At 28.6% G+C, this 57,671-nt stretch carries 54 protein-coding genes and 1 pseudogene (1 of these 55 cut by a window edge); 11 read left to right on the top strand and 44 right to left on the bottom strand.

Features of this window, described 5'->3' with window-relative positions; all coding sequences use genetic code 11:
• The 5 genes from ACTG48_RS05045 to ACTG48_RS05025 all read left to right on the top strand — a co-directional run.
• Positions 1-599: the 3' portion of an ABC transporter substrate-binding protein gene (locus ACTG48_RS05045; RefSeq protein WP_479918290.1), read on the top strand. The gene continues 439 nt to the left of window position 1, outside the view; 599 of the gene's 1,038 nt are visible here — the last part of the coding sequence; its start codon lies off the left edge, out of view; the stop codon is at positions 597-599.
• 792 nt (positions 600-1,391) lie between these two features.
• A complete protein-coding gene (locus ACTG48_RS05040; protein WP_479918289.1) occupies positions 1,392-2,294 on the top strand; it encodes an ABC transporter permease in 903 nt (300 codons plus the stop codon).
• A complete protein-coding gene (locus ACTG48_RS05035) occupies positions 2,281-3,036 on the top strand; it encodes an ABC transporter ATP-binding protein (protein WP_021383597.1) in 756 nt (251 codons plus the stop codon). Before ACTG48_RS05040 ends, ACTG48_RS05035 begins: the two co-directional genes overlap by 14 nt.
• Positions 3,037-3,175: 139 nt before the next feature.
• Positions 3,176-4,198: a CD0873 family tyrosine ABC transporter substrate-binding lipoprotein gene (locus ACTG48_RS05030; protein ID WP_479918288.1), complete on the top strand. Its 1,023-nt coding sequence runs from the start codon at positions 3,176-3,178 to the stop codon at positions 4,196-4,198.
• 31 nt (positions 4,199-4,229) lie between these two features.
• Positions 4,230-5,246 carry an ABC transporter substrate-binding protein gene (locus ACTG48_RS05025; RefSeq protein WP_479918287.1) on the top strand — a complete coding sequence of 339 codons (1,017 nt, stop codon included), beginning with the start codon at positions 4,230-4,232 and terminating at the stop codon, positions 5,244-5,246.
• Positions 5,247-5,457: 211 nt separating this feature from the next.
• On the opposite strand, the gene ACTG48_RS05020 is transcribed toward ACTG48_RS05025, so the two are convergent.
• The 4 genes from ACTG48_RS05020 to modA all read right to left on the bottom strand — a co-directional run bounded on the left by ACTG48_RS05020 (position 5,458) and on the right by modA (position 8,742).
• Positions 5,458-6,015 (bottom strand): sugar O-acetyltransferase, encoded by a 558-nt coding sequence (locus ACTG48_RS05020; protein ID WP_479918286.1) that lies wholly within the window; start codon positions 6,013-6,015, stop codon positions 5,458-5,460.
• 5 nt (positions 6,016-6,020) lie between these two features.
• Complete coding sequence (locus tag ACTG48_RS05015) at positions 6,021-7,097, bottom strand: sulfate/molybdate ABC transporter ATP-binding protein (RefSeq protein WP_021383641.1); 1,077 nt, start codon at positions 7,095-7,097, stop codon at positions 6,021-6,023.
• Positions 7,098-7,781: a molybdate ABC transporter permease subunit gene (gene modB / locus ACTG48_RS05010; RefSeq protein WP_021383675.1), complete on the bottom strand. Its 684-nt coding sequence runs from the start codon at positions 7,779-7,781 to the stop codon at positions 7,098-7,100.
• Between the two features lie 148 nt (positions 7,782-7,929).
• Positions 7,930-8,742: a molybdate ABC transporter substrate-binding protein gene (gene modA, locus ACTG48_RS05005; RefSeq protein WP_479918285.1), complete on the bottom strand. Its 813-nt coding sequence runs from the start codon at positions 8,740-8,742 to the stop codon at positions 7,930-7,932.
• Between the two features lie 192 nt (positions 8,743-8,934).
• Here modA and ACTG48_RS05000 point away from each other — a divergent pair, with 192 nt between their 5' ends.
• Entirely contained in the window at positions 8,935-9,864 is a 930-nt protein-coding gene (locus ACTG48_RS05000) for a substrate-binding domain-containing protein (RefSeq protein WP_479918284.1), read from the top strand.
• Between the two features lie 164 nt (positions 9,865-10,028).
• Here the strand turns inward: ACTG48_RS05000 and ACTG48_RS04995 are convergent, their stop codons facing one another.
• From ACTG48_RS04995 to ACTG48_RS04925, 15 genes and pseudogenes are all read right to left on the bottom strand, one after another.
• Positions 10,029-10,472, bottom strand: a complete 444-nt coding sequence (locus tag ACTG48_RS04995; RefSeq protein WP_021383644.1) for a hypothetical protein — start codon at positions 10,470-10,472, stop codon at positions 10,029-10,031.
• A gap of 201 nt (positions 10,473-10,673) precedes the next feature.
• Positions 10,674-11,654, bottom strand: a complete 981-nt coding sequence (locus ACTG48_RS04990; protein WP_479918283.1) for an alpha/beta hydrolase — start codon at positions 11,652-11,654, stop codon at positions 10,674-10,676.
• Positions 11,655-11,829: 175 nt separating this feature from the next.
• A complete protein-coding gene (locus ACTG48_RS04985; protein WP_021383563.1) occupies positions 11,830-12,684 on the bottom strand; it encodes a protein-ADP-ribose hydrolase in 855 nt (284 codons plus the stop codon).
• 294 nt (positions 12,685-12,978) lie between these two features.
• On the bottom strand, positions 12,979-14,307 hold the full coding sequence (locus ACTG48_RS04980) for a 6-phospho-alpha-glucosidase (RefSeq protein WP_479918282.1): 1,329 nt from the start codon (positions 14,305-14,307) through the stop codon (positions 12,979-12,981).
• 147 nt (positions 14,308-14,454) lie between these two features.
• Positions 14,455-14,784 carry a PTS sugar transporter subunit IIA gene (locus tag ACTG48_RS04975; RefSeq protein WP_021383610.1) on the bottom strand — a complete coding sequence of 110 codons (330 nt, stop codon included), beginning with the start codon at positions 14,782-14,784 and terminating at the stop codon, positions 14,455-14,457.
• A gap of 23 nt (positions 14,785-14,807) precedes the next feature.
• Positions 14,808-16,097, bottom strand: a complete 1,290-nt coding sequence (locus ACTG48_RS04970) for a PTS sugar transporter subunit IIC (protein ID WP_021383625.1) — start codon at positions 16,095-16,097, stop codon at positions 14,808-14,810.
• 17 nt (positions 16,098-16,114) lie between these two features.
• A complete protein-coding gene (locus tag ACTG48_RS04965; RefSeq protein ID WP_021383573.1) occupies positions 16,115-16,441 on the bottom strand; it encodes a PTS sugar transporter subunit IIB in 327 nt (108 codons plus the stop codon).
• Positions 16,442-16,513: 72 nt separating this feature from the next.
• Complete coding sequence (locus ACTG48_RS04960) at positions 16,514-17,143, bottom strand: mgsA AAA+ ATPase (RefSeq protein ID WP_021383615.1); 630 nt, start codon at positions 17,141-17,143, stop codon at positions 16,514-16,516.
• 497 nt (positions 17,144-17,640) lie between these two features.
• Positions 17,641-18,750, bottom strand: a pseudogene (gene tnpB / locus ACTG48_RS04955) (IS200/IS605 family element RNA-guided endonuclease TnpB).
• A gap of 619 nt (positions 18,751-19,369) precedes the next feature.
• On the bottom strand, positions 19,370-21,850 hold the full coding sequence (locus ACTG48_RS04950) for a sigma 54-interacting transcriptional regulator (protein ID WP_479918281.1): 2,481 nt from the start codon (positions 21,848-21,850) through the stop codon (positions 19,370-19,372).
• Positions 21,851-22,201: 351 nt separating this feature from the next.
• Positions 22,202-23,146, bottom strand: a complete 945-nt coding sequence (locus ACTG48_RS04945) for an ABC transporter ATP-binding protein (RefSeq protein ID WP_021383603.1) — start codon at positions 23,144-23,146, stop codon at positions 22,202-22,204.
• Entirely contained in the window at positions 23,139-24,164 is a 1,026-nt protein-coding gene (locus ACTG48_RS04940) for an ABC transporter ATP-binding protein (RefSeq protein ID WP_021383619.1), read from the bottom strand. Before ACTG48_RS04940 ends, ACTG48_RS04945 begins: the two co-directional genes overlap by 8 nt.
• A 74-nt stretch (positions 24,165-24,238) precedes the next feature.
• The gene (locus ACTG48_RS04935; RefSeq protein ID WP_021383674.1) at positions 24,239-25,807 is read right to left on the bottom strand and encodes an ABC transporter substrate-binding protein; all 1,569 of its coding nucleotides are present in this window, start codon (positions 25,805-25,807) and stop codon (positions 24,239-24,241) included.
• A 112-nt stretch (positions 25,808-25,919) separates the two neighbouring features.
• Positions 25,920-26,831 (bottom strand): ABC transporter permease, encoded by a 912-nt coding sequence (locus tag ACTG48_RS04930; protein WP_021383569.1) that lies wholly within the window; start codon positions 26,829-26,831, stop codon positions 25,920-25,922.
• Complete coding sequence (locus ACTG48_RS04925) at positions 26,815-27,801, bottom strand: ABC transporter permease (RefSeq protein WP_479918280.1); 987 nt, start codon at positions 27,799-27,801, stop codon at positions 26,815-26,817. Before ACTG48_RS04925 ends, ACTG48_RS04930 begins: the two co-directional genes overlap by 17 nt.
• 325 nt (positions 27,802-28,126) lie before the next feature.
• Here ACTG48_RS04925 and ACTG48_RS04920 point away from each other — a divergent pair, with 325 nt between their 5' ends.
• Both ACTG48_RS04920 and ACTG48_RS04915 read left to right on the top strand, forming a co-directional pair.
• Positions 28,127-28,561, top strand: a complete 435-nt coding sequence (locus ACTG48_RS04920) for a MarR family winged helix-turn-helix transcriptional regulator (protein WP_479918279.1) — start codon at positions 28,127-28,129, stop codon at positions 28,559-28,561.
• Positions 28,562-28,563: 2 nt separating this feature from the next.
• Positions 28,564-28,962: an HsmA family protein gene (locus ACTG48_RS04915; RefSeq protein WP_021383588.1), complete on the top strand. Its 399-nt coding sequence runs from the start codon at positions 28,564-28,566 to the stop codon at positions 28,960-28,962.
• A 130-nt stretch (positions 28,963-29,092) separates the two neighbouring features.
• Here ACTG48_RS04915 and ACTG48_RS04910 read toward each other — a convergent pair whose 3' ends face one another.
• The 5 genes from ACTG48_RS04910 to ACTG48_RS04890 all read right to left on the bottom strand — a co-directional run bounded on the left by ACTG48_RS04910 (position 29,093) and on the right by ACTG48_RS04890 (position 33,934).
• The gene (locus ACTG48_RS04910) at positions 29,093-29,317 is read right to left on the bottom strand and encodes a NifU family protein (protein WP_479918278.1); all 225 of its coding nucleotides are present in this window, start codon (positions 29,315-29,317) and stop codon (positions 29,093-29,095) included.
• Positions 29,318-29,351: 34 nt separating this feature from the next.
• A complete protein-coding gene (locus ACTG48_RS04905; protein WP_479918277.1) occupies positions 29,352-30,719 on the bottom strand; it encodes a M20 family metallopeptidase in 1,368 nt (455 codons plus the stop codon).
• Between the two features lie 82 nt (positions 30,720-30,801).
• A complete protein-coding gene (locus ACTG48_RS04900) occupies positions 30,802-32,313 on the bottom strand; it encodes a DUF6179 domain-containing protein (RefSeq protein WP_479918276.1) in 1,512 nt (503 codons plus the stop codon).
• Between the two features lie 22 nt (positions 32,314-32,335).
• Positions 32,336-32,770, bottom strand: coding sequence for a DUF6323 family protein (locus tag ACTG48_RS04895; RefSeq protein WP_021383637.1), 435 nt, complete (start codon positions 32,768-32,770; stop codon positions 32,336-32,338).
• A gap of 252 nt (positions 32,771-33,022) precedes the next feature.
• A complete protein-coding gene (locus ACTG48_RS04890; RefSeq protein WP_479918275.1) occupies positions 33,023-33,934 on the bottom strand; it encodes a CGNR zinc finger domain-containing protein in 912 nt (303 codons plus the stop codon).
• A 278-nt stretch (positions 33,935-34,212) separates the two neighbouring features.
• On the opposite strand from ACTG48_RS04890, the gene ACTG48_RS04885 reads away from it, so the two are divergent.
• On the top strand, positions 34,213-34,566 hold the full coding sequence (locus ACTG48_RS04885) for a GIY-YIG nuclease family protein (RefSeq protein ID WP_021383576.1): 354 nt from the start codon (positions 34,213-34,215) through the stop codon (positions 34,564-34,566).
• 220 nt (positions 34,567-34,786) lie between these two features.
• Here the strand turns inward: ACTG48_RS04885 and ACTG48_RS04880 are convergent, their stop codons facing one another.
• From ACTG48_RS04880 to tnpB (ACTG48_RS04850), 7 genes are all read right to left on the bottom strand, one after another.
• A complete protein-coding gene (locus ACTG48_RS04880; RefSeq protein ID WP_021383582.1) occupies positions 34,787-35,728 on the bottom strand; it encodes a cell wall-binding repeat-containing protein in 942 nt (313 codons plus the stop codon).
• A 100-nt stretch (positions 35,729-35,828) separates the two neighbouring features.
• Complete coding sequence (locus ACTG48_RS04875) at positions 35,829-37,064, bottom strand: glycosyltransferase family 4 protein (RefSeq protein WP_479918274.1); 1,236 nt, start codon at positions 37,062-37,064, stop codon at positions 35,829-35,831.
• A gap of 42 nt (positions 37,065-37,106) precedes the next feature.
• Entirely contained in the window at positions 37,107-37,961 is an 855-nt protein-coding gene (locus tag ACTG48_RS04870) for a hypothetical protein (protein WP_021383575.1), read from the bottom strand.
• Positions 37,962-38,078: 117 nt separating this feature from the next.
• Complete coding sequence (locus ACTG48_RS04865) at positions 38,079-39,254, bottom strand: phosphoribosylaminoimidazolecarboxamide formyltransferase (protein WP_479918273.1); 1,176 nt, start codon at positions 39,252-39,254, stop codon at positions 38,079-38,081.
• A gap of 98 nt (positions 39,255-39,352) precedes the next feature.
• Complete coding sequence (locus ACTG48_RS04860; RefSeq protein ID WP_021383609.1) at positions 39,353-40,237, bottom strand: fumarylacetoacetate hydrolase family protein; 885 nt, start codon at positions 40,235-40,237, stop codon at positions 39,353-39,355.
• Between the two features lie 229 nt (positions 40,238-40,466).
• Positions 40,467-40,604, bottom strand: coding sequence for a PTS sugar transporter subunit IIA (locus tag ACTG48_RS04855; RefSeq protein ID WP_021383557.1), 138 nt, complete (start codon positions 40,602-40,604; stop codon positions 40,467-40,469).
• Positions 40,605-40,730: 126 nt separating this feature from the next.
• Positions 40,731-41,840 carry an IS200/IS605 family element RNA-guided endonuclease TnpB gene (gene tnpB / locus ACTG48_RS04850; protein WP_479918272.1) on the bottom strand — a complete coding sequence of 370 codons (1,110 nt, stop codon included), beginning with the start codon at positions 41,838-41,840 and terminating at the stop codon, positions 40,731-40,733.
• 239 nt (positions 41,841-42,079) lie between these two features.
• Between tnpB (ACTG48_RS04850) and ACTG48_RS04845 the strand changes: the two genes are divergently transcribed.
• Complete coding sequence (locus tag ACTG48_RS04845; RefSeq protein WP_021384555.1) at positions 42,080-42,229, top strand: hypothetical protein; 150 nt, start codon at positions 42,080-42,082, stop codon at positions 42,227-42,229.
• A gap of 223 nt (positions 42,230-42,452) precedes the next feature.
• Here the strand turns inward: ACTG48_RS04845 and ACTG48_RS04840 are convergent, their stop codons facing one another.
• From ACTG48_RS04840 to treC, 4 genes are all read right to left on the bottom strand, one after another.
• Positions 42,453-43,238 (bottom strand): sulfite exporter TauE/SafE family protein, encoded by a 786-nt coding sequence (locus tag ACTG48_RS04840; RefSeq protein ID WP_479918271.1) that lies wholly within the window; start codon positions 43,236-43,238, stop codon positions 42,453-42,455.
• A 90-nt stretch (positions 43,239-43,328) separates the two neighbouring features.
• On the bottom strand, positions 43,329-44,450 hold the full coding sequence (locus tag ACTG48_RS04835; RefSeq protein ID WP_479918270.1) for an SPASM domain-containing protein: 1,122 nt from the start codon (positions 44,448-44,450) through the stop codon (positions 43,329-43,331).
• 26 nt (positions 44,451-44,476) lie between these two features.
• Positions 44,477-45,841 carry a sulfatase family protein gene (locus ACTG48_RS04830; protein ID WP_479918269.1) on the bottom strand — a complete coding sequence of 455 codons (1,365 nt, stop codon included), beginning with the start codon at positions 45,839-45,841 and terminating at the stop codon, positions 44,477-44,479.
• 5 nt (positions 45,842-45,846) lie between these two features.
• The gene (gene treC / locus ACTG48_RS04825; RefSeq protein WP_479918268.1) at positions 45,847-47,517 is read right to left on the bottom strand and encodes an alpha,alpha-phosphotrehalase; all 1,671 of its coding nucleotides are present in this window, start codon (positions 47,515-47,517) and stop codon (positions 45,847-45,849) included.
• Positions 47,518-47,786: 269 nt separating this feature from the next.
• Between treC and treB the strand changes: the two genes are divergently transcribed.
• Positions 47,787-49,226 carry a PTS trehalose transporter subunit IIBC gene (gene treB, locus ACTG48_RS04820; protein WP_479918267.1) on the top strand — a complete coding sequence of 480 codons (1,440 nt, stop codon included), beginning with the start codon at positions 47,787-47,789 and terminating at the stop codon, positions 49,224-49,226.
• A 152-nt stretch (positions 49,227-49,378) separates the two neighbouring features.
• Here treB and treR read toward each other — a convergent pair whose 3' ends face one another.
• The 9 genes from treR to nifV form a co-directional block, all read right to left on the bottom strand.
• Complete coding sequence (treR, locus tag ACTG48_RS04815) at positions 49,379-50,092, bottom strand: trehalose operon repressor (protein WP_479918266.1); 714 nt, start codon at positions 50,090-50,092, stop codon at positions 49,379-49,381.
• Positions 50,093-50,407: 315 nt separating this feature from the next.
• The gene (locus ACTG48_RS04810) at positions 50,408-51,103 is read right to left on the bottom strand and encodes a CPBP family intramembrane glutamic endopeptidase (protein WP_479918265.1); all 696 of its coding nucleotides are present in this window, start codon (positions 51,101-51,103) and stop codon (positions 50,408-50,410) included.
• A 27-nt stretch (positions 51,104-51,130) separates the two neighbouring features.
• Positions 51,131-51,442, bottom strand: coding sequence for a helix-turn-helix domain-containing protein (locus ACTG48_RS04805; RefSeq protein ID WP_479918264.1), 312 nt, complete (start codon positions 51,440-51,442; stop codon positions 51,131-51,133).
• 188 nt (positions 51,443-51,630) lie between these two features.
• Positions 51,631-52,152, bottom strand: a complete 522-nt coding sequence (locus ACTG48_RS04800; protein WP_479918263.1) for a nitroreductase family protein — start codon at positions 52,150-52,152, stop codon at positions 51,631-51,633.
• Between the two features lie 97 nt (positions 52,153-52,249).
• Positions 52,250-52,744: a GNAT family N-acetyltransferase gene (locus tag ACTG48_RS04795; RefSeq protein ID WP_021383676.1), complete on the bottom strand. Its 495-nt coding sequence runs from the start codon at positions 52,742-52,744 to the stop codon at positions 52,250-52,252.
• A 25-nt stretch (positions 52,745-52,769) separates the two neighbouring features.
• A complete protein-coding gene (locus tag ACTG48_RS04790; RefSeq protein ID WP_021383602.1) occupies positions 52,770-53,219 on the bottom strand; it encodes a MarR family winged helix-turn-helix transcriptional regulator in 450 nt (149 codons plus the stop codon).
• A 213-nt stretch (positions 53,220-53,432) separates the two neighbouring features.
• The gene (locus ACTG48_RS04785) at positions 53,433-54,428 is read right to left on the bottom strand and encodes an isocitrate/isopropylmalate dehydrogenase family protein (RefSeq protein ID WP_021383587.1); all 996 of its coding nucleotides are present in this window, start codon (positions 54,426-54,428) and stop codon (positions 53,433-53,435) included.
• A 21-nt stretch (positions 54,429-54,449) separates the two neighbouring features.
• Positions 54,450-56,375: an aconitate hydratase gene (locus ACTG48_RS04780; protein ID WP_479918262.1), complete on the bottom strand. Its 1,926-nt coding sequence runs from the start codon at positions 56,373-56,375 to the stop codon at positions 54,450-54,452.
• 24 nt (positions 56,376-56,399) lie between these two features.
• The gene (nifV, locus tag ACTG48_RS04775; protein ID WP_021383551.1) at positions 56,400-57,593 is read right to left on the bottom strand and encodes a homocitrate synthase; all 1,194 of its coding nucleotides are present in this window, start codon (positions 57,591-57,593) and stop codon (positions 56,400-56,402) included.
• Positions 57,594-57,671 lie beyond the last annotated feature (78 nt).

Genomic DNA, 57,671 nt, shown 5'->3' with positions numbered 1-57,671 from the left:
AAAAACCAGGTGGAAATGTTTCTGGTACATCAGACTATCTTTCAATTGATAAAACATTGGAATTAGTTAAAACACTAGCTCCAAAAGCAAAAAAAATAGGTGTTATATACAATACTAGTGAAGTTAATTCAAAAACTCAAGTTGATTCTCTACATGATTATGCTAAGAAAAATAATTATGAAGTTGTCGAAAAAGGAATTAGCTCTTCAAGTGAAGTCAATCAAGCTATTTCTAGCCTAGTTGGCAAGATAGATGTTTTATATGTTCCTACTGACAATTTAATAGTTTCTTCTATGCCAATAGTTTCTAAAGTTGCTAATGAAAACAAAATTCCTATAATAGCTTCTGAAGAAGGCTCTGTATCTTCTGGTGCTTTAGCTTGTTGTGGAATAGACTATGAAAAGCTAGGCTACAAAGCTGGAGAACTTGCTATTGAAGTGTTAGAAGGAAAATCTGTTGGTGATATACCAGTTACTATGTTAGATGAAACTGAAATAATAATTAATGAAGATACACTAAAAGCACTTGACATGCAAAAGTTATCAGCAGATAATATAAAGTATATAAAGTCAGATGAAAATACAAAATCTGCAGAATAACACTTATTAATTTCAACAAAGTAGGTAATATGAAAACTTTATATAATAAGTACTCTTATCCACCCTAACCCTTTGAAAATTGTGCTTATTTTAGCAATTTAAGTATTGCATATAAAGTTATTCATTTTCCATAAAAGTCGTCTATATTGACGACTGATTATGAAAGTTACATAACTTTCTAATCACAACTTGAGCTGTCCAAAAGAATTTTAATATTCTTTAGACAGCTTTTTTTTATAAAATTGTATGGATGTATATACATATAGACTCTATGCTTAGTAAATATTTTCACAAATTTTCCACATTAATCCAAAGCTAGGATAACGTTTCTTTCAATTACTACATTAATTTAAAAGTTATCTAAGCATACATTATTTAGTATTTTAATTAAATTTAGCAGTTGACTTTTATTATTGTATAATTTATAATTTATAACAAGTCGAGAATACATATAATTTTCTGACTAATTAAAATATTAAAAGGGAGAGATAATTATGAATACTTTATTAAACAATAAAAAATATTATTATTATAGCCACTATTTTTAGGGTTTGTACCTACGTTTTAACATAGATACAGGCCCCTTAAGACTATTAACATTTTGGGATTGTATCTATGTTGGCTATATTGTTTATAGAGTTTTCATTTAACTATATAAGAGCCACATAGATTAAACTATGTGGCTTATTCGTGTTTTTCACCACATAGTTTTGTATACTATGTGGTTTTTTTATACACAAAATTAGCAAATAATTAAAATTATAAAAATATTTTCAAAGGAGTGTTTTATTTATGTCAGGTATTATATCTGTAATGGCGCAAAGTTTAATTTTATCGATTATGGCACTGGGGGTTTATATAACTTACAAAATCTTAGATTTTCCAGATATGTCTGCTGATGGTAGCTACACAATGGGTGCTTCTATCGTAGCATTTTCTCTTACTAATGGTATTTCCCCTGTAGTGGCAACACTAATGGCTATCTTATGCGGTTGCACTGCTGGTCTTGTTACTGGAATTCTTCACATTAAGTTTAAGATTTCTAATTTGCTTTCTGGTATTTTGGTTATGGGGATGCTATACTCTATCAATTTAAGAATAATGGGAAAATCAAATATCCCTCTATTTAGTTTCAAGCACTTATTCAATGGAGAAGTATCGCCTATAGTTTTAGCCTTGGTGTTTGTATTTATCTGTAAAGTCTTCTTAGACTTATTCTTAAAGACAGGTCTTGGATACACTTTAAAAGGTGTTGGCGATAACTCTCAAATGATTAAATCTTTGGGTATAAATATCGGCTCTATAAAGATACTAGGACTTATGATTTCAAATGGACTTATAGCTTTATCTGGTAGCCTTATGGCTCAGTTCTTAGGATTCTCAGATGTAAATATGGGTATAGGAACTTTAGTTCTTGGAATTGCATCTATCATAATTGGTATTACATTATTTAAGAAATTCACTTTTATTAAAGATACTACTGCAATAATCGTTGGCTCTTTTATATACCAATTCACTATATACTTTGCAATGAGTTTAGGAATGTTATCAACCGACTTAAAACTGATAACTGCTATAGTTATAATAGCTTTCTTAGCTACTGGTAACTTAAATATTTCACTAAAAAAAAACAACCACAAAGCTAGTACCAAAAATAAATCCGAAAAAAGAGGTGTTATAGATGTTACAAATTAAAAATCTTTCAAAAAGTTTCCCTAATCCATACGGTCAACCTAATACTATATTTGAGAATTTATCAATTGATATAGAAGATGGCGAATTTGTAAGTATAATAGGCAGTAATGGAACTGGTAAATCTACTTTACTAAACATAATATCTGGACTTATAAAAGAATCTTCTGGGCAAGTATTATTAAATAAACATAATTTATCTAACTTAGCTGAACATAGAAGAACTCAAATAGTAAGTAGGGTTTTCCAAGACCCAAGTCTAGGAACTTGTCCTTCTATGACAGTTAGAGAAAACCTCTCTCTAGCTCTTAATAAGGGAAAATTATTAAACTTAAGAAAATGTCTTCGTTACAAAAGAGATTTCTTAGAAAACTTATTAGAAGGAGTATCTCTTGATTTAAAAAAATATCTTGATGTTCAAGTACAGTTTTTATCAGGAGGTCAAAGACAATCACTATCACTAATTATGTCATGCTTGACAAATCCTTCTGTCTTATTACTTGATGAACATACAGCAGCACTTGACCCTAAAACATCAAATGAAGTTATTGAGTTGACTAATAAAATTGTAAGAGAAAAAAATATAACTACACTTATGGTTACTCACAACTTAAAACACGCTCTTCAATATGGTGATAGGCTAATAATGCTTCATAAAGGTGAAGTTGTCTTAGATGTAAAGGGTAAAGAAAAAGAGCAATTAACAGTTGAAGAAATCTTAGAAAAATTTGAATATGCAGTTTAAAATATATCTATTATACTAATTTAAGTTTAGTTTATTTCTAAAAATAAACTAAAAAATATAATAATTATGCTAATTTTACAACAATTCATATGAATATATGAACATATATAACAACAAAATTCTTGAGGGGGATATAAAAATGATTAATAAAAAAAGATTGGCAAGTTTAGTTTTAGCTGGTGCACTTAGTGTATCTATGCTTACAGGATGTTCACAAGGTGGAGATTCTGGTAATTCAAAACAAGAAAGTACTTCTAAAAATAAAGAAGTTAAAAAAATTGGAATAACTCAATTGGTTGAACATCCAGCATTAGATGCTACCAAAGCAGGATTTGTAAAAGCATTAGAAAAGAATGGATTTAAAGATGGAGAAAATATTGATATAGACTTCCAAAATGCTCAAAATGATATGCCCACTACACAAAGTATTGCAAGTAAATTTGCATCTGACAAGAAAGATTTAATATTTGCTATATCTACTCCATCAGCTCAGGCAGCTTTCAATGCTACTAAAGATATACCTATACTTATGACTGCTGTAAGCGACCCTGTTGCTGCTGGATTAGTTAAAACACTTGAAAAACCAGGTGGAAATGTATCTGGGACATCAGATTTTGTTTCTGTAGACAAAGGCTTAGAACTTCTTAAAATATTTGCTCCTAATGCAAAAACTATAGGAGTTATGTACAATACTAGTGAGGTTAATTCAAAAGTTCAAGTAGATGCCTTAAAAGAATATGCATCTAAAAATGGTTTTAAAGTTGTTGAAAAGGGTGTAACTACTTCAAATGAAGTCAACCAAGGAATTTCTAGTTTAGTTGGTAAAATAGATGTCTTATATGTTCCTACAGATAACTTAGTAGCTTCTTCTATGCCTATAGTTTCTAAAATAGCTACTGAAAATAAAATTCCTGTTATAGCTGCTGAATCTGGACCAGTCGAAAAAGGTGCTCTTGCTTGTCAAGGTATCAACTATGAAAAATTAGGTTACAAAACAGGTGAAATGGCTGTTAAAATTTTAAATGGAGAATCTGTTTCTGATATGCCTGTAGCTACATTGGATGATACGGATATCATAGTTAATGAAGATATATTAAAAGCTTTAGGCATGGAAAAACCTTCTAATGATAATATTTCTTATGTAAAAACTAAGCAAGAATAGATATAATAGATTTTTTGAGGGAGTGGTCAAAATGAAACGAAGTAAACTAATAAATCTAACTTTGATTGGTGTTCTTAGTATATCTACCATTACAGGTTGCTCTAAGAATAATGAAGGTGATTCAGATGAATCATCCAGCAAAAACAATGATATAAAAAAAATTGGTATTACACAATTAGTTGAACACCAAGCTTTAGATGCATCCAAAGAAGGCTTTGTTAAAGCTTTAGAAGATAATGGATTTAAGGATGGTAAAAATATAGAAATAGATTACCAAAATGCACAAAATGATATGCCTACTACACAGACTATAGCAAGTAAATTCGTCTCTGATAAAAAAGACTTGATATTTGCTATATCTACACCATCTGCTCAAGCTGCATATAATGCAACTAAAGATATACCTATACTTATCACTGCTGTAACTGACCCTGTTTCTGCTGGGTTTGCAGATTCTTTAGATAAGCCAGGTAAAAATGTTTCGGGAACTTCTAACTTTACACCAATTGAAAAAAGTATGGAAGCTCTTGATGTACTCGTTCCAAAGGCGAAAACTATAGGTGTCATATATAATACTAGTGAAGTAAATTCTAAAGTTCAAGTTGATAATCTAAAAAAATATGCTGATAAAAAAGGACTTAAGATTGTTGAAAAGGGAATTAGTTCTTCTAGTGAAATAAATCAAGCAGCTTCTAGTTTAATGGGAAATGTTGATGTTATTTATGCTCCTACAGACAATTTACTTGCTTCTTCCATGCCTATAGTATCTCAACTTGCTACTAAAAATAAAGTCCCTATAATAGCAGCAGAGGAAGGAATGGTAAAAGGAGGAGCGTTGGCTTGCCAAGGTATAAATTACGAAAAATTGGGATATAAAACTGGTGAGATGGCTGTTAAAGTGCTAAAAGGAGAATCTAAAGTTTCAGATATGCCTATAACAAGTTTAGATGAAACTAATTTAATTATTAATGAAGATACATTAAAAGCACTTTCTATAGATAAACCTTCTGACAATAATATAGTTTACGTTAAGACTGAAAATAAATAATTTGACTACTCTAGTTTGAACGATATAAAATTAAATATATTTTCTCTATAATTACTATGCCTGTTTCTATAAGTTTTTTAAACCAAGAAACAGGCATATATTTTTACTTTAATATATTTTCTATTTAAAATTATGTGTAAACACTCTTAATTTATTTTTATAAGCTTTCTTTTTATAGACTTCATTTTTACAAGATTTATATAATCAATATTTATTCCTCTATTTTCTTTATTACTCTGCATGGATTTCCAACAGCCACAGTATCTGATGGAATATCTTTTGTCACTACACTTCCTGCACCTATTACTACATTATCACCTATAGTAATACCTGGAGTTATGATTACTCCACCACCTATCCATACATTATTACCTATTTTCACAGGAGAACCATACTCTATACCAGAATTTCTAAGTTGTGCATCCATTGGATGATAGGCTGTATAGATTTGAACATTTGGTGCTAGCATTACATTATCACCGATTTCTATTTTACATACATCTAAGAATATACAATCATAATTTGCAAAAAAATTTTCACCTACATGGATGTTATATCCATAATCACATCTTATATTTTGTTCTACATTTATTTTACTACCTACTGAACCAAATAGTTCGCTTAGAATTTCTTCTCTTTTCTCATATTCATCCTCTAAAGTGTTATTAAATAGTCTAGTTAATCTTTTACATTTCTCTCTTTCTTTTACTAGAATTTTATCACTTGCATAGTAACCTTTCCCTGACAACATTTTTTCTTTTTCAGTCATATAATTTACTCCTTTTCATTATAATTGTATCTAAAGCAAAATAAATATTCCTGTGGAAAATCTAAATAAATGCTGTCTCCCTTCTTAAATCTCATTTTACTCTTTTCTAATTCTATTTGAATAGGCATACACTGGTTAGATAAATCGTGTTTTCTAACGTATATAGTATATGTAAATGGATTTTCTATAATGTTAATCAATTCAAAACATAGCTTTCCACTTAAATCTTCATTAGAATCCAAGACATTAATATGATGCTCTCTGATTCCCACATATTCTATATTATCACCTATTACTCTATTTAATGTCAACTCACATCCCCAATCTGTAGCATAAACAGTATTTTTATCTATCCTATTTAATTTAGATATATTTTTACATCCTGTTATCTTTGCTTCCATAAGATACTTTGGAGATTCAAACAATTCTTTTTTAGGTCTTTTGGGAAGACCTTCTCCTTTGTTATATACCATAATATCATCACAAACTCTATAAGCTTCCTCAATATCATGAGTAACAAATAATATATCTCCTTTGTAGTCTTTTAGCATATTCATAAGTTCTTTTTCCATGTTACTTCTTAAATGATGGTCTAGTGCTGAAAAAGGCTCATCTAGAAGTAATATATTTGGAGATGTAGCTAATGCTCTAGCTAGTGCCACTCTTTGTTGTTGACCACCAGATAATTGCCAAGGATATCTCCCCTCAAATCCATTTAATTTAAGTATGTCCAGGTATCTTTCTACTATTTCTTTTTTTTCACTCTTACTCAGTTTTAAAAGCCCAAGCTCAATATTTTGGCTTACAGTCATATGTGGAAATAAAGCATAGTTTTGAAATAGAAAGCCGACTTTTCTCTCTTGTGTTGACAAATTTATCTTTTTTTCAGAATCAAACAATACTATATCGTTTAATACAATCTTACCTTTTGTTGGTTTCTCAAGCCCTGCTATACATTTTAATGTCATACTTTTTCCAGAACCAGATTCTCCTAGAAAACCTAAAATTCCTTTTTCTTGTTCAATTTTTACCTTTAATTTAAAAGAGGATAAATCTTTTTCAATATCTACATATAAGCTCAATTATCTACACCTCTTTCCTATAATTTTCTGCTGAAATTCAGACCAATAATTTAATAATAAAATCATCGCTATGGATATTGCTACAATAATCATAACCCACATCATAGCCTTATTCATATCTCCGCCCTCAACTGCAAAAAATATAGCTATTGGCATAGTTTGAGTTTTTCCAGGTATATTTCCAGCTATCATAAGTGTAGCACCAAATTCTCCAAGAGCTCTAGCAAATGACAGCACTAATCCACCAATTATTCCAGGCCATGCTAATGGAACTGCAATCTTAAAAAATATGTTCCATTCATTAAGACCTAACGTCCTAGCAGCTGACAACATATTATTGTCAATCTGCTCAAATGCCGACCTTGAAGTTCTATACATCATAGGAAAAGACACCACTACTGCTGAAATTACAGTTGCTGTCCAACTAAATATCAAGGTCTTATCAAAGTTTAATAAAAACTTACCTACAAACCCATTTTTACCACATAACAATAATAAAAAGAATCCTACAACTGTTGGTGGCAAAATTAATGGAAGTGTAAATACCCCATCTATAAGACCTTTCCATTTACCTCTATAGTTAGCCATAATATATGACACAAATATTCCTATTATAAAAGTTATCACTGTTGACAAAAAAGATGTCTTAAGTGATATCCATAAAGGTGACCAATCTGTTCCCATCTTTCCCTCCTTAATCTTAAATGGAAATAGTGAAATTAATATGTCTATTAATTTCACTATTTCCATTTTATTATAATATACAATTATTTTCAATTTTCATTTATTTATATATAATTTATACTTAAATATACATAACTTATTTGTAAACTTATTCTACTTTTTTGTACCCAAATTCTTCAAAAATCTTTTGACCTGCATCACTTAACAAAAACTCTTCAAATTTCTTAGCAGCATCTACATTTTTACTAGCTTTAATTACTGAAACTGGATATGTAATAGGTGAATGAGTTTTTTCATCTGTTTTTTCAACCACTTTTATCTTATCATTATTAACAGTATCACTAAAGTAAACGAATCCAACATCAGCATTTCCTGATTGCACCCATGCTAGAACTTCTTTTACATCCTTTGCAAATACTAACTTGTCTTTTAATTTATCTTTTAAATCTAAATTAGTTAATACTTCATCTGCATATTTCCCTGCTGGAACACTTTCAGCTTCACCAACAGCAATTTTCTTTACTTTATCCGATGTCAAATCTTTCATACTAGACACATCACTATCAGTAGAAGAAATAAGAACTAAATCATTTTTTACTAAGTCTTTCATAGTATCAGAAACCAGTAGCTTTTCTTCATCCAAAGCTTTCATTTGTTTTTGACCTGCTGAAATGAATAAATCACATGGTGCTCCTTGTTCTATCTGTTGTTGTAATGAACCTGATGCTCCATAATTAACTGTAAGTTTTACATTTGAATCAACTTTTTTGTATTCTTCTTCAAGCTTTGCCATTGCTTCTTTTAAACTTGCAGCAGCCGATATGTTTAACTCTACTGCATCACTACTTTTATTTGTTTTTTCTTGTCTTTCATCATCTTTCTTGCTTTCATTACTATTGCATCCAACTGTCCCCAAAGTTAAACATGCAACTAGCCCTAATATTCCCAATATTTTTTTCATACCAATCTCCCTTTTTGTAAATTTAATACACATTTTAATATGTTTTATCATGTTTTATCATGTTTTGTTACGTATAACTTAATTATATATACCTACTAATAAATTTTCAAGTAAATTATTTATATTACTTTTAAATATTTTCCTACATTTTTCTTTTTTTAATGTTAAAATAACCTTATATGGAGGTGTATTATGGACTCATTATCATCTTTGACGCCTGTTGAGGTAGCTGAATTATTAAAGATAACAAAAAATACTGTATATGAATTAATCAAAAGAGGTGAACTTCCTTCTTATAAAGTAGGAAAAAAAATAAGAGTTGATATTAAAGATGTTGAAGAATATATCAACAGTCAAAAGACTGGTAAAATAAAAGATACACATTTTAACAATAAAAATATGTCTATAAATAATAATTTTAAAGTTATTATTTCTGGTCAAGATGTAATATTAGATATTTTAGCTAGGTCTGTTGAAAAAAAATTAGATGGAGTAAATACATTTCGCTCTTATATAGGTAGTTATAATGCTTTATATGAATTATATAATGGTAGAGTTTCTATAGCATCATCTCATCTATGGGATTTTGAAACAGATGAATATAATAGCACTTTTGTTAAAAAACTATTACCAGGAATCCCATGTGTACTTATAAATTTGGCTTATAGAATGCAAGGTTTTTATGTTGCTAAAGGCAATCCTAAAGAAATAAAAACTTGGGAGGATTTAACTAGACCAAACATAACTCTTGTCAACAGAGAAAAGGGGGCTGGTACTAGGGTTCTACTTGATGGTAAGCTTAGACTTCTAAATTTTAATGGTAACCATATAAAGGGTTATGACAATGAAGAATTATCACATCTTGGAGTTGCAAGTACTGTTTCTCGTGGAATAGCTGATGTTGGTTTAGGGAATGAAAAAGCAGCGTTACAAGTAAATAATATTGACTTTATTCCTCTTCACAAGGAACGTTATGATTTAGTTATTAAAAAAGAAGACTTACAAAATCCAGTCTACCAAACTATAATTAACATAATAAACTTAGCTGAGTTTAAGGCTGAACTTCAAGGTCTTGGTGGATATGATTTAACTGATACAGGTAAAATCATAGCAGAAGTATAGAATTAAAATCGCAATCTATTTTATAAGATTTATAATTTTTTGCAAAATTTATAACTCGAGGACAAAATAAATTGCGATTTTGGTGTATTTTTGAAAATATTCACCTTATTTATTTTAACACCTAATACAAATTTCAATATAGTAAATTTTATAGTACTATTATATTAATAGATATTTACATAATAGTACTTTTCCTTAACATAGATTAACATATGATGTACTCTAACAAGCAACACTCTTCCTTGGTTATATATATGTGGCAATATGTATGAATTTAATACATTATATACAATGTTGCTTTCTTCTTGTATTTTTTCAACTAATAAGCTATTTATAAAGGTATCCTTTTCATTTTCAGTAACTTTACACCAATTTATTTTAACTTTTAAGATATATCTTCCAACTAGGTATATACATTCTACAATAAATAATAAAAATACAATATAATCAGCACCCCCTACCTGATATAAACTCCCCGATACCAACGGTTTAGCAAAGAAATTATAAAAATTTAAAGTATCTCCTGTATAATCAAAAAGTATTAATAGTAATCCTAAAACTCTTAATACCTTCATATTCAACATTTCTTTATTATTTTTGTTTTTCATATATATTACCTCTCTTTTCTTTAGATTTTATTGTAATATAATACTAACTCTTTCATTTGAGGTATAAATGAATTTAATTGGTAGTTATTTTCATTTTTACTAGAAATTAATTCACATTACTAAATATTATTTATATTTAAACATAAAAATAGCTTATCTATTTTTGCTAAATACCAAAATAAATAAGCTATTAATATACAACTAATTTTTATCATTAACAACATTACTATCTATAAATTTAAAGATTTTATTGAAATATACCGTTTTATCATGCTCATATCCATCAACATGACCAACACCTTCTATAAGCCATATCTCTTTTTTATCGTGTTTAACTAAATTATACATTTTTTGGCTGTTTTGATAATCACAGACATTATCATTTGTTCCATGTATAAATAGTATAGGAGCATTAGACTTTTTAACTGCCTCATCTGGTCTTACATCACTGTACCAAAATCCAGATTTGAACTTATTATATAAATCTCCACATGTTATTACATAGTTGACTAATACCTTTGGTATGCGCTTTTCTATTACCCCCATTCTAATCGCTTCTCTCATTTCAGAATAAGGAGAATCCAGTATATAAAAATCAACTTCTCTATTTCTAAGGTTTATCTCTGTATGCATAGCAGCTGTTCCTGCCCCCATAGAAAACCCATGTATTCCTAGTCTTCCCTCTGGAAATTTATTTTTTACAAATTTAACTAAACTATCTAAATCATACCTTTCATAAAGTCCAAATGTATAATTATCGCCTCCACTATTACCAGTATTTCTTTGATTGTAGATTAATACATTATAACCTTTATCTAAGTATCCATATGCTACCTTTAGCATTTCATAGTGACAACTTCCTATTCCATGAACAAGTATAATAGTATCTTTTGTCTTTATATTTGAAGTTATAAAAATACTTTCAAGTTTGTAATTATTAGAACTCTGTATCATTAATTCATCTGTCTTATAGTTTTTTAATTTCTCTAGTGGTTTATCTTTTCTCTCAGAAAATACTTTTATCACATCTTCTTTTTTTATTAGTTGTTCTGAACCAACTGAACTATCATAAACTAATTTACCAAATATATAAGATACAATTAATAGAATTAACAGAAATACAACTGATATAATTATAATCTTACTCCTTAAACTAACATAATTTTTAAAATTATTTTTCATCTTTATTTACCATACAATTTTCCTATATTATATTTTTTAAGTAATAGAATAACTACTTATACTACTCTTATCATTTCTATTATACCTATTAACATACTAAATTTACAAACTTTATTTAATTTTAATAAACTATTATATTATGTAATAAATATTCTTAGAATTTTATTATATAATATTATTTAAATATTCTTCTGTATTTTTCTTCTTCCTCTTCAGTAAAAACATTAAATACAACTTTCAAATTTTTCTCAGGATTTTCTTTTAGCCATAGTCTCACTCTGCTTACAGCAAGATTAGCTGCTTCTTTTTTTGGATAACCAAATACTCCTGTAGAAATTCCACAAAAAACAATGTTTTTTATTTCATCAATTTCTTTTATAGTATTTAGGCATGATTTGTAACAATGAAGTAGTTGTTTTTCCTGTTCTTTGCTTGGCTGACCACCAGATACAATAGGACCAACAGTATGTACTACAAATTTTGAAGGTAGACAATAACCTCTTGTTATTTTAGCGTCTCCAGTATATTCTAAATGGCCTTGTTTTTTTATTATTTTATCACAATCTTCTCTAAGTCTAGGACCTGCACATGAATGTATCTCGTTATCCACACATAAATGCAGAGGTTGTAGACACCCTAATAACTTATTATTTGCAGCATTTACTATTGCATCTGCTTTTAAATTTGTTATATTACCTCTCCATATGGCAATCCCTTCCTCTACTTCTTCTATATCATTTACATCTACTAACTCTCTTTCTTCACATTCAATTAATAATAAATTATGTAACATACTAAGTATTTCTGGAGCAATTTCTTTTGGTGGATATACATTCAAAAGTCCTCTAAGTATATCTCTAGGCTTAATTTCATCATTTGATAAATTGTATATTTTAGAAGGAACTTCTTTTGAAAAATATGCAATTAAAGTGTTTATATTTTTCTTTCTTTGTTCGTCAGTTAGAGGCTTGATACTTTTATCAAAATCCTCAAATAAATTTACATCATCAGCATAATCTCTCCACTTCATAGCCATCTCTCCATTCTCATATTTTAGGATTATAAAATAATTATGTATTATGTACATATTTATTTATTTCTATAAACACTTACATAAATCCTGTTAAAAGTGTAAATTTTTTAATATTATTATATTTAAAGACAAAATATAGAATTATTTTAAGTATTTTATAGAAACCTTTATAAAAATAATATGCAATTTGTTATTACTTTAATAGTAAAATTTTTAAATAATAATAAAGGTGAAAGCTTCTAAAGCTAACACCTTTATAAATTAAATATTCTAAAAAAACATATATTATTCTTAGTTAAGTTCTGGCCAATAATTTTTATTTGCTTTTATTAAATCATCTAATAGTTCTTTTGCTACTGTTGCACTTGGAACTGTTTTAGATAGCATAAGTGCTTGCCATAGTTTATTATATGATTTCTCAATCCAAGCATCAACCACTAACTTTTCAACTGCTAATTGTTGTTCTATTAAGCCCTTTTGAAATGTTGGTATTTTTCCTATTGATAATGGTTCATACCCGTCTTTGCCAACTATACATGGAATCTCAACCATTGCATCAGATTGTATATTTTCTATAGCTCCATTATTTTGAACTATTAAGAGCATACGTTCATGAGTATTAAAAGCTAGAGCTGTAGCTAAATCAACTATAAACTCTGCATGTATTCCTATCTCAAGTCCACTACCAGTAGAATGCCCTTGCTTTTCTATTAATGCACATGAGCTAAATACCTCTTTTTCTCTTCCATCAATCACTTCATTGGCACGAGTGTAATTTACATCAGAATGATTTACAACATAATCTGGGAATAGATAGTACTTTAAGTAACTACTTGGTATTGTAGTTAAATCTGTTTTTACTATTTCTCTAGTAAATAAATTAGTTTCAAACCAACTATCTTTCTTGTTATTTTTCATTCCTTCTTCGCCATTTATAAATCCATACTCTTTTATATGCTCTACTAACTTTGGCAAAAGTTCATTTCCTTTTTTGTCTTTAATTGAAGTATACCAACCAAAATGATTTAATCCAAAGTATCTTATATCCATATTTTTTCTAGATTCAAGTCCTGCAATCTTCGCTATACTATGTTCCATACCTATTGGCATATCACAGATATTTATTACTCTAGAAGTAGGTCTTAACCTTCTAACAGCTTCTGCTATTATAGATGCTGGATTAGAGTAATTTAACATCCAACAGTTTGGAGAATACTTTTCCATATAGTCTATGTTTTCAAGTACACCTTCTATAGACCTCATTCCGTAAGCTATTCCACCTGGTCCACAGGTTTCTTGACCAACTATCCCATGCTTTAGAGGTATTTTTTCATCTAGTTCTCTCATTTCAAGTTTTCCAACTCTTATATGAGCTAAACAAAAGTCTACATCTGTATAAGCTTCTTTCGGGGATGTTGTTGCTAAATATTCTATAGTAGAATCTTTTTCTTTTATTAATATTTCACATGCTTTAGCTACTTTATTTTGTCTTTCTTCATCGTTATCATATAATTTAATAGCTCTTAATGGTAACCTATCTAAATTATCTAACAACATTAATATGATTTCTGGAGTATATGTACTTCCCCCTCCAGCTATTACTACTGAAAACTTCTCCATAACAATTTCTCCTTTTCTATTTAAAAATTTACTATATTTATAAATAACTTTATAAATACTAGCACTTTAAAGTAAAAGGGAGTTCATTTATTAAATTTTTTAAATTAATAAACTATAGCCAAACTTCAAGCACTATCTATATGAAAATTAATTTTCATCACTTCTTGGGTCCATTATTTCAAATATGTCTACAAGTTCAGATACTAAAGAGTGAGCAAATAATGCATTTGAATAATGGTCTTCAGAGTGTATAACTAAAAAATTAGTTCCACTATCTTCACTATCCATAGCATTTGATAGTAATTCTAAATGATGTTTTGATGCTGTTTGTATTTTTTCTGATGCTGATTCTAAAAGTTTTTTCGCTTTATCATAGTCACCTTTTTTTATTTCTTTAAGAGACATCATTACATCACTTTTAGCATCTCCTGATTCTGATATTATGCTAAATACTTTTTCTTCTATTTCAGGTATCATATCCTTCTCCTTCTAATGACTAATTAAAAATCAAAGCTATCGTCATTTAATTCCGTAGCTAATTCTGCATTTTTGTTTAATTCTTCTTTTTCCATTATCTTAAAGAATGGATAATATATCAAGGTCATAAGTATTATACTTGCAAATACTAATACTACAGCCTTCCAGTCTAATGTCATTAAAAATGCTGCAACTCCTGGAGGTAAAAAACCTGGTGGCTCTGCAATAGGCAATCCTACTAATCCTAATTTTAGAGCCATAAAGTTAAGTGCTCCAACTAGTACAGGGCCAAATACAAATGGTACAAACATATATGGATTCATAACTATTGGTGTTCCAAATATTACTGGCTCATTTATTCCAAATAATGATGGTAACAGTACAACTTTTCCCATACTGTTTAAACTCTTACTCTTACTTCTTGACATAAGATATACTAGCCCTAAAGTTATTCCTGACCCAGTTACTTGTAGGAATCCATAGTAAAATCCTATCGTAAATACATATTTTGGGTCTCCTCCTGCTGCTATTAGTGTTGCATTTTCTGCCATATATGTAGCTGCTATTGGCATCCATATACTTGAAGTTATTGCTGCCCCATGAAGTCCAAAGAACCATAGTAATTGAGTTATGAAAAGTATTATAATTACTGCAAAAACATTGTCTACACTACTTATAGCTGGAGCCAAGAAATTCATTATAATAGCTGGTAAGGGTTGACCTAGTACATTTTTAGTTATTGCTGCTATTGCTGTAAATAACATTATACAGACTATCATTGGTGTTAAATTTCTAAAACTTTTATTTACTACACTTGGTACTTCTTTTGGAAATCTAATAACAAGGTTTTTATCATTCATAAACTTAGTAATATCAACTACTAAAAGTGCTATTAATATACTTACAAATAAACCTTGAGCGTCTAAATAGCTTGTATCTAACGCTCCATCTACTACTTGTCCGCATACAACAAGTTGTGCTATAACGGCTGTCATCCCTATTTCTACATGATTAAGATTATATTTTTTAGCTAATGCTTGAGCTATAAAAAATGCTGAGTATATAGATAATAAACTCATAGTAAATTTATTGGGAATAAGTAATGTATCCATATTCTCAGATAATAAAGTTTTTGCACTTCCTTCAGGTAACATATTATTTAGTGCTACAAATAACATACTTAAAGAACCAACAATTATTACTGGGGTGATGCTTATCATACCTTCTTTTATAGCTTGAAGATGCCTTTGCCTTTCAATCTTTTGTGCTATTGGAAGAAGAAATTTTCTCAAATTATTTTGAAGTGCTTCCATGTTTATTTTCTCCCTAATTATCTATTTTTATATAACTCTATTGCCGACTTCATGACAGAAGGGGCATCCATACGACCATAATGTTTAGTATCTATTACACCAACTGCTATTTTATGGTTTTTGCAAGCTTCAACTATATCTTCCTCTTTAAATCTAATCTGTGGTGCTACAAGAACTACATCTATATCATTAACTTGAATATATGATTTTAAATTTTCAAATGATGTTGCATCTATATTTATAGTCTTTGTTTTTAACTTTACATGATCACTGCAAAAACTTTTCATTTTTTCTACGAGTACTCCTGTTGACGCTCCGTTTGCACATACTAATAAAATATTCATAATAAATTCCCTCCTGCAATATTTAATCGCTTTTATTTTTTATTTTATATACTCTAATTATTATTTTAATTTTTAGTACTGCCAGTGATTAAATTTAAAGGCTGTATCTATAGCTTCTTCTGGTTTATATTCTTCTAATATTTTTAAGTATCTTTCTTTATAATCATTATCTACTTCTTTTTCTGGAATTACTATACTAGCTTCATTTAAAAAGTGGAATGAATCCCTTCCCATTTCTAATCCTCTATATGTATGCTTATCTAGTGCCACATCCATAATTTCTGGAACTTTGCCCATTGCAAATCCTTTTATAATTATATTTTTTAATAAATCACTTGACCTATCTTTCTCACATGCACAAAGATATCTTATTGCATGTATGAAAAATAAAGGTCTATCTCCATCTGCATATGAATATTCCTTTCTCACTTGATTTAAATTATTTATGATTATTATAGCTGATGGGTCTCCCATTCCTATATCTTCAACTGATATTGTAAGTATTCTTCTCCATAGCTTATCTTCTAATTCTGGTGATGATATATATAACTCATACGCAAATTCGCATGCTTCTTCTACCATATTTCTTCTTATGGCCTTTTGAAATGATGATATTATTTCATCTGCACTAAATCCGTTTCTTGTAGTCATTCTTGCCCATGGGTCATTTGCCTTTTTATCTCTTAATATTTTCTCATGCATATTATTTACTCCTTTTGATTTAAATTTTAATTCTTTATATTATTTATTAATATATAAAGCAAGTATTGTGCCAGTTTTTTTAGACACTTTTAAATGTGATTATTTCAATCATATTTATTGCCAATACTCAGATACTTTGTCTAAATTTATTTGTATGTGTCTAATATTAATGTCATTTTAGACTAAAAAAGACTACCAAATAAGTTTTCATACTTATTGGTAATCTTTTTTAGTATTTATACATACTCTAATATTAATAATATTTGATAACATTCCTTTTTATTAATTTCTATGTTGTATTTTTTATCTAGTTGAGCTAATATATTTTTTATCTTACTTAAATTCTTTTCATAATTAAGTGCTTTTTCTCTCTGAACCTCCCATGACTAAAGTCACAGGGTTCCTGCTTCATAGAATTTTGCATACTAAAATATGTCTTACAAACTCTCCACAGGCTATCCCCGTAGTTCCTACGGTTCTTACATAAGTTATCTATTTTAAACTCTTATTAGTCTTAATCCTTCTTTTAGTATATTTATACTTGCATTTATATCTCTATCGTGAGTTTCATTACAACAAGGACACATCCATTCTCTTATACTTAAATTCTTCATTTCCTCGTTTTTGTACCCACATTTATTGCATATTTGTGAACTTGCAAAGAATTTACCTACCTTTACAATTTGTCTACCATACCAATTAGCTTTATATTCTAATTGATGAACAAATTCTGACCATGACACATCAGAAATTAAACGAGATAGTTTACGATTTTTAGTCATATTCTTTACTTGTAAATCTTCTATGCAAATAATATCATTCTCTCGTATTAATTTAGTAGATAGTTTTTGTAGAAAATCCTTCCTTTGATTAGCTATATGTTCTTGAAGTCTTGCAACTTTTAACCTTGCTTTATTTCTATTTAAACTACCAATTGTTTTTCTCGATAATTCTCTTTGTAATTTAGCAAGTTTGTTTAATGACTTTTGAAGATACTTAGGATTTTCTATAAATTGTCCACAACTTGAGATACAAAATTCTTTAATTCCTAAATCTAAACCTATCTTATTATTAGTATTTTCAAGTGCTTCAATCTCTATATCAGTACAACATAATGATACATAATATTTACCACTTGGTTCTTTGGATACAGTAGCATTAAGTATTCTCCCTTGAGGTACTTGTTTATCCCTTACTTTGACCATACCAAGTTTAGGTAATTTTATATATTAACCACAGCACATAATATTTCCATTTGTAAAGTTAGTTCTATATGAAAATCTATTAGTTTTCTTTGATTTAAATTTAGGAAATCCTGCATTTTCTTTAAAGAATTTTTTATATGCGTTTTCTAAATCTTTTAAGGTGTTTTGTAGTGAAAATTTGTCAGGTTCTTTAAGCCACTCTAATTCTCTTTTTAAATTGGTCAAATCAGAACTACACTGTTTATAAGTAAAAGTTTCTTTATAGTTTTCATAAACTTCTATTTTTTTAGCAAGATACTTATTATATACAAATCTACAACATCCAAAAGTTTTGTTAATTAACTCTTGCTGTTTTTTATTTGGATACATTCTAAACTTATAAGCTTTTTCCACTACTATCACCTCACTTTAATTGTTTTTTATGATTATTAATATACATATCCGAGTAACTTCTATTTTTCATCACCCATTATAATATTAACAAACGTAATTATTTAAAACAATTATTTCGAAGGTTTTATATTTATTTCTAAATAACATATGTAAGAACCATAAGTCCTAACTTTTATCATTTTTGAGGTTGTCGTTCACATAAGTTCGCTACTACCTATGCAGTTCTCTTATGAACTTCTTACACTTTCATGCAAGCACAGACTATATCTTATCCTTCGGCATTATCCGTTAAGGTCTACCCACTTCCACTACCAATAGCTTGTAGTGTACTTCCCTCAAGAGGAATAGTCGTTGAAGTTTCTCCTATTCGGAGCTTACCTGCTGATTGCCCATTTTAAAGTACTTAGGGTTTAACCTTATACCATCTAACCAATTTTTTCTACTTTCGTAACTTTCACACTTAGGTTTATTTCATCCTTATGTTTTAGTTTGGTTAGCTTTAGGGGTTTCCAGCAATTCAAGTAGTATTGGATAGGTTATATCCTATCTCTACATATAAGTTTCCCTATATGCTGACTATTTTAGCTACTAACTCACGACTAAAGTCACAAGTGTGCGTAGCTATTTTTTAATCAAGTTCTTCAATTACTCTAGTATTTCCAATTAATCCATCTACCATGAAAGCCAAGTGCATCATAAGCCCAATTACTTTGTCATATTTTTTTTCTACATTAAATATTAAAAATAGTTCATCCGAAACAGATTTTATATCTTTAAATATTCTGTTATAATTAGAACTTTTTAGAGAGGTTCTTAGTCCTTCAACTACATCGTCATAACCAATACTTATCTTTATAATATTTTTTAATTTATTTATATTTTCATCTTTATCTATATCTTTTTTACTTATATAGTCAATTCCTTTAATATTAATCTTTTGTTCATTGATTAATGCTACAACATTACTGCTTTCTTTTAGTTTTGTAATATTTAAACTTAAATCTTTTTCTGTTTTATATGGTATAGATATAATATCTATTCCATCTAAGTACCTATTCATTTTTTCTTCTAGAATTTTTCTTGTTTTATTATCTACACCTTCTGAAACATGAGATGCTATAATAATTGTTTTAGACAGATTTTCTTTATCTTGAATTTCACTAGTTCCAAAATAGTACTTTCTTGTATTAACAATAGAATTATATACATCATTTAAAGCTAGTCCCATATTAGCTTTTTGAACTGCTTCTAACACAGTTAATGTGGTCACCATAGGAATTACTCTTATATCACACTTTTTTTCTTTCTTTATAATTTCATCAAAAGAATTTAATGAACCCATATCTGTAAATAGTAGTATATCTTTATTGTCTATACTGTTAATCAGTTTTTTAAAATCTATAATTACTTTGTCATAGCTTTTATCTAACTTCATATCAAACGAAATAGCACTACATTCTCCAATAATATCACTAACTGCTTTAACCATACTACTTGCTGTAGTTTCTCCATGCATAGCAACTATAATATTAAGCTTATTCACTATTTTATTTTGTTCCTCTTGTTTAGCTTGTACTATAAATAATGTAATATATGCCACAGTTTCTATAGATAAAAATAAATCAAATTCATTCTCAATTATTCCAACTATTTTTAAGGCTGTCTTAAATTCACTTCTATTATTTCTTCTAATTTGATTTAAGTCTATGTTATTTGTAGAATTACTTTTATCTAATACATTTTTTATGTATATTGCCATTGACCTAAATATTGATTCATTTATATTTATTTCTTCATCTTCTTTAATAATTTGTCTTATTGATTTACACATATTTTTAAACTTAACATCATTGAATAATTGGGCATCTGCCATATTCATTTCTACAGATTCATTAAGATTAGAATTTACTGCATTAATAATATTCATGTCATCATATTTAATAATTTCCTCTTCTCCTAATGGTGTGAATACAAAAAATTCTATTCCATGTGTTATAACTTCATCTGCTTTAATAGACTTATCTCTATAATCATCATTCACTTCATTTATCGACTTATCAAAGTATTTTTTCTCTATATAAATTGGCTCTTTATTGTTTATTTTATATCTTAAGTATCCATTTGCAACAGCTAACTTTATATCATTTTGAAGTTGACCTACATTATTTTTACAATCATAAAGTAGTAATGATTTAATTATTTCCCTATGTACTTTTATAGAGATAGAAATACTTTTTGATTCTTGCTTAAAAAAATTTTTAACTAATTCTATTCTTTCAATCATAGTTCTATTTCTCAATGAAGGTATTTCTATTTTCATAGGTATTCTTCTATTAAATGTGTCTAATAATGTTGATGTTGGATTTTCTGTAGTAGCGCATATTATTAACACCTTAGACTCTCTTTCCTTAGTTGCATCTCCTAGTCTTTTAAATGTTCCTTTATCTATAAAAGTAAACAACATTTCTTGCCCTTCTGCTGGTAACCTATGAATTTCATCTAAAAAAAGTATCCCTCCATTTGCAATCTCTAAAAGTCCCTTTCTTGAAGATTCTGCTCCTGTGTAGGCACCTTGTTCTACTCCAAAAATATGTCCCATAAGTAATTGTGGGTTATTTGCATAATCTGCACAGTTAAATGTTACAAAGGGTGCTTTCTCTCCTCTAATTCCACTATCTATAGAATAATCATACATGTACCTAGCAATCATACTTTTTCCTACTCCTGTTTCTCCATAGATAATGGTATGGAGTCCATTTGTAGGATAGAGCATTGCGACTTTACATTTTTCTATTATAGGTCTTAAACTTTGTGTTCTACCTATTAAGGTTTCAAAACTATCTTTTTTTATTTTAGTTTCTATTTTTATTTCTTTTGGTGCATCAAACGATTCCTCTTTATCAATATTAACATTTGCAGGGATATAGTATACAGGTCTTCCTTTTATCTTTGTAACCATCCCTTGATTGAATAATTGATTTAAATATGTACTTATATTGTTTCTTGCTATTCCAGTTTTTTCTGACAATCGATTAGCTGTAATACCTTTTCCATTCTCTCTATATGATGATTTTAAAACTTCCATTACTTTATCTTTTTTATATATCATTATGCCCTCCCTCCACATTTGTAATATTTTATTAGCTAAAACTTTTATATTCGCTTTATTTATTTTTAATAAACCTTATTCTCTGATTCTAACTACAGTTTCTTAATGCTCCTTTGCTTACCTATATAGAATTCTTTTAGAAACATTAGTATTATTGGTCATTTTTCTATATTTCTATTTTAAAAATTTTATGGTATTTTCTGAATAATATATTTTCCTTGTTTTTAATTTTATTATATTTGAAAAATGGAAATAAAAAAACCTATTTTTGGAATGGTTTTAAAATTTTTCCAAAAATAGGTTTTTAGTTTATAGTTAAAATAATCAACCATTACTTATAGTGACCTTATACTAAACAACTTTTAAATTTTCTTGGTATTTATTTATGTCTGCTTTAGAAGAATATACAAAGTGACCCTCTGAAACTTCAATCCAACTCAATGACTTCTCATTTGAACAATTAGATATATTAGAATTGTACTCTACTCTATTTTTTGCCTTAGCATACTTAGGGTCAGGAATAGGAATTGCAGAAAGCAAAGATTTTGTATACGGATGAATAGGATTATTATATAATTCATTTGAACTTGCTAATTCTACTAATTTTCCATTATACATAACTCCTATACGGTCACTAATATGTCTCACCATAGATAAATCATGCGCTATAAATAAACAAGTCAAATTCTTTTCTTGTTGTAACTTCTTAAATAAATTTACAATTTGTGCTTGTATAGACACATCCAAAGAAGCTATAGGTTCATCAGCTATTATAAACTCTGGGTCTACTGAAAGAGCTCGTGCTATTCCAGTACGCTGTCTTTGCCCCCCTGAAAAATCAGAAGGATATTTATTTGCATAACTTCTATCAAGTCCAACTAGATTTAACATCTCATATACTTTATTCATTCTCTCTGTTTTATTTTTACAGACACCTTGAATTTTTAGTGGTTCTGAAATTATATCTGCAATTGTCATACGTGGATTTAATGATGAAGTAGAATCTTGGAAAATAATCTGCATACTTTTATTTACATCTTTTTTTATAAATTTATACGTTTTTTTGTCTGAGATACAATTTCCTTTGTAAATTACTTCTCCACCAGTAGATTCATGTAACCTTATTATAGTTTTGCCAGTTGTAGATTTTCCTGAACCTGACTCTCCTACTAATCCAAATATCTCACCTTTATATATATCAAAACTTATATCATCAACTGCCTTTACAGTAGTACTTTTATCCAAATGAAAATATTGTTTTAAGTTTTTTATTTCTAGTATTTTTTCTCTATTCATTAGAAATCACCCTTCCACAATTTACTCTAACTGGTGTATCTACTTTAGGTGCATCTGGATGCAATAACCAAGTTGCAGCACTATGTGTATCATTAATTTTAAACATCGGCGGTTCTTTTTCATAATCTATTTTAAGAGCATTTTTATTCCTTACTGCAAACGCATCTCCTTTTGGAGGATTTAATAAATTCGGAGGCATACCAGGTATATTATATAAATAGTCATCCTGTGAATCTAAAGTAGGTAATGAGCCTAATAAACCCCAAGTATATGGATGCCTAGGGTCGTAAAATATATCTTCTACTGTTCCTATTTCTACAATCTTTCCTGCATACATGACTGCTATTCTATCAGCTATAGTTGCAACTACGCCTAAATCATGAGTTATAAATATTATTGATAAACCTATCTTATCTTGTAAATCCTTTATTAAGTCAATTATTTGAGCTTGTATAGTTACATCTAAGGCTGTTGTAGGCTCATCAGCAATCAATACATCTGGATTACAAGCAAGTGCTATAGCTATTACTATACGTTGTCTCATCCCACCAGAAAAATGATGTGGAAATTGTTTAAATCTCTTTTCAGGGTTATCTATTCCAACTAATTCAATAAGTTCCATAGCTCTTTTTTTAGCTTCACTTTTACTTATACCTTGATGAATCACTATAGCTTCTGCTATTTGCTTTCCTATTGATATAGTTGGATTAAGAGATGTCATAGGGTCTTGAAATATCATTGACATATTCTTTCCTCTGATAGACTCCATCTCTTTTTCAGACTTGTTAACTAAATCATTTGATTTAAGTAAAATCTCTCCATTTTTAATATATCCATTATATGGGAGTATCCTTATTAAGCTCTTACATAATACAGATTTACCACAACCAGATTCTCCAACTATAGCCAATGTCTCACCTTTTTTTAGATTAAAAGATACATTTCTTACAGCCTGTACTTCTCCTTCTTCTACTTTAAAACTTACAGATAGATTATTAACCTCCAATAAATGTTCCAAAAACCATCAACCCCTATGCTATTCAAACCTTAGGGATATATTTTTATCCCTAAGGTTTCTAATTAATTTAACTATTATTCAATTGTCCAATCAGCTATGTTCCAGAATATACCTACACCATGATGACCTAGAACTGTATCAGGTGTTAGCCCTTTGATATTTGGTTTTCCAACATAGATTGCATCTATGTAAGCAATAAATGTATAAGGCATATCTTTAGTCATTTCTACTTGGAATTGTTTATATAACTTTAACTTTTCATCTTTATTTTCTGTTTCTCTTGCTTTTTGAAGTATTGTATCTATAGTAGGATTAGAGTAAGCATTGTAATTTGAACCTTTATCTGTTCCAAACACTTTATATGTATGGTCATCTGGGTCAAATGGACTTCCCCAACCTATTAAATGAGCATCTTGATTAGCCCAATCTGTTTCAGTTACAACCACAGCTTTAGCATCCACACCTATTTCTTTTAACTGTTGTGCACATATTTTAGCCATATCAACTCTAACTTGGTCACTCTCTCCTGCTGTTATTTCAAAAGCTAATTTAGTACCTTCTTTTTCATAAATTCCATCAGAACCTAATTTCCATCCTAATTTTTCAATTTCTTGTTTAGCTTTTTCTGGGTTATATTCAAACTTCTCTATATCAGGATTATTATATTCTCCCATTTGTAAAGGTGAATATGCTGGCACACCATGTCCTAATAATACGCTATCAACTATTGCTTTTCTATCTATTGCATAGCTTAAAGCATTTGGTAATCCTTTAGTTTTTTCATCTTTAAAGAACTTAGAATTAAAATTGTATAATATACCTCTATAATCTGCTGTTTTCATTATATTTATTTTAAAGTTCTTTTCATCTTTTTCAAAATTAGACATATCCTTAGGAGTTACTTGAGCTAAGTCTAATTCTCCTGATTTTAATTGCATTGCTTTAGCCTTATCATCTGGAACAATTTTAAATACTACTTTATCTAAACCTGGCTCTTTTACGAAATAATCACTATTTTTAACAAGAGTTATACTTTGACCTTTATCCCATTTTTCAAGTTTAAATGGCCCAGTTCCTATTGGTTTTTGATTAAATTCATCAGTAGCTATATCCTTACCTTCTAATACATGTTTTGGTAATATTCCTATTGTAAGATAATCAAGCATTGCTGTATTTGGAGCTTTTAAAGTAATTTTTATAGTATTATCATTAACTACATCAATTTTTGTTATATCTTCATAATTTGATGCTATTTCAGAAGCATTCTCTGGTTTCACTATAGTTTCTATTGTAAACTTAACATCATTTGCTGTAAATTTCTCTCCATCATGCCACTTAACATCATCTCTTAAATTAAAAGTATATGTATTTGTTGCCTCATCAAATTTCCAGTCCTTTGCTAAACAAGGAACTATTTTATTATTTTCATCATGAGCTGTTAATCCATTAAATATTAGTGAATTTATCTCCCCATGCTCATATAGTGCAGGATTTATACTTGTATAGTCATTACTTCCATAAACAAGCACCTTTCCATCTTTAGATGTATCTGCTTTTTTATCTTTGTCTCCTCCACTAGAACAACCTGCCATTAGACTAAGTATCATTACTAAACTTAAAACTTTTAACTTCTTTAATTTCATGATGCTCCCCCTTTTGCTTTTTATAAAATATTTTTCAAAGCTTTGACCCCATTTATTTAAATAGATATTTCAAATACCTCAGTATTTGCTTATTTAGTTCTCAAATGCTGATTTATAAATTACTAGATTTTTTATTATTATTTTTTCTTATATAATTACCTATATTAGTTATACACACCAATGTAGTAACTAAAAATATACCTGGAATCAGTATAATCCACCATCTATTTGAAAGTAATGCTTCTTCTGATAAAGATAACATACTTCCCCAAGAAACAATTTCTATTGGTAGGCCTATTCCTAAAAAACTTAGTGTTGATTCAGTCCCAATAGCTGCACCTATATTTGTTACAACCATAAACATTATCGATGCTACAAAATTTGGAAGTAAGTGTTGCTTTAGTGTATAGAAGAATCCTCCTCCCATACTTTTAGCTGCTAATATGTATTCGCTATTTCTTATTTGCCTAACCTCTGTTCTTACAATCTTAGATATGTTCATCCAACTTGTTATCCCTATTACTATAGACATAGATATTGGACTCGAATTTCCAAGTATAGCTTGTACAAATATTATGATTAATATTGAAGGTATACTAAGGATGATTTCTGTAAATCTCATCATTGCATCATCTACAAGTTCAGATGCTGAGCCACTTATACTTCCATAAATAACTCCTATACAAGTTGATATTACAGTAGAAAATAATCCTATAAATAAAGATATTTTTCCTCCATACCATATCATAGAATATATATCTCTACCCATTGAATCTGTTCCAAATAAAAAAGTTTTATTTGGAGCTAAATTAGAGCTTACTAAATCCATGTAGGTTGGTTCATGTGTCATTATGAAAGATGAAAACACACTTCCAATAATAATAATTGATAAAATAATAATTGATATATATGGTAATTCTTTAATTTTGTTTAATAAGGTTTTCTTTGTTTCTACATGTTTCTCTTCTGCTACTAAAATATAATTTTCTCCTACAATTTCAAAATCACTACATTGTGGCTTCATTAGTATCACCTCTATCATATTTCATTCTAGGGTCTATTTTATTGTTTATAATTTGAGCTAGCATATTACCAAATACTACTAAAGCCCCTGTTATTAAGCATAAAACTAATAACATATTATAATCATGATACTTTGCACTTTCAAAACAAAGAGTTCCTAACCCTGGGTAAGAAAAAACTTTTTCAACTACATAAGTTCCTCCCAATATGTGAGGTATTGAAATGGCCATTATACTGATATATGATGGCATTATATTTCTCAGGCAATGCTTAAAAACAATGGTTCTATTATTTAAACCTTTTGCTTTACATAACAGTACATAATCTTCTCTTATCTCTTCTAGCAATTTATTTCTTATCATATATGTGTAATACCATAAGTGACTCAGTATAAGTACTGTAAGAGGTAAGATTAAATGCGATATTCTACTTAATATGCTGGTCTCCTCTCCCATTGCATAAGCACCACTGCTTGGAAATATGTTTAGGTTTATACTGAATATGAGTATAAGTACCAAAGCAACCCAAAATGATGGAATACAGTTGGTTATTGTTCCTAGTTTACATATAATTCTATCAATGAGCTTATCTTCATGTAGTGTACAAAATATTCCTAACAATAAAGCTAGTACAAAGGTAAGTATATACCCTGAACCACCTAATATTATAGTATTTATATAGACATCATTTATAACAGAAGTAACATTTTGTTTATATTTAAATGAAATCCCAAATTCCCCTTTTGATGCATTTGAAATCCATTTTACATATTGACTGTATATTGGTTCGTCCAAACCGAGTTTTCTCATGGCATTTTCTTTTTCTTGAGTACTCATTCTTTCTACCCCATCTCCATAGTAAGAGATTAATGGGTCTCCTGGAGCAAGTCTTGCCATATAAAAAACAACAAACGATAATAAAAACATTACTAAAATAAACTGCAACAACTTTTTCAGTATATCCTTTAACAAACCCCAATTCCCCCTTTGTTGCAATAAAAAAAACCACATAAAAGCAAACGTAAAGTAACGTTAAAACCTTCGTGGTTTCATTATCATTAAATAATTAAATTTTCACTATTTATCTATGAGTTAATTTTAGCATCATTTATTCACTGTGTAAACAAACTTTTTAAAAATTGTTAAAATTTCATCAAATTATTTTATTTATACCTAAAATAAAATTTTTATACAGTATTTTCCACTATTTAGTATGAAATTATTAATTTTTAGGTTGACTATATTGATAAATTATATTATATTAGTTTCTATGCAAACTATTTAAGAGGTGATTTTATTGAAGACTAATTATGATTGTTTTAGAATAGCTATGCTTTTAAAAGAACTCTATTCTAAAACTATGTACACAGTAGAAGAAAATTTTAAAGAGAATGGATTGACACATCAACAGATTATAGTTATAAAACTAATAGCTCATAATCAAGAGCTTACAATATCACAATTATGTGATGAAATGTCTCTAGCTAAGGGTACAGTTTCAGGTATAATCAGCAGATTAGAACAGATTGGATATATAGAAAAATTCAAGAAATCTGAAGATAAAAGAAATACATATGTTAAATTTACAACATCAGGACTTGAATTTGCCACAAGTTTTAAAACTAAAATGCAGGAAAGTTTTGATGATATCTTTAAAAACTGTGATGAACAAGAATTAAATGACTTAGTAAAAAATCTTAGAAATATATTAACAAAAATAAAGGAGAGATAATTATGAATTCTAAATTAATACTTGCAATAGTATTTATAACATCAGCTTTAATTTTTTACACTATAGGTGTATTTGGAGAAAGGAAAGCTAAAATTTTAAAAAAGAAGCATGTAATCATATTTTGGCTTGGTTTGATATTTGATACTTTAGGAACATTTACAATGAGTAACATAGCTAAAAGCAATACATTTTATGTAAAATCCGCTTTATCTCAAAACCTTCATAGTATAACAGGTCTTCTTGCAATCGTACTTATGCTTTTTCATGCAGGTTGGGCTACCTTTGTCCTATATAAAGATGATGAAGATAAGAAAAAATTCTTCCATAAATTTAGTATAGTTGTATGGACTATATGGCTAATTCCATACTTTATAGGTATGTTTATTGGCATGGCTGGATAATAGATATGTAGTAAAATATATAAAATAAAGTGTGTAAGAAAGTAAATATACACTTACACACTTTTTATATATTATATTTTAAATAATTTCTTAAATTGATTTATATATATTTATCTATAAAATCTATTTATTAAACACCTAATACTTGAGTTACTCCTGGAACTTCACTCACTAAAACATTTTCAATAATGGCTTTTATTGTCATAGTTGCTCCTGGGCATCCACTACATGCACCTTGTAATCTAACTAAAACTACGCCATTTTCATTTACATCTATAAGTTCTACATCTCCACCATCTCTTTGTAATACTGGCTTTATCTTTTCTTCAAGTATTTTTTCAACCTTTTCTCTCATAGTTATTCCCCCCAGAAATATTTTATTACCAAGATTATACCAATGGTTTAAATTTTTGTCCATCTAATGATTTGTCAAATTCAGTTTTTGCTTCATTAATAATTTCAGTATTCATAAATACATCATAAGCACTACAAGCCAACACTTTAGCTGAATTTATCATAGCAGAAAATCCCATGCTTGAACCTGATGATGAACATGACTGCCATGTATGACTTGCAATTCCAACAGGCCATGCCGCCATTGCAAATTGAGCCACTGGTATAACATAACTTACATCTCCAACATCAGTAGAGCCAGCTAGTCCTTTATCTTGGTCTCCATCAACTATCTCCTGATGTATATAACTTTCTACGATAGATTTATCATTTTGTAATGATGTTGCTACACCTAGTCTTTCTTCTCTAGTAAGAGTTTCACATAGTTTTTTAGCAAATTCGTCTTCTTCAGGAGTAGCTTTAGGGCAACCAACAAAAACCATATTATTGTAAACCAAATCAGTCAAACATTGATTTGGTATATAATCATATATTCCATCTGTAACAGTATACTCCATCTCAGTTTCTGTCATCATTGCTGCTCCCTGTGCCACTTTTATCAATCTATCAAGAACATGCTCTGCATCCTTTGCTTTTTTCCCTCTAATAAAATACCAGCTCTCAGCAAAACCAGGGACTACATTAGGTCTTCCACCACCATTAGTTATAACATAGTGCATTCTTATAGAATCAATAACATGTTCTCTTAAATAATTTGCTCCAACATTCATAATTTCAACAGCATCGAGTGCACTTCTACCATTATGTGGAGCTTGAGCTGCATGTGCTGTTATTCCTTTAAACTTGAACTTTATAGATAAGTTTGCTAGACTTCCTCCTCTCCAAGGTGTGTTTATATCAAAAGGATGCCATGTAAATGCACAATCTACGTCATCAAAACATCCATTTACACACATATATGTCTTTCCCCCACCTTCTTCTTCAGCAGGACAACCAAAATATTTTATTGTTCCATTAAACTTATTTTCTTCTATTAATTTTTTTATAGAAACAACTGCTCCTACACCTGCTACACCTAACAGATTATGCCCACATCCATGACCTGCTTCACCTTCTACCAATGGCTTTTTTTCTGTACTTACAGATTGTGACAACTCTGGTAAAGCATCATATTCTCCAAGTATTCCAATCACTGGCTTACCTTCTCCAAAACTTGCTATAAATCCAGTAGGTAGATTTTCTACTTCTTCAATTTCAAATCCCTTTGATTTTAGATATTCTTTTTGAATGTTACTTGCATACTTTTCTTCAAAAGCTAGTTCTGGATTTTCCCATATTTTTTTAGACAAGTCTATTAGTTCTTCTCTTATTTCTTCAATATTATTTATGATATACTCTTTCATAATTCCCTCCAGATATATGTATTTTTGATATGCTTTACAGATTATATTATATACTAACATTCTATTTATTCATAATTTTTTGTTAATTAATTTGATTCATATATTCTTCTATAGATTGTATCTTCTCTTCATTTTGTATCTTCATAAATTCAATGTATTTCATTTTCCATAATGTAGTTTCAGTTTTCTTATTTAATAGAAATTCTAATAAATTAATTTCTTTCATTCTTATGTCCTCACAAAATACAACACTACCCAATATTGCCAATTCTAATTCACTTAATGATGCAAACAACATTAAATACTCTTCTCCGAATAAACATTCCGCTTCAAGAATATCAACAAAGTCTTTTTTAGCATTGATATTTTCCTTTATTATTCTTATTTTTTCAACTATAGATGTACTATCTAATATTTGATTGAATATCTCTCTAAATGATTCATCGTCTAGTTTACGTTCATCATCAATAATGTAATTCTCTAAAGACTCATTTGCACTACTACTTACAGTTATCATACTTTTAAAAGTATCATTCTCTATTGAATTCAGCACAGATTCAATAAATATATTTTCATATCTTTTAATATATCTTATCATTACTTCATCTTCTATACTTAATCTTTTTATTAATACTTCAATTGCTTGCATAAGTAATGAGGTTATCTTTTTATTTCTTCTAATTTTTCTATTAACTTCTTCAAAATCACTATAATTTAAATTATTATCTGCATCAATCAATTCAACTATATTATTTTCCTCATAATCCCTAACTTCATCTTCAACATTATTATTGTATATGTTTTTAAACTGTTTTTCTAAAAACTCATATTCATATTCTGAGATTTCTAGATTAGTTACTTCATTTCCTAAAATCGTAGAAAAAATACAATTATTTATAATAAGTTCAAATAAATTTATAAGTATGACATCACAATCTATTTTATAAGTCACTCCATAATCATAAAATAATTTTTCTCTATCTTTCTTCTTAAATAAATTACAAAACCTATTTTCTATGTCTATACTCTCGATATAATTCTTTACATAATAGATACCTTGAACATCCATATCGTCTAATGCCAATGGATAATCTATACTCACTGGAATGTCATAAGCTTCAAATTTTATAACATAATTTTTAAAGAAACCTGACAATTCTAACAAAGTATCATTATATGCTATTGAGTTAGTATCTACCTTTCTACCTATCATTACTTCATAAAAACTTTCTAACTCGATTAAATCATTTTCTAATATTTTGATACCTTCCAAGTACATACTTTTTATATTTTTAGCAGTCAACTCTACAACTCTCTTCTCTAGATTTTCTAACTTATTTATATACGCATCAATAGCATACCATATTGAAATCAGCAACTTTTCGGCAACTTTCGTCCTTACTGATGTACTTTGACCAATTGTATACTGCTTAATCAAATCTATAAGTATTAGAGATATTTCTTGTTGTATGCTATATACTTCTCTTCCATCTATTACTTTACAGTCTAGACATTCCTTAAGCAAAGATATTGAATATTGATTTTTTATTAAATTTTTTTCATTTATATTAATATTGCTTAGATTATTTGACATAGCTACTCTCTCCTATCATATATTAAACTTCTCCAAACTTAAACTTCTTTGCGAATTCATCTGCTTCTCCTCTTACATTATCGAGATTTCCTGAAAATTTTTCATAAAGTTCATCTAGCATTTCTATAATCTCATCATCACATATCTTATCATCCGTTTCATTTTTTAAATAATAAAAAAGTTCTTGCATATCATTAATAGTTTCTAAATAATCATCCATATTTGTAAACTGTGATGTATATATATATTCTATCAATTGTTTTGTAACTTTTATATCCAACTCTATCCTGCCATACCCCTTTAAAGTATAATTTCTTGAAGTTATTATATCTTTTACATCAGATTCTGAAAGGGTTAAACCATATGCCTTAGATTCTCTATTAGTATCAAGCAATTCATTCCTTTCTATTTCTTTTAAACCTTGATGCATAGAACTCAAAATAATAGGTGATATCATTTAAAATTCTCCTTTTTTTATTTTTTCTATTGACTTTTTTATATTTTTATGTTATATTTAAATTAGTATATTTATTTTTTCTAACTACTTATAATAATATTATCATAAGTAGTTTTTGTCAACTCAAAATTAGTATCTTAATTAAATTTCTCAATAAAAAAATACCATCACCTAGACATATAATTTTATATAACTTCTTTTTATTCCACAGTTATTTACAATTAAAATCTAAACAATGATATCCTTATTAATTTATTTATCTTTTTTAGCTCTACTTCTACTTTTCTTTACATTTGAACAATTTCTACAAGAAGGTGAACAGTATTGAGATTTAGAATTTGTAGGAATATAAATCTTACCACAATACTTACATTTATTTAAAGAAGGAGGTTCACTTGTAATTGCAAACGCATATATAGTCTCAATCGCTGTCTTTAGAGAGTCAAACTCCCATGCAATAGTTGGTTTATCCAATTGACTTATAGAAAAACCTATCTTTTGAGGATTAAACCCTCCAGACATAATAGTAACACTTTCAGTTAATAGATTTGATGTATTTTTATATACACAAACTTGATTAAAGTGTCTACACATATCTTTAGCAAAACTTACAATCCAATCTAATTGTTCAGTATAAAATCTTGAAAACACTAAATCTAAAATTAATGGTCTTTTTCCAAAAAACTTAGGCGATTCCTCTCTTTTTGATACATCTATACCTCGTCTATATTTTTTAAAATACACATCGTCATCACTTGCAAATGGTATAAACATATTTACATATTCATCAGTACTCAATATATTATCTTTTGTAATATAGTTCTTTTCAATCATCAGCACTCTTTCTTCTCCAACTATGTCTCTATTATATACACTTGAATAAATTAAACCCAACAATCCATATTTTTTTACAAATTCAAGTACTTCTTTTTTTAATCTCATTTCTTTCGTCTCTTTTGGTATATCTTGCAATGCTTCTTGTCCTATACAGATTATATCTACTATTATATCATCTACAACATCAAATGGATTGTACATAGTGAATACAGCATCTTCAGTTGGTACTATATACAATTCATCGTCTTCAGTAATTTTATATTCATAATCACTATATCTAATCCAATCACTTGCAAAATTTCCTATTAATTCTATTTTTTTATTCATAATAATTGTGCGCTCCTCCCAATGTAATAATTAAATATTTTTTACTATTACATTTTTAGTTTATTCTATAATTTCTACCATGTCAACTATTCTTTTTATATTTATATCACATCAAAATATACTAAGTCTGTCAGCCTAATATTCTTATATTATAGATTAATTCATAATTAAATTTATAAAAACTATTTACATCTGAAATTAATCTCTTTATAATTAATATGTAATATATTTTTAATTTTACATATTACATACAAATTATGAAAAGAGGAATCTAAAACATGGATAGAAAACGTGAATTAAAACAACTATATAAAGAAATGAAATTTGACATTGGTGTATTTATAATAAAAAGTGATATTACCAAAAAGATTTACTTCGGAAAGAGCAACGATATAAAAAGCAAATTTAACTCCCTCAAATTCCAGCTTAGTGCTGGGTCCTGTATGATAAAAGATTTAAATAACGATTGGAAAAAACATGGAGAAAAAGCTTTTACATTCGAAATCTTAGAACTTATAAAACATGATGATAATAAAACTGAAAAAGACTACTTAGAAGAACTAGATATTTTAGAAATGGTTTGGTTGGAAAAGTTAAAAGAAGATAATTCTTATGAAATTTATTCTATATAAAAGTTGTGTAACATAAGTAAAGAAGAGGGTGTCTCAAAATGAACTGTTTAGTTAATGAGGCACTCTTTTTTGTATTAAATCAAATATATTTTTATCATTTCAACAACGAAAAAGAGGCCTATCTCTATTCTGAGACAGCCCCTTCTTATAGAATCTATGCCACTATAAATGAATATACTAATTTTTCAAGATGCATATTCATTTTGCTAATAACACTCTATTACTTTTTTACAGCATTCAAACACTGCTCTATAATATTCTTATCACTTATACCTATTGCTGTTACTTTATTAGCTCCCTCTAATATACTCTTATCACTTTTACTTGAAACTAAAGCAACAGGAGCATTTTTTGCAAGTGGTGATGCAACTAGAGCATAAACCAAATCATCTCCACTTGTTACATAAAATTCTTTTGCTCCATTATAGAACTTTTCAATCACGTTTTTATTAGTTTGGTATCTATCAACACCACCAATTCTAGTCGCTCTATATCTATTCACTATGTAATCGCTTAATGTAGACTCTCCTCCAATAGCATATACTGGAACAGGAGAAACACCGAATAATGGGTCTAAATCCGTATCTTCTTCCGCTGAAGCTATATCTTTTGTCAATATTATAGGAGACCCATCTCTATAGGCAACAGATGCAACGCTTACTGCATCAGCTTCATCTTTAAATCCATTTACTAAAAACATCTTATCACTGCTTTTAATTTTTTCTATTTCACCTGCAATTTTATAACTTGTATCTACTCTATCTACTCCATCAATTCTTATAACTTGCATTCTTCTCATAAGTAACATTTTTTCTACATCTTTACTTATAGTATTTTCTCCACCTATTACATATATCTTAGTAACTCTATTTAATCTTTGCAATGTTGCTTCTGGTATATCATTCTTATTAGTTAATAAAATAGCTGCATTATTTACTCCTGCAAGACCACTAGCCGCAATACCATCTACCATTGTAGAATCAGAGTTAATTAAAACTGCTGTTGTAAAATCTTGCTTATCTGAAATAAGCCCAGCTGTCTCATATTTATCTACCCCTTGAATATTTTCAATCTTATCTAGCGCATTTATTGATACTGGAAAACTAGCACTTAATAATAATGCTGAAATACCTAACGCTAATATCTTTTTACTAAACCTCATAAATTACCTCCCTAAAAACAAATATATTTAGTACTAGTATAATATAAAATCGCCTAAAAGTAGTATAAAAATAGTTACATTTTTTATAAATTAAATAATATTAAATCAAGCATACTTCATCCATTAAAATAACTTCATTCATCCTATATACTAAACCATCCCAAGTTTTTTTAGACATATCTACAGACGCCCTTTCATTTGAGTTGTTTAATAAAGATTGTATTTTAGTATCTATGGAATTATACAGGTTCTTCTCAAAGATATACAAATCTTCCTCTTTTGGAATACTTTCGTCCTGCATAAAAGGTAGAGGTACATACTCTATCTTTCCAGAGTTATTAATCTCGCTCCCAATCCATTCTTTAACACCAAGAATATCAGTAGTAATCACGTCTGTACCACAGGATAAAGCTTCTAAAACAACAACTGGTAATCCTTCATAGAATGATGGTAACACAAATATTTGTGACATATTAAACAACTCAGCTAAGTCTCTTTGCTCTAATTTCCCTAGAAAATTCATCTTAAACGGAGACTTGTTTGCAAGTTTAACTATCTCATTATATGATTCAATATCACTTCCAGTACCTGCAAAATTAACTTCTATTAAATCTTTATGATATTTTAACTTAGACATAGCTTTTATAAATGGAATTAGTCCCTTTGACTTGCATATCTTACCTGCAAATACTATTTTTATTTTATCATCTTTTCTTTTATAATGTTTGTTATAAAATATATCATCATTATAACCACTACCAATTACAACTACTTTACTTTCACTTACACCAAAAGTCTTTATAATATCATATTTTTGATTTTCATGAAGAGCAAATATTAAGTCCAGTTTCCTTATATTTGATATTATGTATTCTTTCTCTAAATCAATAGTATTTAATTGTCTTAAACAAGTCCCATGGCAGATAGACATTACCTTTATGCCTTTTACAATCTCTCTAACAAATGCAGTTAAGAGATATAAATGGTGACATATTATAATGTCTGGCTTAAAATCATTCATAACCTTATCTATATTTACTCTAAATTGATGTTTTAATCTGTTTATCATGTCTACATTTAAATCTCTATATCTTGTACTTTCATATGGCATAGAATCACTCATGCCTACAACAGGAAAATTTAATTCTCCACAATTATACTTTACTGGATAAAAGCTTACATCATTTGAAAAGCAGTTTACATCATCATTCACATCTATTCCTGCAATTACAGCTTGCTCATAACCTACCTTTTCAAACCCTTTTATCATACCAGATAAATATATACCGCTACCTGTACTATTTGGTTTTTGTGTTATTATATGAAGAATTTTCATTTTTCACTTACCTCCCTTCTAAATTTAAATAATTTCATAAGTCTAATCATTATATATATCTAAATACAAACAAGATGAATCGTCTTTTACTTTAAACCTTGGAACTTTAACTGCTTTATAATCGTTATCCTCAAAATCTCTTACCTTATTGTGTATATATCCTATACCAAATTTTTCTGCTATACGTATTAATTCGTCTTCTTTCATGAGATTATATCTGTCACATGCACTTGTAAAACCATCACTTGTCAACATCAGTTGAAAATCTTTTTTTATTTCAAGATATCCATATATAGAATTTTTCACAGCTTCCTCATCAAAATCCAATATCCAATATCCATCTTTTGTATTTTTCTTCAACCTATTGCTCACTATTGTATCCATAACACTAGCTTTAATCTCATCAAATGTCATTTCTTCCAGATTAGAAAGTTTACTCATTTCATCAAATACAATATTATCAAATTTACAAATACTTCTATCCTTTATAACTTTTGAGTCTCCATTTTTAATAAACAAAGCACAATCTCCTAATAAAAAATACTCCACTTTATTTTCATGAAATTTTACAATAACTATAGAACTCGATGGTAAATCTAATTTTTCTACTTTAATTCCATTTAATCTTAGCTCATACTCTTTTTTCACTTCTACTATTCCACTATTAACAATACTTTTTAATGACTCTTCTCTATTTATATTTTTATATAGATACTTATTCCACCATTGAACATACCATCTAGCATCACTTTCATTTGATATTAAGTTTTTTCCATTAAGTCCCGTAGCACCATCTAAAACCCATGCCCCAAATGGATTTATACCAACCACATCTTCATTAAACTTAGCTGTTCCTTGACTACATAATAGGCTATAGTCTCTTATATTTAAAGCCATATCAACCTCCAAATTGAATATCTAAAAATAAAGTTCTATTTAAAATTATACAGTAAATAAAAAAATCTACAACAAAACTTGTTGTAGATTTTAACTTAATCTATATTTACTTTATATTTAATGATGGAATAATCTATTTTTAGTAAAAGCCATAACTATATTATATTTATTACAAGTTAATATAACATTATCATCACGAATAGAACCACCTGGCTGTGCGATAAAACTTACCCCACTTCTTTTTGCACGTTCTATATTGTCTCCAAATGGGAAAAATGCATCTGAACCAAGTGCTACTCCTGTTAAAGTTTTAAGCCACGCTCTTTTTCCTTCTCCAGTTAAAGGCTCTGGCTTTTCTTCAAAGAAGTTTTGCCATATACCATCAGCAAGGACATCCATATAATCATCAGAAAGATATACATCAATAGTATTATCTCTATCTGGACGACCTATATCTTTTTTAAATTTTAAGTTTAATACTTTAGGATGTTGACGAAGATACCAAATATCAGCTTTATTACCTGCTAGTCTAGTACAATGAATACGTGATTGCTGACCTGCTCCTACTCCTATTACTTGTCCATCTTTAGCATAACAAACAGAGTTTGATTGTGTATACTTTAATGTTATTAAGGCTATAATTAAATCACGTTTTGCATTATCTGTAAAAATTTTATTATCAGTTGGAATGTCTTTTAATAGTTCCTCATTTATTAGTATTTCATTTCTGCCTTGCTCAAAAGTAATTCCATAAACATCCTTTGTCTCAATAGGCTCAGGAGTATAATTTTCATCTATTTTTACAATATTATAGTTTCCTTTACGCTTTCCTTTTAATATTTCGAGAGCTTCATCTGTATACCCTGGAGCTATTACACCATCAGAGACTTCTCTTGCTATAATAGTTGCAGTCTCTTTATCACATATATCTGAAAGTGCTATAAAATCACCATAAGAAGACATTCTATCTGCTCCTCTTGCCATTGCATAAGCACAAGCTAATGGAGAAAGCTCTAAATCATCAACAAAATATATGTGCTTTAAAGTATCTGATAAAGGTACTCCTACTGCTGCACCTGCTGGACTAACATGTTTAAATGAAGTCGCCGCTGGAAGACCTGTGGCTTCTTTTAATTCTTTTACAAGTTGCCAACTATTAAATGCATCTAAAAAGTTTATGTATCCAGGTTTTCCATTTAATACTTCTATAGGAAGTTCTCCATTTTTCATATAAATCTTTGATGGTTTTTGATTTGGATTACAGCCATATTTTAGTTCTAGTTCTCTTGCCATATACTCATCCCTCTCTATAGTAAATTAATCATAAGTTTGATTAATTCCATATTAATTAAATTATTCGTACTAATAAAATTATATGGCATATTTATCCATTAATCAACTATATTTTTTAAAACTCCTATACCTTCAACTTTACATTCAACTACATCACCATGTTTTAAATATACTTGTGGATTCATCCCCATAGCTACACCAGCTGGAGTTCCAGTTGAAATTATATCTCCTGGCTTTAGAGTCATTCCTCTTGATAAGTCACTTATTACAGTAGGTATATCAAATATAAAGTATTGTGTATTAGAATTCTGTCTTACTTCTCCATTTACTACACTACTTATATCTAATTTTAAAGGATGTTCAAATTCTTCTTTATGTACTATGCAAGGTCCCATAGATGTATGTGTATCTAAACTTTTACCTCTAAACCATTGAACATGTTTATCTTGAAGTGCTCTTTCACTTATATCATTCACTATTGTATATCCAAATATATATTCATAAGCATCTTCTTTTGATATGTTTATGCCCTCCTTGCCTATAATTACTGCAAGTTCTGATTCATAATCTAACTTTTCAACCAAATCACCATGTAAGCTTATCTTATCATCCACTCCAATAATTTTATCTGCTCTCTTAGAAAAATAAATTGGATAATCAGGCATAACTACATTTTTTATAACTCCATCTGGGATTTCATTAACATGGTCTCTATAATTAAGACCTAAACATATTATATCTTTCTTAGGTCTTACAATTGGAGAACATAATTTAACTTCTTCTAATTTATAACACTTAGCACTTTCAAATGAATTCTTCTTTATTTTTTCTAACTCTTCTGTAGATACATTTTCAATAAAATCATTCATATCCATATAGATTCTACTTAACCCCAAACTATTTATTTCATATATACTATTTGTTTCTGAATTAAATACACCTATTTTTTCTTCACTACTACTACAAAAAGTCACAAATTTCATTTTTATTCCTCCATTCAATAAGTTGATTAATATTATTTTATTTTTATTAGTTTATATAAATTGTAATAGATAATATTTATATGTCAATATATATCTGTAAATAGAGTTCTAAAAAGTGTAATAATTCATAAATATTAGAATTTATAAAAGATATTATAATTAATCAGTAGTAATTCTAATAGGCGTTATTATATAGATAGAATTTTATGAGAAATAAAATAAAAATTATTTACATATAAACTTTAATTAAGTCTTCATTAGCATGGATATTACCTATTTTTAAAACTTCAATTTTATCTATATCATAAGAATTTGTTATAACTACAGGAGTTATAATAGATTTAGCATTCTCTTTAATCTTTTTCAACTGAACCTCCCATGACTAAAGTCACAGGGTTCCTGTTTCATAGAATTTCGCATACTAAAATATGTCTTACCAATTCTCCACAGGCTATCCCCGTAGTTCCTACGGTTCTTACATAAGTTATCTATTTTAAACTGTTATTAGTCTTAATCCTTCTTTTAATATATTTATACTTGCATTTATATCTCTATCATGAGTTACATTACAACAAGGACAAATCCATTCTCTTATATTTAAATTCTTAACTTCCTCGTTTTTGTACCCACATTTATTGCATATTTGTGAACTTGCAAAGAATTTACCTACCTTTACAATTTGTCTACCATACCAATTAGCCTTATATTCTAATTGACGAACAAATTCTGACCATGACACATCAGAAATAGAAAGAGATAATTTACGATTTCTAGTCATATTCTTTACTTGTAAATCTTCTATGCAAATAATATCATTCTCTCGTATTAATTTAGTAGATAGTTTTTGTAGAAAATCCTTCCTTTGATTAGCTATATGTTCTTGAAGTCTTGCAACTTTTAACCTTACTTTATTTCTATTTAAACTACCAATTGTTTTTCTCGATAATTCTCTTTGTAATTTAGCAAGTTTGTTTAATGACTTTTGAAGATACTTAGGATTTTCTATAAATTCTCCACAACTTGAGATACAAAATTCTTTAATTCCTAAATCTAAACCTATCTGACTATTAGTATTTTCAAATGCTTCAATATCTATATCAGTACAACATAATGATACATAATATTTACCACTTGGTTCTTTGGATACTGTAGCATTAAATATTCTCCCTTGAGGTACTTGTTTATCCCTTACTTTAACCATACCAAGTTTAGGTAATTTTATATATTGACTACAGTACATAATATTTTCATTTGTAAAGTTAGTTCTATATGAAAATCTATTAGTTTTCTTTGATTTAAATTTAGGAAATCCTGTATTTTCTTTAAAGAATTTTTTATATGCGTTTTCTAAATCTTTTAAGGTGTTTTGTAGTGAAAATTTGTCAGGTTCTTTAAGCCACTTTAATTCTCTTTTTAAATTGGTCAAATCAGAACTACACTGTTTATAAGTAAAAGTTTCTTTATAGTTTTCATAAACTTCTATTTTTTTAGCAAGATACTTATTATATACAAATCTACAACATCCAAAAGTTTTGTTAATTAACTCTTGCTGTTTTTTATTTGGATACATTCTAAACTTATAAGCTTTTTCCACTACTATCACCTCACTTTAATTGTTTTTTATGATTATTAATATACATATCCGAGTAACTTCTATTTTTCATCACCCATTATAATATTAACAAACGTAATTATTTAAAACAATTATTTGGAAGGTTTTATATTTATTTCTAAATAACATATGTAAGAACCATAAGTCCTAACTTTTATCATTTTTGAGGTTGTCGTTCACATAAGTTCGCTACTACCTATGCAGTTCTCTTATGAACTTCTTACACTTTCATGCAAGCACAGACTATATCTTATCCTTCGGCATTATCCGTTAAGGTCTACCCACTTCCACTACCAATAGCTTGTAGTGTACTTCCCTCAAGAGGAATAGTCGTTGAAGTTTCTCCTATTTGGAGCTTACCTGCTGATTGCCCATTTTAAAGTACTTAGGGTTTAACCTTATACCATCTAACCAATTTTTTCTACTTTCGTAACTTTCACACTTAGGTTTATTTCATCCTTATGTTTTAGTTTGGTTAGCTTTAGGGGTTTCCAGCAATTCAAGCAGTATTGGATAGGTTATATCCTATCTCTACATATAAGTTTCCCTATATGCTGACTATTTTAGCTACTAACTCATGACTAAAGTCACGAGTGTGCGTAACTATTTTTTAATCAAATACAACACTTGAAATATACTGTATATATTTATTCCAGTAATCACTATGGTCATATACGAAAACATATATTTAACTTTACTATCATCCACCATTTTACTAATAAAAGAACCTATAAATCCGCCCAAAACTGCTCCTATTATCATAAATGGTAATCCAGACAAATCATATACTCCAAATCCAGTATTCATCAAAATTGTAACCAACTTGGAAATATTAGAAAATAAAATAGTTATAATGGAATTAAAAGCAGCTTCTTTAGCTGATAAACCAAATAACATTGTAAATGCAACCACATTTATAGGTCCTCCCCCTATTCCTAAGAAAGAAGATATAATCCCTAAAAAAATGCCAATACTAAAATAAGTAATATTAGTATTGAGTTTTATATTTAAACTTTTATTTCTGTATAAATAAACCATTATCAACAAAATAATCATTATAATATTTTGAGTTATTTTTATTATAGCTGGGTTATTTACATATAAAATTGATAAATCTAGTAATCTTTGACCAATAGTCCCACCTAGTATTGATGCTCCAGCAATTAAAATAATTCTCAAATCTATTTTTAAAATTTTCAACTTAATTTGTTTATATGTAGAAATAACTGCCATTGATAACACAGTAAATGATGACAATACGCTTATTGTAGACACATCAAATACTCCAATCAAGTCTAACACTGGTTTTATTATTACGCCTCCACCAATACCTGTTATTGCTCCTATAGTTGTTGCAAATATAGCTATTACAAATAAAATTATATTCATTTAAATCATCCTAACTAAATTTATTATATTTTAAATCCCTTAATCATACGTAATCCTCAATAACTTAATCTAGAATTCTCAATACTAAAATTATTTAGGCATTTGATTTTTATACATTAACTCTGCTATTTTTTTTAAATCATTAAAGTTATCCATTAGAAAATCTTTATATCCACAATAATTACTATTAGAATCAATATACATAAAGTTTTTCATTCTTTTACAACCACCACCACATATTCTATAGAAATCGCAGTTTATACAAATACTTTCTTTTTGTATATTTTCATGTAAAAATTTGTGCATTATAGGCTTTCTCAAAATATCCAATAAAGTATTGTCCTTTATATTACCTAAATTATAGTTATCTAGAACATAAAAGTCACATGGATATACACTTCCATCAGCCTCTATTACAAACTGTGGTTGACATTTTCCAATTATCCCACATGTACTTGGTGTTCCTGTAATTAAAAGAGATATAATATTGTCAAACAAATTAATACTTATGTAATTTCCATTATCTAACTCATCTTTCCAAAGTTTAAATACTATTTTATAAAAATTTGCAAAATGTTTAGGTTCCAAAGAATACTCTGATTTATTCTCACAATCTAAATCATCTAAGCAAGGAATAAACTGAATATACTTTATACCAGTTTCTTTTATAAAGTTAAAAACTTTATTGGGATTACATGCAATCTGATTTGTCAAAACACATAATATGTTAAACTCTATTTTATATTTTTCTAATAGCTTTTTTGTGTTTATTATATCTTCATAAGTTCCTTCATTACTTAAATATATACGATTCTCATCATGTAGGTCTTTTAATAAGTCTAATGATAATCCTACTAGAAAATTATTTTTCTTTAGAAATTCACACCATTGATTATCTATAAGTGTTCCATTAGTTTGAATAGAGTAATTTACTATTATATTTTTTTTCGTTTTTTCAATGTACTCAATAAAATATTGAAAAAATTTTAAGCCTGCCAAAGTTGGTTCTCCACCTTGAAAAGCAAACATAACTCTATCTCCAACGTTCAAAACTTTAAATGTATTATCTACTATATTTTTTATAGTATCTTCTTGCATAATACCATATGATTTTATTTCTCTTAAATCACTTACATTAGCATAAAAACAGTATCTACATCTCAAATTACATAATGATGATACAGGTTTAATTAAAACTGATATACTCTTCATTATAAAACCTTCTTTTTTGATATTTTCTACTTATTAGATAAGAGTCTATAATACTCATCCCTTCCTGGATAAGCTCTACCTTCTTCTATTTCTGTTTTCCATCTACTTGAACCAATTCCTTTTACAGGACCTTTTAAGAGTGGGTCTTTTGTTTCTATCATCCAAGTATCCACTTTCTTTCTCAATTCATTTGCTATATCTTGATAGTTCAAATCATTTATTACATTATTTTCTTCTAATGGGTCTTTTCTTAAATCATAAAGTTCTTCTTTTTCATTAGGAACATAGAATTTATCTCTTACAGCTTTACCTGATAAACTTAAATGTGAATCGACTGTAATATATATTTTAGGTCCATCTTCAAAGTTTCTAACATAGCTATATTCATTAGTTCTTATGCCTCTCATTGGTCTATACTGGTCATGCCATGTCATTTCTGTAAAGAATGAATCTCTTCCTATATCTTCATTTGTCTTTAATAACTTAACAAAACTTTCTCCATCTATATTTTTAGGTATTTCAGCTTCAATTAAATCTAGTATGGTTGGAAGTAAATCAATATTACATAACAGTGCTTCTTTTTTAATGTTTTTTTGAGAAGAATTAGGTAAGACAATTATAAGTGCTGTCTCTAATCCCGCTTCTTTTAACATACCTTTAGCTCCTGGAAATGCAACACCATGGTCTGTTGTGAATATAACAATTGTGTTTTTATCTAGCCCTGTTTCTTCCAATTTATTATATATTTTTCCGATTGCATCATCTAATACTTTTGCTGAACCATTGTATAGAGCTATATCTCTCCTTACATCCTCTGTATCAGGTAAAAATTTAAATACCTCTACCTCATCTAATCCATCTGCATATGGTTCATATTCATCAAAATCTCTATGAGTCTCAAAAAATCCTACATTTAAATAAAATGGTTTTTCTTGATTTTTTTTATGCTCTTCCAAAAACTTAATCACTTCTTTAGCAACTTTTGGAGCCTTGTCCCCTGGCACAGATATGAAGTTATCATATCCTAAGTCATAATTTGAAGAAAATACTCTATCTTCTATTGGTGGAGCTTCATTTATAGTTTCATGACTTAATCCTATTAAAGTTGTCTTATACCCATTTTTTTGTAACTCCATAGGAAGTGTTGTATGCTTAGAATCTATACAAAAACCTAGATGTGCAAGCCCAATTAATCCATTATTATGAGGGTACAATCCAGTTAATATGCTTCCTCTACTAGGACTACACTGAGGTGCTGCACAAAAATAATTATCAAATTGAATTCCTTTTTGAGCTAATTTATTTATACAAGGAGTATCTACATTATATCCATAGCTATTAAATTTTCTCCCACTATCATGAGAAATCATAAGTAAAATATTTGGTTTCATAAATATTACCTCTTTCTATTATTGTCTATTTCTTTACTATAAAATGATACCGTTTCATAAGGTTTTAATCTTAACTTAAGTTCTAAATCTCTTTCTGTATAATTTCCTATTAAATATGTAAATGGTTTTTCTAAAAATTCCTCACTAACATCAACTTCAACTTCATGGTCATAGAAATTATTAAATACTATTAGCTGTTCATTTTCTAAGTTTCTTACATAAGCATAAACTTTATCATTATCTAGTAAAATACCTCTATAACTTCCTTCAGATATAATGTCTAATTTTTTTCTTAAAGATATCAGCCTTTGATAGAATTTAAAAATCGACCCTTCTTTAAGTTCTTTTTCAACATTTATCTCTTTATAATTTTCAGCTATTTTAATCCATGGCGTTCCATTTGTAAATCCAGCATTTAACTCATTTGACCACTGCATAGGTGTACGACTATTATCTCTGGACTTAGATTTTACAATATTCATTATCTCTTCTTTTTTAATTTTATTTTTTAGCAATTCATTATACGCATTATGAGTCTCAACATCCAAATAGTCATTGATTTCTTCAAACCTTGGATTTATCATACCAATTTCTTCACCTTGATATATATATGGTGTTCCTCTTAGTAAATGTATTGTAGCAGCTAACATTTTTGATGCTTCTACTCTATATTCTTCCTTACAAAATCTACTGACAGCTCTTGGCTGGTCATGATTATTCCAAAACAATGCATTCCATCCACCACCCTTTTCTACTTCTGTTTGCCATTCATTTAAAATCTTTTTTAACATTATAAAATCAAAAGGTATGTCACTCCACTTTTCTCCATTTTCATAATCTACTTTTAAATGATGAAAATTAAATGTCATTGAAAGTTCTTTTTCTTTTGTATTAGAATATAATATACAATTTTCAATAGTTGTTGAGGACATTTCTCCAACAGTTGTTATCCCTTTAAACTTTCCAAATGTTTCTTTGTTCATTTCTTTAATGAACTCATGAACAATAGGTTTATCTGTATACATTTCTTTTCCTACATTATTTGTAGAGTCCTTCAAATCTTCATCTTTACCAATTACATTTATTACATCAAATCTAAACCCTTTAACACCTTTATCCAACCAAAAATTTATAACTTTATATAATTCTTCTCTAACTTCAGGGTTACGCCAATTTAAGTCAGCTTGGGTAATATCATATAAATGCAAGTAATATTTATCTGTATCTCCAAATTTATCCCAAGCACTCCCACCAAATTTAGATTTCCAATTTGTTGGTGGTAAATTATCTTCTTTTCCATCTCTAATAAAATAAAAATCTTGATATTTTTTATCTCCATCTAAAGCTTTTTTAAACCATTTATGTTCTGTTGATGTGTGATTTAATACCATATCTAGCATTAATTCTATATTATACCTTTTGGCTTCATTTACTAATCTTTCAAAATCTTCCATAGTACCAAACATAGGGTCTATTGATGTATAATCAGCGATATCATATCCATTATCTTTTTGAGGTGACACAAAAAATGGATTAATCCAAATTATATCTACACCTAATTTATATAAATGAGACAATTTATCTATAATTCCCTTTAAATCCCCTATTCCATCATCATTGGAATCATTAAATGACTTTGGATATATCTGATAAATAACTTTTTTCTTAAAATCCATGTACAAACCTCCTTTTTGTCTAGACAAATTTTATATCTTTATGATAAACCTTTTCGTTATCAAAATCAATATTTAGCCTAAATAAAAAATATAATCTCCATATTTTTTTATTAACTTGATTATATTTCTGATTTTTCAAGGATATTCAATCTATATTATGATATTAATATAAAAAACAATTAGGATAACGTTGACATAAAAAAATGTCTATGGTATATTAATTTCAAGATTTGTCTATACAACATTATATTTTAGAGGGAGGTAATTTTATGAGTACACAAAAAGAGAATACACACCATAAAGAGCAGGTTGAACAAATTCTTGAAGCAATTGGTGGAATAGAAAATATAATATCTGCAACACACTGTATTACTAGGTTAAGATTTGCTCTACATTCGGAAAGTAAAGTTAATGTAAAACAGTTAGAAAAAATAGATATAGTAAAGGGAAGTTTTACTTCAAATGGTCAATTTCAAGTTATTATAGGCCCAGGGCTTGTAAACAAAGTTTATTCTACACTATTAGAGATTACTGGACTTAAAGAAGCAACAAAGTCTGAGGTTAAAGAGATTTCTGCTAAAAAATTAAATCCAATTCAAAAAGCTATAAAGATACTGGCAGATATATTTATTCCTATACTTCCTGCTATAGTTGCCTCTGGTTTATTAATGGGTATAAACAATCTACTTGCAAACCCAGGAATTTTTTATAAGCAACCTTTTTTAGAGGTTCATAGTAATTGGGCTGGCATATCTAATATGATTAACCTTATAGCAAATACTTCATTTGCATTTTTACCAGCACTAATAGGTTGGTCAGCTGTCAAGAAGTTTGGAGGAAATCCTGTACTTGGTATTGTATTAGGTCTTATTTTAATTAATCCAGATTTAATGCCTGGTGCACAATACTCTAAAACACCTGAAGCTGTTACTTATTGGAATATATTAGGATTTAATATTGCTAAAATAGGTTATCAGGGACAAGTAATCCCTGTTCTATGTTCTTCTTATATTTTAGCAACAATAGAAAAGTTTCTGACTAAAAAAATTCCTGAGATGGTTCAACTTATTTTTGTTGCTCCTCTTACATTATTAATAACGGGTTTTTTAACTTTTTCTATTATAGGACCTATAACAATGTCTTTTGCTAACTTAATTACAAATGGAATCCTTGGATTATTTGAAATTAATGCGATACTTGCAGGTGCATTATTCGGATTTATATTATCTCCATTGGTTATAACAGGAATGCATCATTTATTCTTAGGTATAAACTTACAAATGATAGGTACCTTAGGATTTGCAACATTATGGCCAATACAAGTTATGGCTAGTCTTGGACAAGGTGCAGCAGCTTTAACTATGTTCTTCATATTAAAAAATAAGAAAATCAAGGGTGTTGCATTAACAGCTGCAATTTCAGCTTGGTTGGGTATTACTGAGCCAGCTATATTTGGTATAAACTTACGTTATCGTTTTCCTTTTATAGCATCTATGATAGGCGCAGGTATCTCTGGAGGAATTGTATCTTACTTTAATATTAAAGCAGGTTCTATAGGCATATCAGGACTTCCAGCATTCTTATCTATATTTACAGAACAATGGAGTGTCTATTTCTTAGCGATGGGCCTTTCTATAATGATTACTTGTATACTTACATACCTATTCTCAAAGAGTAAATATTTTAATAAAGAATATATAGAAAATTAAAAGAATATACAAATTAAATAAAAAAGAGGGTGTCTCAAAATGAACTATTTAGTTAATGAGGCACTCTTTTTTGTATTAAATCAAATATATTTTTATCATTTCGACAACGGAAAAGAGGCTTATCTCTATTCTGGGACAGCCCCTTTTTAGTATTAAAGATTTCTTCTTCTTGCAAAATCTACAAATCTAAATGTGTCAACTCTATGTCTAGATTCATGATATTGGAATAATCTTGTATCTTCTAAATATACTTCACTTCGTATCACCACAACATGTGTATCTGCTCCAATATCTAGCAACAACTTATCCTCTTCTGTAACGGGGTTTACTGTTACCTCTTTATTTGCATAACCTATTTTTAATTCTAAATTTTTCTCTATATAATTAAATATTGAACTTTGAACTGCCATTAATGGTATTTCTGGTATTATTTCAAACATAAAGTAATCTTTATCTAAAATAACAGCTTCTCCATTAATTTTTCTAAGTCGTTCAACTGATATAACCTTAGTTTTCGTGTCTATATCCAACTTTTTACAAATTTCTAAAGGCATAATTTCCTTTTTGTTTTTAAGTACATTTATTTCTGTATCCAAATTTTTATTTCTTTGTAATTCGTCAAAACTAATTAGCCCTGCCCCTTCTATTTCAAACTTATTTATATCTAAAACAATAGCACCTTTACCTTGCTTTTTTTGTATAAAACCCTTTTCTAACAAGAGAGCTTCTGCTTTTCTAATAGTTTCTCTTGATACTTGATATTTTTGAGCAAGCCTTACTTCTGTTGGCAAAAATTCTCCTATTGCATATACATTATTTCTTATATCTTTCTCTAAATCTAAATATATTTCATAAAATTTTTTCAAGTAAATCACTCTCATTCATAATTAGTTTTCATACTTATCCCATTTTATATAAATATCATATTATAGACTAAACTGTCAAATATTATTAAATTTCATAAAAATAAATTACTTCAATGAGATAATTGAGTTATTGGTTATTATGAAAAATATATTTATGTCTCATTTATTTTTACAATATTTTATTAAGTTTTTATATAGATTACTTAAAATAAGTATGTACAAAAAAATAAACTCCAAATATTAGAGTTTATTTTTTATTTATAACTATTCCTAATTATTTTGAAATACAGATTACAAAATAAACACTCTATTTAATTATATTATCTGCCTAATAAAAATAGAAAATAGACTCCTCAACAATATGCAAAAACCTACGTCTTTGAATCTTGATTTAACAATTCCAAGCACAATACCCAAAACAGTACCTATCATGATTTTTGAAATAATTACTTCAAATGTATAGCTAGAATTGTTATACAAAGTTATGTAATTTCTTATAACATCTATATATCCTATATTATAAATACCAGATAATATAGATGTTATACATATAATTTTACTCTTTGACTTTATAAAATTACTTAAATAGTTCCATAGATACTCTCTAAAAAATAACTCTTCAAATATAGGAACTATCAATGCAGACAAAATCATCATTGTTATGTTAAAAAATACATAACCTTCTCTGCAATAAGTTGAGACTATTGCTAAAGCTAAAACCACTATAAAAAGTATCAACTTACATTTTTTAGTAAGTATATTGTTTTTATTTTCTTTAAATGCTTCTGTGATTTTTCTATTTTTAACCCTGTTATACAAAGAATTATCTTTTAAAAATAAAATTAATGATAAGCCAACTAATGTAAAAGAAATTAAGTTTATAATATTAAAATTTTCAAGAGTAAATTCAAATTGACTTAGAAGTATATAATTCAAAATCATCCTCAAGATTTGAACTATAAGCATCAATAAAATAGAATCTATAATACATTTTTTATAACTATACTTCATCCCAATTTAAATCACCCCATGTATATGCTAATCGTAAAGTCCATTTAATACTCTACTTACAGTTGCCTTACTCCAACTTGTTTCATTCGAAATTTCTTTATAGCTTAAGCCATCTCTTCTTAAATTTTTTATATTGTTTATATCATCATCCGTAATTTGTTTTTCTTTTGGCTTAAGACTATTTTTATAACTTCTTAGTCTAGCTAATTCTGATTTCAAACTATCTACTTCAAACTGCTTTTTTTGAAGCTTACTCTCATAAGAATCTCTCATTTCATTAAATTCTTTAATATAGTTTACTTTCCAGTCCTCATCAATTTTTGTTTTAAATATACCCATACTTTAACCTCCTTAAATTTTGTTACTCAAGTTATGTATCGATTATAAACATTAATTTCTATATTTATCTTTAAAACCCTTGTACATAACCACTAGATAAGTTAGTAAAATTCAGATATATTTTTACAATTTTAAGTATATATTAACAATATAAAAAAATATAATGTCTTAATACAACATATTATATATTAAAAGTTGTTAAAATGAACCTTTTCATATTCCAAATCAGAGTCACTATATGCTTTCTTTTCTTCATCAGGATATCCTATAGAAATTATACATTCTACACTGTACTTATCAGGTACTTTAAGCTCTTCTCTAATATACTTATCAGCTTCTATATCATCATTATGCATCCTGTTTCTAACTTGTACCCAACAAGAACCTAATCCTAGTTCATGAGCTTGAAGTTGTATATAGGAAGCAGCAATACTCGCATCCTCTATCCAAACATCATTTTTTTCTTTGTCTCCAATAATTACAATAGCTAAAGGTGCGTTTTTTAAGAAAAACCCACCCCCTTTAGTTCTACATTGAGATAAGTTAATAAGTTTTTCTTTATTATCTACCACTACAAATTCCCATGTTCTAAGCCCCTTTGATGATGGTGCCAAAAGAGCAGCTTTTAGTATTTTATCTAGTTTTTCTTTTTCTACTTCAATATTTTTATACTTCCTAATACTTCTTCTTTTCTTTAAAAATTCAATCATCTAAACCATCCCTTTCATAATATCATTCAATAAGTCTATATAACACGTCTACTAACATTAAAAATATATTATTTACCCTTTGTATGATAAATACCTTTTACAATATTTTATCATAACAATAAAAAGATTTCTCCTTTCCTAAAAAACTCATTTCTCCAATTTTGATAAAACCACATTTTGTAAGAAGTGCATTCATTTTTGAATTTATTGAATATGTATCACTCTTTAAATATGATACACTATTTTTTTCAGCCAATTTTTCCGCAAAATCAACTAACTTAGATGCTATTCCTTTCTTTCTAAAGTTTGGATTTACGGCCATTCTATGTATTACCATAGCTTTTTTATTAGAAGACCAATTTAGACCTACATATTCTTCTGGTTCTTCATAATTAAGACATATAAACCCAGCTATTTCTCCATCCATTTCTTCTACATATAAATCTTGTTTCTTAATATCTGAAACAAAGTCTTCGTCTGATGGATAATTCTCATCCCATTGTGTATTATTATAATCCTTCATTTCTTCTACTGTTGATTTTATAATTTTCATAATTTTTTCTAAATCATTCATATTGGCTTTTCTAATCATAAAAATATCTCCTTATATTAATTTACTATCTCTTCACTTTAAACCATTCTTTTTCAGCATTTTTGCTCATTTTTTCTAATACTTTAGTTGCAACCTGCTTTTCTTCATCTGTAAAATTCTCAAAACACATCTCTATACTTCTATTCTCTTCTTCAATTATCAACTCATAAACTTCTAAAGATTTATCAGTTGGAGTTAAATTATATCCTCTTTTATCAGACTCATCCTGCTTTTTATCTACATATCCTGCTTTTATTAATTTCTGTATGGCTTTGGTTGCTGTAGCCTTATCTACCTTCAACATATTTGATAATTCCACAAGGTTTATACCAGGATTTTCACAAACTCGTGTCAAAAATGTAAACTGTCCTTTTTGCAACTTTAACTCCTTGTACTTAATATCATTTATCGAATTTACTGCTCTAGATAAAGTACCGACTTCTCTTAATATATTACTGTCTAATGCCTTAATCAAACACACCTCCAATTAATATGTTGATTTTTAGTTGAAAGTTCAACTTTATTCAGATATTACCATATATTGGTTGAAAGTTCAATTAAAAAACAAAATTTTTAATATTACTCTTTCCCTTTACTAAATACTGTTAAAATTAAAAGCTGTTAATTGTATCTACAACAATTAACAGCTTTCCTTTAATATACATTATATTTTTACTATAAACACTATCTATACGATATATTTACATACTTCATCTGCAAACTCTGTAGTTGATGCTGAACCACCTAAATCCACAGTTAATTTACTTCCCTCAAGAAATACCTTCTCTAAAGCTGTTTCTATCTTTTGTGCATTTTCATACTCACCTAAGTATCTAAGCATCATTACTGATGATTGAATAAGTGCTGTAGGGTTAGCTTTATTTTGACCAGCTATTTGTGGCGCACTTCCATGAACAGCTTCAAATATAGCACAATCTTTACCAATATTTGCACTTGGAATTATACCTAGCCCTCCAACAAGACCAGCTCCTAAATCAGATAGTATATCCCCATAAAGATTTGGCATTACCATTACATCATAATTTTCTGGATTTAAAACTAAGTTCATAGCTGCTGCATCTACAATTAAATCATCATACTCTACATCATGTTTTGACGCTACTTCCCTAAATACATCTAAGAACAATCCATCAGACATTTTCATTATATTTGCCTTATGTATGGCTGTAACCTTTTTTCTCTTATTGTCTTTAACATAGTTACATGCAAAATCAACTATTCTTTCACTTGCACCTCTTGTTATTATCTTTATACTTTCAGCTGCATAGTCACCTATTTTATGCTCTATTCCAGCATACAAGTCTTCTGTATTTTCTCTTACAACTACTAAATCAACATCTTCATATCTTGATTTTATACCTTTAAAACTTTTAATCGGTCTTAAATTAACATACAAATCTAATGCCTGTCTTAAAGTTACATTTACACTTCTAAATCCTTTCCCTACAGGAGTAGTGATTGGACCTTTTATAGCTATTTTGTTCTTTTTTATACTATCTATAATATATTCAGGAAGAGGAGTACCATATTCTTCAATAACTGCCTCTCCTGCATTAACTTCTTCCCATTCTATCTCTACCCCAGTAGCTTCTACTACCTTTTTCATAGCTTTCGCAACTTCTGGTCCTATTCCATCTCCTGGTATAAGTGTCACTTTATACATTAAATATTCCCTCTTTTCATACTAATTAGCTTGATTTTTAGTGTAATTTAATTTTCCACCAGCTTTTAATACATCAACTTCTTTTGCTGATAATTCTACTTTAACTTTAAAAGAAGTTCTTTTAGTTGTGTTCTTAACTTCCAAGATTCCATTATCTAAATTATCCAAAATATTTGGTATCTCAAGATTATCTAAAAGAGATAAGTTTTCATAATCTTTCTCATCATAAAACTCCATTGGAATTATACCACTATTTATTAAATTAGCTTTATGGATTCTTGCAAAGCTCTTTACTATTACCCCTTTAACGCCTAAGTATAGTGGTGCTAAAGCTGCATGCTCTCTACTTGAACCTTGCCCATAATTATCTCCACCAACTATAAATCCACCACTATTGTCTTTTGCTCTTTGAGGAAACTCTGTATCTACAGTGTTGAAACAATAGTTTGCAAGATATGGTATATTACTTCTAAAAGGAAGTAACTTAGCATTTGATGGCATTATATGGTCAGTAGTTATATTATCTTCTGTCTTTAATATAATTTTTCCATCTATAGACTGACTTAGCTCTGTATTAAGAGGGAAAGGTTTTATATTAGGTCCTCTAACTACTTCTACATCACTACCTACATCAGCAGGTTTTATTATCATGCTATCATCTATCAAAAACTCATTTACATCTAAGTCTGTAAATTTAATATCAAATTCTCTTGGGTCTGTAAGTTCTCCTTTTATTGCACTTACTGCTGCTACTTCTGGGCTCACTAAGTACACTTGTGCTGATAGAGTTCCACTTCTTCCATAGAAGTTTCTATTGAAAGTTCTTAAAGACACAGAATCAGTACCTGGAGATTGCCCCATACCTATACATGGACCACAAGAATTTTCTAGTATTCTGGCTCCAGCACTTATTATATCTGCTAAAGCTCCATTTCTAGCAATCATCTCCATAACTTGTCTTGAACCTGGTGCTATTACCAAACTCACATTCTTATGCACCTTATTTCCTTTTAGAATTTGAGCAACTTTCATTAAGTCTTCATAAGAAGAATTTGTACAACTTCCTATCGCAACTTGGTCTATTTTAATTTTTCCTATATTTTCAACTTCATCTACATTGTCTGGACTATGAGGTTTCGCAGCTAATGGTTTTAATTCATCCAAGTTTATAGTAATCTCTTCATCATAAACTGCATCTTCATCTGATTTTAACTCTATCCATGCATCTTCTCTTCCTTGACTCTTGAAGAATTCTAGTGTTTTTTCATCACTTGGGAAGATTGAAGTAGTTGCTCCAAGTTCAGCTCCCATATTTGTTATTGTAGCTCTTTGTGGAACAGATAAACTTTTAACACCTTCTCCACCATACTCATAAACTTTACCTACTCCACCTTTTACAGTTTGTTTTCTTAACACTTCTAATATTATATCTTTTGAAGATACCATATTATTTAATTTTCCAACTAGATTTACTTTACAGACTTTTGGTGCTTTTATATAGTACGCTCCTCCTGCCATAGCTAAAGCAACATCTAATCCACCAGCTCCAATAGCCATCATGCCCACACCTCCAGCTGTAGGTGTGTGGCTATCAGAACCCAAAAGTGTATCTCCTGGTGTTGAAAATCTTTCTAAAAACACTTGGTGACAAATACCATTTCCTGGTTTAGAGAAATAAACTCCATATCTATCTGCCACTGTTTGTATATATTTATGGTCATCTGCATTTTCAAATCCTTGTTGTAACATATTATGGTCTACAAATGCTACACTTCTTTTAGTTTTTACTTTATCTATACCCATAGCTTCTAATTGAAGATATGTCATTGTTCCAGTAGAATCTTGTGTTAAAGTCTGGTCTATCTTTATACCAATTGAGTTTCCAGCAACAGCTTCTCCATCTACTATATGTTTTTTGATTATTTTATAAACTATATTATCTCCCATATTTTCCTCCTAAACAATTATACCTTAAATATATGAACCTCTAACTGCTTCTTCCTCTGTTGTTTCCTTCTCATGTGCTAGTATATCACAATATAATTGAAGAATTTCTTTATCCATTAAACTTCTTTTTAATCTTATTGATGTAGCTCTTATAGCATTTAATAGCTTGGTAGCGTTTTCTGGAGAAATATACATTTCATATTCACTCAACTTATTTATAACTGCAGCTCTTCCTGAATGTTTACCTATTACTATTTTTCTCTCAAGATTTACTTCACTTGGGTCAAATGGCTCATAGTTATGTGGGTCTTTTAAAGCTCCATCTGCATGTATACCAGATTCATGGATAAACATATTATCTCCAACTACTGGTTTCCATGTAGGAAGAATTCTTCCTGATGCCTGTGCAACATACTCACATATTCCTCTAAATTTTCTAGTATCTATATTATTTAAATCACATTTATAGACACACTTAAGAGCCATTAAAACTTCTTCTAATGCTGCATTTCCTGCTCTTTCACCTAATCCATTTACTGTAACTCCAACATAATTTGCTCCTGCTGCTATTCCTGCAAGTGCATTTGCAGTTGCCATTCCAAAGTCATTATGTGTATGCATTTCTATGTCAAAATTAGTTCTTTCATAAAGAGTCTCTATCGCATTCTTTATAGAAAAAGGATTCATAACTCCTACTGTATCACAATATCTAAATCTATCTGCCCCTGCTTGTTTTCCAACTTTTATAAATTCAGTTAAAAAGTCTATATCTGCTCTTGAAGCATCTTCTCCATTTACTGAAACATATAATCCATTTTGTTTTGCAAATTCAACTGTTTTAGCCATATTTTCTAAAACCCAACCTCTAGAAGTTCTCAATTTATTCTCTATATGAATGTCAGATACTGATATTGATATAGCTACTGCATCAACACCACAAGAAATAGATTCTTCTACATCTTTTATTACTGCTCTATTCCAAGCCATTATATCTGATTTTAAGTTTCTACTACATATGTGCTTTATTACGTTTTTTTCATCTCCACCCATAGTAGGTATACCAACTTCGATTTGGTCAACACCTAGGTCGCTTAACATTTCAGCAATCATTATTTTTTCTCTATTTGCAAATACAACCCCAGCTGTTTGCTCTCCATCTCTTAAAGTAGTATCTACTATTTTTATTTCCTTTGCTCTATCTTTTGATATAATGCACATATTAATGCCCCCCTTAGTATACTTTTAATTTTAAAAATATTCGATTTTATTTTTCATTGCTACCTCTAACTTATGATT

The organism is Clostridioides sp. LIBA-6822 (assembly GCF_056688955.1).
Note: the sequence above shows the minus strand (reverse complement) of the source record. Positions and strands in the feature narration are given on the sequence as shown.

Excerpts from the sequence above, each read along its gene's own strand:
- ACTG48_RS04785 (WP_021383587.1), bottom strand. The coding sequence starts at position 54,428 with ATGTATAAAGTGACACTTATACCAGGAGATGGAATAGGACCAGAAGTT.
- treC (WP_479918268.1), bottom strand. The coding sequence starts at position 47,517 with ATGGATTTTAAGAAAAAAGTTATTTATCAGATATATCCAAAGTCATTT.
- ACTG48_RS04810 (WP_479918265.1), bottom strand. The coding sequence starts at position 51,103 with ATGAAGTATAGTTATAAAAAATGTATTATAGATTCTATTTTATTGATG.
- ACTG48_RS04800 (WP_479918263.1), bottom strand. The coding sequence starts at position 52,152 with ATGATTGAATTTTTAAAGAAAAGAAGAAGTATTAGGAAGTATAAAAAT.
- ACTG48_RS05040 (WP_479918289.1), top strand. The coding sequence starts at position 1,392 with ATGTCAGGTATTATATCTGTAATGGCGCAAAGTTTAATTTTATCGATT.
- ACTG48_RS04910 (WP_479918278.1), bottom strand. The coding sequence starts at position 29,317 with ATGAGAGAAAAGGTTGAAAAAATACTTGAAGAAAAGATAAAGCCAGTA.
- ACTG48_RS05020 (WP_479918286.1), bottom strand. The coding sequence starts at position 6,015 with ATGACTGAAAAAGAAAAAATGTTGTCAGGGAAAGGTTACTATGCAAGT.
- ACTG48_RS04930 (WP_021383569.1), bottom strand. The coding sequence starts at position 26,831 with ATGAAGCCACAATGTAGTGATTTTGAAATTGTAGGAGAAAATTATATT.
- ACTG48_RS04780 (WP_479918262.1), bottom strand. The coding sequence starts at position 56,375 with ATGGGAGATAATATAGTTTATAAAATAATCAAAAAACATATAGTAGAT.
- ACTG48_RS05025 (WP_479918287.1), top strand. The coding sequence starts at position 4,230 with ATGAAACGAAGTAAACTAATAAATCTAACTTTGATTGGTGTTCTTAGT.
- ACTG48_RS04950 (WP_479918281.1), bottom strand. The coding sequence starts at position 21,850 with ATGATATATAAAAAAGATAAAGTAATGGAAGTTTTAAAATCATCATAT.
- ACTG48_RS04905 (WP_479918277.1), bottom strand. The coding sequence starts at position 30,719 with ATGAAAGAGTATATCATAAATAATATTGAAGAAATAAGAGAAGAACTA.
- ACTG48_RS04960 (WP_021383615.1), bottom strand. The coding sequence starts at position 17,143 with ATGCATGAGAAAATATTAAGAGATAAAAAGGCAAATGACCCATGGGCA.
- ACTG48_RS05035 (WP_021383597.1), top strand. The coding sequence starts at position 2,281 with ATGTTACAAATTAAAAATCTTTCAAAAAGTTTCCCTAATCCATACGGT.
- ACTG48_RS04975 (WP_021383610.1), bottom strand. The coding sequence starts at position 14,784 with ATGATACCTGAAATAGAAGAAAAAGTATTTAGCATAATATCAGAATCA.
- ACTG48_RS04885 (WP_021383576.1), top strand. The coding sequence starts at position 34,213 with ATGGATAGAAAACGTGAATTAAAACAACTATATAAAGAAATGAAATTT.
- nifV (WP_021383551.1), bottom strand. The coding sequence starts at position 57,593 with ATGTGCATTATATCAAAAGATAGAGCAAAGGAAATAAAAATAGTAGAT.
- ACTG48_RS04985 (WP_021383563.1), bottom strand. The coding sequence starts at position 12,684 with ATGAAGTGGAGAGATTATGCTGATGATGTAAATTTATTTGAGGATTTT.
- modA (WP_479918285.1), bottom strand. The coding sequence starts at position 8,742 with ATGAAAAAAATATTGGGAATATTAGGGCTAGTTGCATGTTTAACTTTG.
- ACTG48_RS04805 (WP_479918264.1), bottom strand. The coding sequence starts at position 51,442 with ATGGGTATATTTAAAACAAAAATTGATGAGGACTGGAAAGTAAACTAT.
- ACTG48_RS04845 (WP_021384555.1), top strand. The coding sequence starts at position 42,080 with ATGCAAGCACAGACTATATCTTATCCTTCGGCATTATCCGTTAAGGTC.
- ACTG48_RS04915 (WP_021383588.1), top strand. The coding sequence starts at position 28,564 with ATGAATTCTAAATTAATACTTGCAATAGTATTTATAACATCAGCTTTA.
- ACTG48_RS04945 (WP_021383603.1), bottom strand. The coding sequence starts at position 23,146 with ATGAATAGAGAAAAAATACTAGAAATAAAAAACTTAAAACAATATTTT.
- ACTG48_RS04795 (WP_021383676.1), bottom strand. The coding sequence starts at position 52,744 with ATGATTAGAAAAGCCAATATGAATGATTTAGAAAAAATTATGAAAATT.
- ACTG48_RS04880 (WP_021383582.1), bottom strand. The coding sequence starts at position 35,728 with ATGAGGTTTAGTAAAAAGATATTAGCGTTAGGTATTTCAGCATTATTA.
- modB (WP_021383675.1), bottom strand. The coding sequence starts at position 7,781 with ATGGGAACAGATTGGTCACCTTTATGGATATCACTTAAGACATCTTTT.
- ACTG48_RS04965 (WP_021383573.1), bottom strand. The coding sequence starts at position 16,441 with ATGAATATTTTATTAGTATGTGCAAACGGAGCGTCAACAGGAGTACTC.
- ACTG48_RS04995 (WP_021383644.1), bottom strand. The coding sequence starts at position 10,472 with ATGAAAAACAAAAATAATAAAGAAATGTTGAATATGAAGGTATTAAGA.
- ACTG48_RS04865 (WP_479918273.1), bottom strand. The coding sequence starts at position 39,254 with ATGGCAAGAGAACTAGAACTAAAATATGGCTGTAATCCAAATCAAAAA.
- ACTG48_RS04875 (WP_479918274.1), bottom strand. The coding sequence starts at position 37,064 with ATGAAAATTCTTCATATAATAACACAAAAACCAAATAGTACAGGTAGC.
- ACTG48_RS04860 (WP_021383609.1), bottom strand. The coding sequence starts at position 40,237 with ATGAAATTTGTGACTTTTTGTAGTAGTAGTGAAGAAAAAATAGGTGTA.
- ACTG48_RS05030 (WP_479918288.1), top strand. The coding sequence starts at position 3,176 with ATGATTAATAAAAAAAGATTGGCAAGTTTAGTTTTAGCTGGTGCACTT.
- ACTG48_RS04835 (WP_479918270.1), bottom strand. The coding sequence starts at position 44,450 with ATGAAGAGTATATCAGTTTTAATTAAACCTGTATCATCATTATGTAAT.
- ACTG48_RS04900 (WP_479918276.1), bottom strand. The coding sequence starts at position 32,313 with ATGTCAAATAATCTAAGCAATATTAATATAAATGAAAAAAATTTAATA.
- ACTG48_RS04980 (WP_479918282.1), bottom strand. The coding sequence starts at position 14,307 with ATGGAGAAGTTTTCAGTAGTAATAGCTGGAGGGGGAAGTACATATACT.
- ACTG48_RS04840 (WP_479918271.1), bottom strand. The coding sequence starts at position 43,238 with ATGAATATAATTTTATTTGTAATAGCTATATTTGCAACAACTATAGGA.
- ACTG48_RS05000 (WP_479918284.1), top strand. The coding sequence starts at position 8,935 with ATGGACTCATTATCATCTTTGACGCCTGTTGAGGTAGCTGAATTATTA.
- ACTG48_RS04890 (WP_479918275.1), bottom strand. The coding sequence starts at position 33,934 with ATGAATAAAAAAATAGAATTAATAGGAAATTTTGCAAGTGATTGGATT.
- ACTG48_RS04935 (WP_021383674.1), bottom strand. The coding sequence starts at position 25,807 with ATGAAATTAAAGAAGTTAAAAGTTTTAAGTTTAGTAATGATACTTAGT.
- treB (WP_479918267.1), top strand. The coding sequence starts at position 47,787 with ATGAGTACACAAAAAGAGAATACACACCATAAAGAGCAGGTTGAACAA.
- ACTG48_RS04990 (WP_479918283.1), bottom strand. The coding sequence starts at position 11,654 with ATGAAAAATAATTTTAAAAATTATGTTAGTTTAAGGAGTAAGATTATA.
- ACTG48_RS04830 (WP_479918269.1), bottom strand. The coding sequence starts at position 45,841 with ATGAAACCAAATATTTTACTTATGATTTCTCATGATAGTGGGAGAAAA.
- ACTG48_RS04870 (WP_021383575.1), bottom strand. The coding sequence starts at position 37,961 with ATGGCTTTAAATATAAGAGACTATAGCCTATTATGTAGTCAAGGAACA.
- ACTG48_RS04895 (WP_021383637.1), bottom strand. The coding sequence starts at position 32,770 with ATGATATCACCTATTATTTTGAGTTCTATGCATCAAGGTTTAAAAGAA.
- ACTG48_RS04970 (WP_021383625.1), bottom strand. The coding sequence starts at position 16,097 with ATGGAAGCACTTCAAAATAATTTGAGAAAATTTCTTCTTCCAATAGCA.